General features: G+C 35.2%; 48 protein-coding genes and 2 tRNA genes (2 of these 50 only partly in view). 23 read left to right on the plus strand and 27 right to left on the minus strand.

Features of this window, described 5'->3' with window-relative positions; genetic code table 11:
• Together LEP1GSC059_RS08345 and LEP1GSC059_RS08350 are read left to right on the plus strand one after the other, a co-directional pair.
• Positions 1-603, plus strand: partial view of an LptF/LptG family permease gene (locus tag LEP1GSC059_RS08345; protein ID WP_017213917.1) — the 3' portion only. It extends 558 nt beyond the left edge of the window; 603 of the gene's 1,161 nt are visible here — the last part of the coding sequence; its start codon lies off the left edge, out of view; the stop codon is at positions 601-603.
• 1,011 nt (positions 604-1,614) lie between these two features.
• Positions 1,615-3,036 carry an MDR/zinc-dependent alcohol dehydrogenase-like family protein gene (locus tag LEP1GSC059_RS08350; RefSeq protein WP_002176966.1) on the plus strand — a complete coding sequence of 474 codons (1,422 nt, stop codon included), beginning with the start codon at positions 1,615-1,617 and terminating at the stop codon, positions 3,034-3,036.
• A gap of 690 nt (positions 3,037-3,726) precedes the next feature.
• Here LEP1GSC059_RS08350 and LEP1GSC059_RS08355 read toward each other — a convergent pair.
• Positions 3,727-4,245, minus strand: a complete 519-nt coding sequence (locus LEP1GSC059_RS08355; protein WP_002176967.1) for an LIC10415 family protein — start codon at positions 4,243-4,245, stop codon at positions 3,727-3,729.
• Between LEP1GSC059_RS08355 and LEP1GSC059_RS23635 the strand changes: the two genes are divergently transcribed.
• Entirely contained in the window at positions 4,244-4,474 is a 231-nt protein-coding gene (locus LEP1GSC059_RS23635; RefSeq protein ID WP_002176963.1) for a hypothetical protein, read from the plus strand. The genes LEP1GSC059_RS08355 and LEP1GSC059_RS23635 overlap by 2 nt on opposite strands.
• Positions 4,475-4,901: 427 nt before the next feature.
• Here the strand turns inward: LEP1GSC059_RS23635 and LEP1GSC059_RS08365 are convergent, their stop codons facing one another.
• Positions 4,902-5,117, minus strand: coding sequence for a hypothetical protein (locus tag LEP1GSC059_RS08365; RefSeq protein WP_002151704.1), 216 nt, complete (start codon positions 5,115-5,117; stop codon positions 4,902-4,904).
• 110 nt (positions 5,118-5,227) lie between these two features.
• Here LEP1GSC059_RS08365 and LEP1GSC059_RS08370 point away from each other — a divergent pair, with 110 nt between their 5' ends.
• Positions 5,228-6,274, plus strand: a complete 1,047-nt coding sequence (locus LEP1GSC059_RS08370; RefSeq protein WP_017213921.1) for a helix-turn-helix transcriptional regulator — start codon at positions 5,228-5,230, stop codon at positions 6,272-6,274.
• Positions 6,275-6,753: 479 nt separating this feature from the next.
• Here LEP1GSC059_RS08370 and LEP1GSC059_RS08375 read toward each other — a convergent pair whose 3' ends face one another.
• Positions 6,754-8,055: a UvrD-helicase domain-containing protein gene (locus tag LEP1GSC059_RS08375; RefSeq protein ID WP_017213922.1), complete on the minus strand. Its 1,302-nt coding sequence runs from the start codon at positions 8,053-8,055 to the stop codon at positions 6,754-6,756.
• A 1,878-nt stretch (positions 8,056-9,933) separates the two neighbouring features.
• On the opposite strand from LEP1GSC059_RS08375, the gene LEP1GSC059_RS08380 reads away from it, so the two are divergent.
• Positions 9,934-10,269, plus strand: a complete 336-nt coding sequence (locus tag LEP1GSC059_RS08380; protein WP_002146964.1) for an LIC10421/LIC12816 family protein — start codon at positions 9,934-9,936, stop codon at positions 10,267-10,269.
• 1,066 nt (positions 10,270-11,335) lie between these two features.
• Here LEP1GSC059_RS08380 and LEP1GSC059_RS24660 read toward each other — a convergent pair.
• Both LEP1GSC059_RS24660 and LEP1GSC059_RS08390 read right to left on the minus strand, forming a co-directional pair.
• A complete protein-coding gene (locus LEP1GSC059_RS24660; RefSeq protein ID WP_002177008.1) occupies positions 11,336-11,881 on the minus strand; it encodes a hypothetical protein in 546 nt (181 codons plus the stop codon).
• A 68-nt stretch (positions 11,882-11,949) separates the two neighbouring features.
• A complete protein-coding gene (locus tag LEP1GSC059_RS08390; RefSeq protein WP_061231586.1) occupies positions 11,950-13,410 on the minus strand; it encodes a hypothetical protein in 1,461 nt (486 codons plus the stop codon).
• 900 nt (positions 13,411-14,310) lie between these two features.
• Between LEP1GSC059_RS08390 and LEP1GSC059_RS08395 the strand changes: the two genes are divergently transcribed.
• The 9 genes from LEP1GSC059_RS08395 (at position 14,311) to LEP1GSC059_RS08435 (ending at position 22,414) form a co-directional block, all read left to right on the plus strand.
• A complete protein-coding gene (locus LEP1GSC059_RS08395; protein ID WP_020980621.1) occupies positions 14,311-15,222 on the plus strand; it encodes a helix-turn-helix transcriptional regulator in 912 nt (303 codons plus the stop codon).
• Positions 15,223-15,878: 656 nt separating this feature from the next.
• Complete coding sequence (locus tag LEP1GSC059_RS08400) at positions 15,879-16,763, plus strand: 4-(cytidine 5'-diphospho)-2-C-methyl-D-erythritol kinase (protein WP_020980629.1); 885 nt, start codon at positions 15,879-15,881, stop codon at positions 16,761-16,763.
• A 4-nt stretch (positions 16,764-16,767) separates the two neighbouring features.
• Positions 16,768-16,843: transfer RNA gene (locus tag LEP1GSC059_RS08405), tRNA-Gln, on the plus strand.
• 25 nt (positions 16,844-16,868) lie between these two features.
• The gene (locus LEP1GSC059_RS08410) at positions 16,869-17,627 is read left to right on the plus strand and encodes a sugar phosphate nucleotidyltransferase (protein ID WP_017213927.1); all 759 of its coding nucleotides are present in this window, start codon (positions 16,869-16,871) and stop codon (positions 17,625-17,627) included.
• Positions 17,624-18,562 (plus strand): ribose-phosphate diphosphokinase, encoded by a 939-nt coding sequence (locus LEP1GSC059_RS08415; RefSeq protein ID WP_002146990.1) that lies wholly within the window; start codon positions 17,624-17,626, stop codon positions 18,560-18,562. The genes LEP1GSC059_RS08410 and LEP1GSC059_RS08415 overlap by 4 nt, the downstream gene beginning before the upstream one ends.
• Before the next feature lie 17 nt (positions 18,563-18,579).
• The gene (locus tag LEP1GSC059_RS08420; protein WP_017213928.1) at positions 18,580-19,218 is read left to right on the plus strand and encodes a 50S ribosomal protein L25/general stress protein Ctc; all 639 of its coding nucleotides are present in this window, start codon (positions 18,580-18,582) and stop codon (positions 19,216-19,218) included.
• 46 nt (positions 19,219-19,264) lie between these two features.
• Complete coding sequence (pth, locus tag LEP1GSC059_RS08425; protein WP_000767698.1) at positions 19,265-19,828, plus strand: aminoacyl-tRNA hydrolase; 564 nt, start codon at positions 19,265-19,267, stop codon at positions 19,826-19,828.
• A 151-nt stretch (positions 19,829-19,979) separates the two neighbouring features.
• Complete coding sequence (gene ftsH / locus LEP1GSC059_RS08430; protein WP_002176974.1) at positions 19,980-21,947, plus strand: ATP-dependent zinc metalloprotease FtsH; 1,968 nt, start codon at positions 19,980-19,982, stop codon at positions 21,945-21,947.
• Entirely contained in the window at positions 21,944-22,414 is a 471-nt protein-coding gene (locus tag LEP1GSC059_RS08435) for an EVE domain-containing protein (RefSeq protein ID WP_002177010.1), read from the plus strand. Before ftsH ends, LEP1GSC059_RS08435 begins: the two co-directional genes overlap by 4 nt.
• A gap of 650 nt (positions 22,415-23,064) precedes the next feature.
• Here LEP1GSC059_RS08435 and LEP1GSC059_RS08440 read toward each other — a convergent pair.
• Positions 23,065-23,454 (minus strand): hypothetical protein, encoded by a 390-nt coding sequence (locus LEP1GSC059_RS08440; protein ID WP_017213931.1) that lies wholly within the window; start codon positions 23,452-23,454, stop codon positions 23,065-23,067.
• Positions 23,455-24,575: 1,121 nt separating this feature from the next.
• Here LEP1GSC059_RS08440 and LEP1GSC059_RS08445 point away from each other — a divergent pair.
• Positions 24,576-24,770 (plus strand): hypothetical protein, encoded by a 195-nt coding sequence (locus tag LEP1GSC059_RS08445; protein ID WP_002176983.1) that lies wholly within the window; start codon positions 24,576-24,578, stop codon positions 24,768-24,770.
• A gap of 364 nt (positions 24,771-25,134) precedes the next feature.
• Here LEP1GSC059_RS08445 and LEP1GSC059_RS08450 read toward each other — a convergent pair whose 3' ends face one another.
• The 11 genes from LEP1GSC059_RS08450 to rpsT form a co-directional block, all read right to left on the minus strand.
• Entirely contained in the window at positions 25,135-26,631 is a 1,497-nt protein-coding gene (locus LEP1GSC059_RS08450; protein WP_017213932.1) for a polyamine aminopropyltransferase, read from the minus strand.
• Between the two features lie 7 nt (positions 26,632-26,638).
• Positions 26,639-26,833, minus strand: coding sequence for a hypothetical protein (locus tag LEP1GSC059_RS08455; RefSeq protein ID WP_002176970.1), 195 nt, complete (start codon positions 26,831-26,833; stop codon positions 26,639-26,641).
• Positions 26,834-27,413: 580 nt separating this feature from the next.
• Entirely contained in the window at positions 27,414-29,444 is a 2,031-nt protein-coding gene (locus tag LEP1GSC059_RS08460) for a DUF4178 domain-containing protein (RefSeq protein ID WP_036057359.1), read from the minus strand.
• Positions 29,445-30,230: 786 nt separating this feature from the next.
• Positions 30,231-30,575 (minus strand): P-II family nitrogen regulator, encoded by a 345-nt coding sequence (locus LEP1GSC059_RS08465; RefSeq protein WP_000767694.1) that lies wholly within the window; start codon positions 30,573-30,575, stop codon positions 30,231-30,233.
• A 36-nt stretch (positions 30,576-30,611) separates the two neighbouring features.
• Positions 30,612-31,895 carry an ammonium transporter gene (locus tag LEP1GSC059_RS08470; protein ID WP_036057335.1) on the minus strand — a complete coding sequence of 428 codons (1,284 nt, stop codon included), beginning with the start codon at positions 31,893-31,895 and terminating at the stop codon, positions 30,612-30,614.
• 626 nt (positions 31,896-32,521) lie between these two features.
• A complete protein-coding gene (locus tag LEP1GSC059_RS08475) occupies positions 32,522-34,132 on the minus strand; it encodes a carboxyl transferase domain-containing protein (RefSeq protein ID WP_017213936.1) in 1,611 nt (536 codons plus the stop codon).
• A 16-nt stretch (positions 34,133-34,148) separates the two neighbouring features.
• A complete protein-coding gene (locus LEP1GSC059_RS08480) occupies positions 34,149-35,195 on the minus strand; it encodes a GlmU family protein (RefSeq protein ID WP_017213937.1) in 1,047 nt (348 codons plus the stop codon).
• Between the two features lie 6 nt (positions 35,196-35,201).
• The gene (gene glmS / locus LEP1GSC059_RS08485; RefSeq protein WP_002176971.1) at positions 35,202-37,034 is read right to left on the minus strand and encodes a glutamine--fructose-6-phosphate transaminase (isomerizing); all 1,833 of its coding nucleotides are present in this window, start codon (positions 37,032-37,034) and stop codon (positions 35,202-35,204) included.
• A gap of 2 nt (positions 37,035-37,036) precedes the next feature.
• On the minus strand, positions 37,037-38,419 hold the full coding sequence (gene glmM, locus LEP1GSC059_RS08490) for a phosphoglucosamine mutase (protein WP_002177001.1): 1,383 nt from the start codon (positions 38,417-38,419) through the stop codon (positions 37,037-37,039).
• Between the two features lie 30 nt (positions 38,420-38,449).
• Positions 38,450-38,522, minus strand: a tRNA-Val gene (locus LEP1GSC059_RS08495).
• Positions 38,523-38,539: 17 nt separating this feature from the next.
• Positions 38,540-38,806: a 30S ribosomal protein S20 gene (gene rpsT, locus LEP1GSC059_RS08500; RefSeq protein ID WP_002155413.1), complete on the minus strand. Its 267-nt coding sequence runs from the start codon at positions 38,804-38,806 to the stop codon at positions 38,540-38,542.
• Between the two features lie 500 nt (positions 38,807-39,306).
• Here rpsT and LEP1GSC059_RS08505 point away from each other — a divergent pair, with 500 nt between their 5' ends.
• From LEP1GSC059_RS08505 to LEP1GSC059_RS08520, 4 genes are read left to right on the plus strand one after another with little or no spacing between them, the layout of a single operon-like run.
• On the plus strand, positions 39,307-39,717 hold the full coding sequence (locus LEP1GSC059_RS08505) for a hypothetical protein (protein ID WP_016559297.1): 411 nt from the start codon (positions 39,307-39,309) through the stop codon (positions 39,715-39,717).
• Positions 39,717-40,784, plus strand: a complete 1,068-nt coding sequence (locus LEP1GSC059_RS08510; protein ID WP_002176982.1) for an LIC_10450 family protein — start codon at positions 39,717-39,719, stop codon at positions 40,782-40,784. The genes LEP1GSC059_RS08505 and LEP1GSC059_RS08510 overlap by 1 nt, the downstream gene beginning before the upstream one ends.
• Positions 40,785-40,796: 12 nt before the next feature.
• Positions 40,797-41,588 (plus strand): hypothetical protein, encoded by a 792-nt coding sequence (locus tag LEP1GSC059_RS08515; RefSeq protein WP_002155426.1) that lies wholly within the window; start codon positions 40,797-40,799, stop codon positions 41,586-41,588.
• Between the two features lie 2 nt (positions 41,589-41,590).
• Positions 41,591-42,286, plus strand: a complete 696-nt coding sequence (locus tag LEP1GSC059_RS08520; RefSeq protein WP_002176998.1) for a glycosyltransferase family 2 protein — start codon at positions 41,591-41,593, stop codon at positions 42,284-42,286.
• A gap of 494 nt (positions 42,287-42,780) precedes the next feature.
• Here the strand turns inward: LEP1GSC059_RS08520 and LEP1GSC059_RS08530 are convergent, their stop codons facing one another.
• The gene (locus LEP1GSC059_RS08530; RefSeq protein WP_017213939.1) at positions 42,781-43,872 is read right to left on the minus strand and encodes a hypothetical protein; all 1,092 of its coding nucleotides are present in this window, start codon (positions 43,870-43,872) and stop codon (positions 42,781-42,783) included.
• Positions 43,873-43,979: 107 nt separating this feature from the next.
• On the opposite strand from LEP1GSC059_RS08530, the gene LEP1GSC059_RS24165 reads away from it, so the two are divergent.
• Positions 43,980-44,495, plus strand: coding sequence for a winged helix-turn-helix domain-containing protein (locus LEP1GSC059_RS24165; RefSeq protein ID WP_020980553.1), 516 nt, complete (start codon positions 43,980-43,982; stop codon positions 44,493-44,495).
• Complete coding sequence (locus LEP1GSC059_RS24170; RefSeq protein WP_082294888.1) at positions 44,488-44,991, plus strand: IS630 family transposase; 504 nt, start codon at positions 44,488-44,490, stop codon at positions 44,989-44,991. The genes LEP1GSC059_RS24165 and LEP1GSC059_RS24170 overlap by 8 nt, the downstream gene beginning before the upstream one ends.
• Before the next feature lie 81 nt (positions 44,992-45,072).
• On the opposite strand, the gene LEP1GSC059_RS08545 is transcribed toward LEP1GSC059_RS24170, so the two are convergent.
• The 5 genes from LEP1GSC059_RS08545 to LEP1GSC059_RS08565 all read right to left on the minus strand — a co-directional run bounded on the left by LEP1GSC059_RS08545 (position 45,073) and on the right by LEP1GSC059_RS08565 (position 52,209).
• A complete protein-coding gene (locus LEP1GSC059_RS08545; RefSeq protein WP_002177011.1) occupies positions 45,073-45,852 on the minus strand; it encodes a GNAT family N-acetyltransferase in 780 nt (259 codons plus the stop codon).
• Positions 45,853-47,151: 1,299 nt separating this feature from the next.
• Complete coding sequence (locus LEP1GSC059_RS08550) at positions 47,152-47,598, minus strand: hypothetical protein (RefSeq protein ID WP_017213942.1); 447 nt, start codon at positions 47,596-47,598, stop codon at positions 47,152-47,154.
• Positions 47,599-47,678: 80 nt separating this feature from the next.
• Complete coding sequence (locus LEP1GSC059_RS08555; protein ID WP_002147060.1) at positions 47,679-48,473, minus strand: hypothetical protein; 795 nt, start codon at positions 48,471-48,473, stop codon at positions 47,679-47,681.
• A gap of 395 nt (positions 48,474-48,868) precedes the next feature.
• Complete coding sequence (locus LEP1GSC059_RS08560) at positions 48,869-49,720, minus strand: alpha/beta fold hydrolase (protein WP_017213943.1); 852 nt, start codon at positions 49,718-49,720, stop codon at positions 48,869-48,871.
• A gap of 494 nt (positions 49,721-50,214) precedes the next feature.
• Positions 50,215-52,209: a methyl-accepting chemotaxis protein gene (locus LEP1GSC059_RS08565; RefSeq protein ID WP_017213944.1), complete on the minus strand. Its 1,995-nt coding sequence runs from the start codon at positions 52,207-52,209 to the stop codon at positions 50,215-50,217.
• A gap of 1,305 nt (positions 52,210-53,514) precedes the next feature.
• Here LEP1GSC059_RS08565 and add point away from each other — a divergent pair.
• Both add and LEP1GSC059_RS08580 read left to right on the plus strand, forming a co-directional pair.
• On the plus strand, positions 53,515-54,843 hold the full coding sequence (gene add, locus LEP1GSC059_RS08570; RefSeq protein WP_036057338.1) for an adenosine deaminase: 1,329 nt from the start codon (positions 53,515-53,517) through the stop codon (positions 54,841-54,843).
• 1,101 nt (positions 54,844-55,944) lie between these two features.
• Positions 55,945-56,349, plus strand: coding sequence for a VOC family protein (locus LEP1GSC059_RS08580; protein ID WP_017213951.1), 405 nt, complete (start codon positions 55,945-55,947; stop codon positions 56,347-56,349).
• Here the strand turns inward: LEP1GSC059_RS08580 and LEP1GSC059_RS08585 are convergent.
• The 4 genes in view from LEP1GSC059_RS08585 to LEP1GSC059_RS08600 are tightly spaced (at most 8 nt apart) and all read right to left on the minus strand, a layout consistent with a single transcriptional unit that may run on beyond the window.
• On the minus strand, positions 56,331-56,672 hold the full coding sequence (locus LEP1GSC059_RS08585; RefSeq protein WP_017213952.1) for an LA_3781 family PerA/PerB upregulated protein: 342 nt from the start codon (positions 56,670-56,672) through the stop codon (positions 56,331-56,333). The two genes, LEP1GSC059_RS08580 and LEP1GSC059_RS08585, sit on opposite strands and share 19 nt — an antisense overlap.
• Before the next feature lie 8 nt (positions 56,673-56,680).
• Entirely contained in the window at positions 56,681-57,061 is a 381-nt protein-coding gene (locus tag LEP1GSC059_RS08590) for a Bor/Iss family lipoprotein (protein WP_122952297.1), read from the minus strand.
• Positions 57,036-57,506: an LIC_10463 family lipoprotein gene (locus LEP1GSC059_RS08595; protein ID WP_017213953.1), complete on the minus strand. Its 471-nt coding sequence runs from the start codon at positions 57,504-57,506 to the stop codon at positions 57,036-57,038. Before LEP1GSC059_RS08595 ends, LEP1GSC059_RS08590 begins: the two co-directional genes overlap by 26 nt.
• 1 nt (position 57,507) lies before the next feature.
• Positions 57,508-57,671, minus strand: the final stretch of a protein-coding gene (locus LEP1GSC059_RS08600) for an Ig-like domain-containing protein (RefSeq protein WP_017213954.1). It continues 5,629 nt past the right edge of the window; the window shows 164 of its 5,793 coding nt (coding positions 5,630-5,793); the start codon falls outside the window, past its right edge; the stop codon is at positions 57,508-57,510.

Raw genomic sequence — 57,671 nt, forward strand, 5'->3', positions numbered from 1 at the left:
TATTTTTATGATCCGGATAAAGACGAGATCAATGGTGGATTCAATTACGTAAGACTTCGACCGGATGGATCTCCAGAAACGGTAATCTCTTCCTTAAAAGCAAAATATAATTACGAAACTAAACTCTGGAAAATGAAAAAGGTAGAAGAGTGGCATTTCGATAACGATTTAAAACTCAGTTCTCAGGAAACTTACGAAGAAAAAGAATACGAACTTCCGGAAGAACCCGGCTACTTTAAGGTTCCTGCAGGTTCCGTGGAAGAGATGAATCTCTTTCAGTTAAAAGAAGAAGAAAAAAGAAGAATTCAAAAAGGTCTTGCCTACGGAGACGTTCTTACAGAAAAACATTCCGTTTTTGCATTACCTATGATGACGATCATAGTTACTTTGATCGGAACGATTGCGGGATATTTTACAAAAAAAACTGCGGGAGTTGCTTCTTTAGGAATAACGATCGGAGTTGTACTCATCTATTATATATTTAACTCGGCTGGAAAATCACTAGGCGAAAACGGGGTAATACCTCCTTTTGTAGGAGTTTGGGTTACCCCGAGTTTATTTTTAGGCTTGTGTTTTTGGATGTTTCGTCGAATGAATTTATAGAGTTTTATTTATCATATAAATTGAATATTCAAATTATAAAAAGTAATTATCTTTTTCCAAGAAACCTCTTTGGTGTCCCTATAAAATAGGGTCTCAATGTCTTACACTCAAATATGGCCTTATAATAAAAATTTACGGTACCGGTTTTATAGATATTACTCAGAACTACATAATAAATGGTCTAGTGCAATAGTTTATATTTCGATCATATGAATTTGGTGTAAAAAACAGGGGCGAATCTGCCGCCGGATCTTGCTTTCTAACTACAGTCAATAAATTGTATGAAAGAAACGTAATGCAATATATCATCTTTAGTTTTAATTTAGAGCGTGATCCATGGAGAGTTCTGCTGAGTTTAACGTGATTTGTCGAGCACCAATAGAAGCGAGGGTGCTGAGTTTGAGAGAGTGTTGCATGAGTTTTCCCTAATTTTGGATGGTGTGGTGGAAAGGTTTGAGAGACTCTTTCTCTATCAGAAAAACATACTTTTTGCAAGTAAAAAGACTAATTCTTGTTCTTGTCGGAACACTTGAAGAATGCGCGTTTTTGATTCTTCTGATTCTAAAATCCTCTTCAACTGTGGGTAAGATTATGATGGAGTGAGCGCTGAGTTTCAATCGCTTTTGCCGAACTTACGTTAAAATATAGATTTGCAGTAGTTCCCACAGATTAAGTCGCATTTATGATTCGTCTACGTTTGTTACCTATCTGGCCGGTCTATACCTTTTGATAACGGCTTTACTGTTATTTTAAATTGTATGAGTTCCCACATTTTAGGTCTTGTGACAAACTCAGAATGAAATTTTATACAGATATTTGATTTTAAAATAGTTATCTTTGGATTTTATAAAAAACTTGTTATTTCGTAAAAAGCTACATGTGGGAACTACTGCAATCCGGAATTTTACAGAAAAATATTGAAAATGTAGAAACTACCCATTTAGTCAATGATTGACTAAAGATTATGGATCCTTCTTGGGAATGTAGAATGGAAGAAAAAGGAAGTAGGAAATGAAAATCGAATTTTCGGCGATGGACTATCGTTCGGATGAAACATTTGAAAAAGCGAATTATCTATTCAAGGGAAGTCTAGAAAAAGGTTGGGAAATATATAGAAATGGAAAAGAGTATTTGCGTCTCGGTCCCGGATATAAACTATTAAGAACTAAACTTTGCGGAGTTTGTTCCACAGATCTTTCCAGAAGTTTTCTTCCTTTTCCACTTCCTCAAGTGATTGGGCATGAAGTTGTCGCAGAAGATATGGAGCCAATCCATGGGCTTAAACAAAAATACGTGGTAGAGATCAATGATACATTCGAAGCGAGAGGAGAAAAACCTTTCGATAAATTTTGTGAGGAAGGAATTCCATCTCATAGCCCGACAAGAAAGGTGCTCGGAATCGATAGACTTCCGGGAGGATTTGGACCTTATATTTTAGCGCCACAAAATGCAGCGATTCCGTATCATACACTTTCTGATAAGGTTGCGGTTCTAATAGAACCATTTGCAGCTTCTTTACAAGCGGTACTATCTTCTCCACCTAAAAACGGAGATGAGGTTGCTGTTTTAGGACCAAGAAGATTAGGAAGTCTTGTAGTAGCGGCGTTAGATGCTTTTCGAAATTCTTCGGGAATTCGATTTAAAATTTCGGCACTTTCTAGACAGGATCATCTCTTAAAACTTTCTCTTAAATTAGGAGCGGATCAAGCGATTGATCTAAAAAAAGAAAAAATAGAAACTCTTAAGGAACGTTATGCGATCGTTTATGATACTACTGGAACGACAAGTGGCTTTGAAGCTGCGATCCGACTTTCAAACCGGGAATTACATCTTAAAACCACAAACGGGCAAGAAGTTTTTGGGATTAAAAAATTAACTGAGTTGGTAGTGGATGAACTTAGTCTTTTAAAATTCGTCGATGAAAATTTGAACTTTCATTGGGAAATAGAAAATCGCTCCAACTGGACTGTATATATAGCACCTAATGTTGGAAAGGTGACTTTACCTTCTCATTTCAAAGTATATTACGGTGGAATTGAAGACGCTGAAAAAATACTATCGACCCAAGACTTTCAAGGACGAATTCCTCGTTTCGATTTGGGAATTGCAGGTACCGCCGAAGAGATAGATCTTTTGATTCGTCCAAACCGAAATCACGAAAATTCTTTGGTACGCCCGAGAGGTGCTATTCTTTTTCATGGAAAATCGAAAAAAAATTATATATTAGAATTTTTGAATTCTGGAAAGTCGATTCGTTCGTCCCGATGCGGAGACTTTCAACTTGCAATCAAACTATTACAAGAAAACAAAAAGGTTTCAGAAGCACTTGAAGAGAATATGATAACCCATTTTTATTCACCTGAAAATCTGAGCCAGGCGTTTGCGATCGCTAAAAGTTCGGAATCAATCAAAGTAGTGATTGAACACTTTTAAAAAAAGTGAGTTTGACTAAAAAAACTAGGGTGAATCCGACTTGCCATAAGAACCGGAGTTGCTCTCAGCTCTGGTCAATCAATTGTATGCAAAAAACGTTATACAATAATTATTTTTAGTTTCAATAGAACGCGATTTGTCGAGCGTTCTGCTGGTTCTGCTCGCGTTAAAAAAGCGAGTTCGGTGTAAGAAATCCATGAGCTAAAATCTGAACTTTATAGATTGATTTCTTAATGTGGGAGCTACTGCAAATCACGATTTTACGAATAAATTCTAAAGTTGTAGGAACCCAAACTTTTAAAAAATTCTTTCTCAATTGAGCTCATGTTAAAATGGGATTTAAATTTTGATGATGGCCGTACAACAGCGATTTTGTGCTAAAATTTAGTTGGACGATGATTCTTTTTATAGTGGTTCGTTCCTACAATTTTCAAAGTTCAGCTGTAAATCCACGATTTGTGAGAGTTCCCACATCTATTTTTTTACGAAAAAATTGACTTAAGATAAAACGAATTTCTTCCACCAAATTCACGTTAAATAAAGTAGGTTTTGAAACCGTTTTTTCTTTGTTAAACGAGTAGTAAGTTCTTACAATTCTGAAGTTTTGGGGTAAATCTAAAATGTTGAGGTTTTGGAATGAACTAAGAATTCAAAAATAAAAAACAGGAAATATTAAATTTACCTGTTTTTTTATTCTTTGATTAATCTCTCGATCGTTTTTTCTGAAAGTTGTTTCATCTGAACGTTTTTACCACTAATCGTTTCCAAAGATTTAGAAAAATGATTTTGGTCTTTCAACATTCCGACAGAAAAAATATTTTCAGATTCTACTTCTAAATTGCGGATCGCATCCGTAAGTTTGTTTTTCTTTTCTTGAATTTTTTCTTTTAAAGCGTTCTGATCAATTTCAGGATTTTCTGCAAGTTCTCTAAACAAAGGAGTTTCACCAAACAGAATGTTAATTAGTTCGCTGTTAGGTGTATTTCCTTCGTTTAAAATACCTAGCTTCATTTGTTCGCGGGTAAATTCGCCTTGAAGGTTAGAAAGTGTTTCCTGAATTTTCAAATAACGAGACGTCAGTCCCGAAGAAAATTCGGTTTTGTCCAAACTTTCTTGCTCTACACGAGTAGAAACATTTCTAGCGGAAGAGCGTTTGTCGCGAATGAGTTTTTCCGCGGAATGGATTAGATTTGTGAGTGGAACTTCCATGTTCTTTCCTCCTCTCAGAATTCAGATCCGGAAAAAGCATAAGTTTCAAAAGGACTTCTTTTTTGAAATACCCTATGTCGCATCAAAGATCTTACTTCTGGAGACAATCTATACTGAATATCGGACGGAACGTTGGAAAGAAATAAATTTTTTTTCCGAAATTATAAAAAAAATTAATTTTCTACTTAAGATAAAAATCAAATTTAAAACCTATTCGATTGAATATTAGATTTATTTAAGAACAGTATTTTGAATTTATAAGAAACCTAAAGTTAGTTTGAAAACTATTGATTTATCGTTTCTAAATAGGAACTAAACTAATGTGAGTTTGACCATGATTCTGAAAAAAGTGGATCTGAGCTTTACAGATAGATTTCTAAAATGCAGAACTGCCACAAATTAAGATTTTACAAACAAATTCTAAAATTGTAGGAACTCATACTTTTAGAAAATTCGGGCGAATCCGGCCGCTAGGTAGGCCGGATCGGGCTCTCAGCTCTGGTCAATTAATTGTATGAAGGAAACGTAATGCAATATTTCGTCTTTAGTTTCAATATAGAAAGCGTTCTGCTGAGTTCTTCTCGCATGGATTCCTTTCACGTTAAAAATGAGGTTCCTTAAAGAAAAAACCGGAAAAAATTCCGGTTTTTTTAGTTTTATTTCCTTTTAAAAAGATTTCTGATTCTAATCCAGATTTCAGGAAGATAAGCTCCGACTACAATCATACTCAAGCCACTAAGAGTCCATTTTGTAATCAGAACGTTTTCTGTAAAACGAGTTAACCCCACGTTTAAAATGCTAATATACCAACCGGTTGCGATGAGACCCAGGCCGCAAGCGTGAGGAATTATGTAATTTAAAATCGTATTCATTTTGATCCTTTTTGAGTAAATATGTAATGAAGTAGATTTTGTAAGAAAAGCAAAAGGATTCAAGTGGTTTTCGAGTTGATTAGAATGTAGAGTCTCTGAAAGTTTTCGCTATGTCAGAAATTCAAAATTGGAACGAGGATGAAGAAGATTTTCCAATCCCCGTAAAAGAAGCAGGAAAAACGGAATCTAGACTTTCCGCATTGTTGTTCAATTTACTTACTCGTCATTCTCCAATGAGTTTTACTAAAATTCGTTCATTACTTCCAGACCATTATCAGAATTTAGAAAATCCAGATTCGGATCGGAAAAAACTTTCCAGAGACATAGAAGAATTGGGAGAACTTGGTTTTTTGGTTCGTTCTACACAAGAGGGATATATTCTAGATCGAAATGTATCTAATCGAGAATTAAGATTGGACAAAGAAGAATTAAGCGTACTTGCGGAAACAATTCTCAGATCTTATCAAGAAATACCTTCTTTAGAATTGTATTCACTATCTCAAAAATTATTTGAAGGGAAATTAGACGTTTATCCAGAGTTAGAAACGGATTTAAAAACTCAAAAGAACTTGAGTCAGGTTGAGGGAAATGTTTCAGAAGAACTTTTAAAAAAACTTTTAGAGGCTTTGAAAATAAAATCCCCCGTTCAATTTTTATATTACAAAACTTTTCCGGAAGAAACCTATAAGGTAGAGGCAGATCCGATTCGATTGATCCGAAAAAATTCGGAAGACTATTATCTTTTAGCGTATGATAGAAAGAAAAAAGAAAGAAGAAGATTTATTATCCCTAAAATTACGAGAGTAGAAACGATAGCTGAAAATCCACTCTATCAACCACAAGGCCAAAAAAGGGAGAATTCTCAGGATTGGGTTTTACATCCGGCACTTTTTCAGGTTCATGAACCGATTGAAGTCGAACTGATTTGTGATCCGGAATTTTCGTATAAAGTGCGAAATTCAATATCAGAAATTCATTATGAAGAATTTTCCAGAGGTTCGTTTCGATTTAAAGTTACAAACCAAGAAGGGCTTTTTCCGTTATTGATCGAAGCGAGAGATTCGATTCAAAAAATTCAGCCTGAATCTGTGGCCGTCAACTTTCGAAAAAGTGTTGAACAAATGGCAATTCATTATAGATTCTTTTTTGAAGGTTGAGATCGATCAGAATTACCATACATATAAACAATCGCAAATTTTTCGTTTGTTTTTAAAAAAAAATATATATGAGATCGTCGCTTTCGCATCAATCGATTAAAAATTTCTTTTGTAAGAAATGTCTGCTTTTAAATCCGCAAAAAGATGAAATTCAAAAATCACTTCCTATCTAAAGTAGTTATCGTAAAAGAACGTACAATTCGGCTGTTTACTTTTGTAAGCTATATAATTTTTTTATTATATAAAGTGAGTTTGATGTAAAAATGAGAAAGAGTTTTCCAAAGATGTAAGTTTCTACAATTTTGGAATTTGTTCTTAAAATCGCATTTTGCGGTAGTTCCTACAAATTTTTTAATATTTATATTTTATATGAATTCCCACATTTTAGGAATTGGTCCATAAAATTCAGTCCCTAGCTTTTTTTAGAAAAATGAATTCTTTATGCCGAATTCACGTTATCTATGTGAGTAAAAATATTTCTAGATTAAATCTTCCGGAACTATATTTTTGAGTTTTTTGAAATAATGGAAAAATGAATTTTCTATCGTTTCTCTTCTCGAATTTTTAGCCGTTCCTAAAACTAACAAACGATCTTTAGCTCTTGATAAGCCAACGTAGAGAATTCTTCTTTCTTCTTCGATGGACTCTAAAGTAGAATCAAGTCTTACGTTCCAACCGTCAGCAACGTCAACGAATACGGTATGGAATTCTAAACCTTTACTGGCGTGGATCGTCATTAGATAACATTTGGGAATTCCCGCTCTAATATATTCAGAAATTCTAAAATTTGATCTGCATAAAATTTTTAATTCGTTTTTCGAAGTAAGAATTGCTCGATTTAGAAATGGAATTAGATCAGCAGCTTCTTCGATAAAAATCTTTCCGATAAAACCTTTACCATCACGAAAGGAAAGAACCTCTTTGTCGATCTTATGACGATTCTTTTGGATTGGAATTGAAGATGTTCGTATAATTTCCGGAAGAGAACGGTAATTCGTGTTTAAAAAATGAACCTTACAAGGATAGAAAAGATTTTGAAAGTTTAAAAAAGCTTCAGGAGAAGTTCCTCGAAAACTATAAATTGCCTGGCTGTCGTCTCCTACTACAACAATAGACGCGCTTCGAGATAACAATTTTAGAAATTCAAGTTGTTCTAAATCTGTATCTTGAAATTCATCTACAATAATTTTTTGAAGTACATTTTTGGGTTCCAAGGTCCACACCTCTTCGTTTTTAAGACCATCTAAGAACATTTTTACTAAATCTTCAAAATCTAAAAAGCCGTTGTTTTGTTTAAATTTTTGATAAGCAAATTCTAAATCTTTTTTAAGTTCTGAAAAATTTTCGCGGATAAAAGGAATGTTTTCCGCCCAAAAAAAATCGTACGGAATTCCACCGATTTCATTTCGTTCTTTTTTAAGGAATTCTCTGTAGAATTGGTTTTTTTCTTCTGAAGAAAGAATTTTAGGTTTTTTTAATGTAAATCTAGGATGCCATCGACTGAGTGCATACAAACAATACGCGTGAAATGTTTGAACTCTGATAGAATTTTTATCCGTAACTTTTTGAATTCTATTCGAAATTTCAATTGCCGCTTTGCGAGAAAAGGTTAAAACCAAAACGGATTCTTCTGGAAATAAGTTTTCAACTAAAATTCTTTCGATAATTCCTACCATCGTGCTCGTTTTACCAGAACCCGCGGCGGCGACTACCTGCACAAACCTTGTATTTTCATCGATTACTTTTTGTTGTTCTGAACTGTATTGAACTTTGTTTTTCATTTTTTTCCTCTTATGGAATACGGTTCCGAGGTTCAAAAACACAGTTCTATTTTTTTAAAATTTTTACGGAAACGTATAAAAATGATACCAAAGATAAGCGGTGGTTTTTACAAAAAAGTAAAAGTTTTTTATAAATTCTGGTATTTATATTAGAGTTGTTGAAAAATTTCATAGCTCAGCTTAACAAAATTGCTTTAATCGACCGTTTTTATGAAACAGAAATGGATGGAGAATTAATTTTTCAACAACTCTATTTTTTGAGATAACTTTTTAAAACAGACTTCAACGTATTATTTTTATACAGTTTGTAGGAATTGATTGTACTACAAACTAGAGTTTTTGAAAGATTCCATAGTGCAGATTAACAAAACTACTTCAATCGACCGTTTCCATAAAACAGAAACAGACGGAGAATTCATTTTTCAACAATTCTACTGTATAAAACGGAAAAAATAATTTTTCGACAGCCTTAACCTAACGTGAGTTTGATGTAAGAAGAATAACGTCATTCTTACGTAAATACAGAATATGCAAGTTCCCACATTTCAGAGTCAAGATTGTTTTTCAATCCTACATTCATTTTAAATTCAATTTATGGAAATGGAATAGCTTCCAAAGATTACATCTTTTTGTGGTTTGAAAGAATCTTTTACATGCAGTCCATAATTTCGTAAAAGTATTCAGGACAGACCTGATTTTTCTTACGCTGAACTTAGTAAATCCTCAAAATATTTGTCTTTGTTTTTATAACGTGGCACATGAAAATAACGTTATGTGTTTTTTAAAATTAAATTGCGGAATCTTTTAAAAAAAGATTATAAATTCCAGTATCGAAGTTTAAGAAAAATCAAAAGTGAAATGATAATAGTTACCGGTGAACTACAGAAATGATAAGAACTACTGCATTAATTTTCAGTGGCATTTTATGCGTTCGGGGTGGATCACAAACTCATCATTTTACAACGTAGAAGAATCATAATTTAATTTGTGAGAACCTTCGCGTTTTGAAAGAGAATCGGGTATTTTAAATTTTGATTATAATACTCTATTTCAGAATAAAAGTATTCGATATTCTTTATATAGTTTTTGAGTAGAATTGGTGACGTCGTTAAAAGTATAACTATTGGAACTCTTACAAAAAAAATTCCAAAATACAGATTAATTTAACGTGAATTTGGCGTAAGGAATTCATTTTTCTGAAAAAATTGGGATCTGAGCTTTACAGATCGATTCCTAAAATGTAGGAACTCATACAAAAAATAAAAATTTGTGATATAACTTAATTTGTGGGAACTACTGCAAATCGCGGTTTTACAAACCAATTCTATAAACGCAAATTTTGGAAAATCTTTTCTCATTTCTTATGCTAAATTCATGTTATTTATTCATTTGTGAAAAATTTTGCTAGATATAGGTTCAATTTCTTAAAATTTAAATGTCTAAAAATTAAGCAATGTTGATTGAATGGGCATTTACTCTTATTTTTTTCAAAAATGAACTTTGAGTGATTGTAATGAGTACAATTTTCTCATTTTGAGAAACAATTTTGAGAGAAATTGTTTACAAAATGAAGAATGTAATGTTTTAACTGGAGAAACGTATTTCGATTAGGCATACTTTTTCATATTGTGTTTATCACAATCAATTTCGAAAACAAAATCATAAGCAATAAGCTTACTTTAATAAGAATGTATTCTTTCACACCATCTATAATTAAAAATGCTTAATGAAAATAGAATATACAAAATTTATAAAGTATTTGAAAAAAATTTCAAAAAAGGAGATATAAAAAATTTTTTGATTTATTTCTTATTGCGGTGGAGTCAGATGAGTACTGAAGATTCGCTCTTCTAAAAATATTTATCTGAGGTTTCAATCATGAAAATAAATAAACTGATTCTTATCATTTCTCTTTTTGGTTTTTTATCTATAAATTCCATATTTGCCGTATCCGAAGAAGTTGAAGATCAACTTTTGGAAAAGGCACTTGTTGAAAGTGCGGTTACTAAGGAACAAAAGACTGCAGTTGGAAATTATTTGAAGGCGATTGCTCAACAAAAAGCAACCAGGGCAGAAGAACTTCGTGAACTTGCAAGAAGATCTACCGGTGGAAAATTTCTCGCAAGCAGTGTTCAATCCCAAAAGTATTTGAAACAGGCTCAAGCTCTGGAAAAAGAAGCTCAAAGATATCAATCCGTTTTAGGAAGCCTTTAATATTTTCATTCATTTTCTTTTTCATAGACTAAAATAAAAAAGGCGCTTCGGCGCCTTTTTTATTTTAGTGAAACCTTTTAAGATAGTTTGTTTTTGATCTTTTAATTGAAAGTTGTTTTAATTTAAAAAGATAAAAACTTTCTATTTTTGTTCTCAAGGTTTGATGTAGTTTTGCGGATTGTAAGTAGGATCATTTGTTTTATTCAGAACCATGTAAAATGAAGTATCTAAGATTTTTCATTCAAATAGGGTTTTCAGAAAAAAATTTACGGTACTTAATTTTTTATAGAAATCAGTAAACCTAATTTTTTCGCAAAAAAACGTGAAAACTCCTGCAAATCTTTGTTTTACAGATACATTCTTGAAAATGTAGGATTTCATACGGTTTGAATTATAAAAAATGAATATTTAAAATCTGTAAAGTTTCGTAATCCTTGTGGGAACTACCATAAATCGCGATTTTACGGACAAATTCTGGAAATGTAGGAACTCATAGTAATCATACATCTTTTTGATTTGAGATAGATTCTAAAATAACGTGAGTCCGGTGTAAGAAATTTGTTTTTCAGTAAAAAAATAAAATGTGGGAGCTCCCACAAAAAGTAAAATTTTCAAGAAGTTAGGAAGGGCTCTCTGCAAATATATAATGGGCTTCCTACAAAGTTCATTTTATTCAACGCAATTTTTTTACGCTGAACTCACGTTAAAATAAAAACAAGACGGACCTGGAATTTGTTTTATAGAATTATAAAATTCAAAAAGAACAAATCGGTCGTTGAAATTTTATATCTGTTAATAGTAAAACAATATTATCTGTTTGTTTAAATGAAAAAGTGTAAAGAAAATTGACTAGAGTTGTTAAAAAATTCTATAGCTCAGATCAACAAAACTGCTTCAATCGACTGTTTCCATAAAACGGAAACTGATGGAGAATAATTTTTCAACAGTTCTATTTTAGAAAACCTTAATAAATTAAATTTTTAATTCTTATGATGGCTGTAAAACAGCGATTTCATGCAGAAATTTGATTAAATATGATTTGTTTTTGAATATTCTAGAAATCTCTTTAATTCGTTTTTGGTTTATTAGAAATTTGTTCCGTATTTGGTTTTGCGAAACAGCTCAAAGAAAGGCCTTCTACTAAATAACAAATTGCTTCCGCGGATATACATTTATGCCCGTCGTCATATTTTTGTCCGTTTATGATGAGTTCAATTTTTTGACAGGTCATCTTTTCTTTTGCGGTTTGATTTTCTTCTTGAGCGACTAAGTTTGAAGAAAAAATCAAAAAGTAAACGATGAATATTTTCCCAGAAATGAAATTTATGACTGAATTTGATTTGTTGCGGTTATAGAAAATAAATACATTCAATTTATTTAATGTTTTTGAAAGAAATGTTTGTTTAGATTTTAGAATTTGAACTTTTTTGAAAGAAAACATTAAATTCTTGAGATAAGAATTTTCCCAAAAACCGGAACGGAACTTGTCGAGAGCCAATAGAAGCGAGACGCTGAGTAATTCAGCTTGATTTTTCTGATAAAGTACAATTAAGTTTTGAAATACGTTATAAGTCATCGTTTTAAGAAAATTTGTATATAAACTCAGTTTCATGGCGATTTTTTAGATCCTTTACTTTTAAAATATTGGTTCTGATCGAGTTTCTTTGTCAACTAAAGGATTCAGACCTTGGGGCTCTTACGATTGTTCCAAAGCCAAAAGTAACTCAATATTAATATCGGCAGTAAAAAAATTCCAATCCAAATCCAATTTAATAAATCTCTCCAAGATAAGTTGGGATCGGTCCATGAGGGTAAATAAGTGAGAATTCCTTTTGGAAAAAAACCGGATCTTTTATGAGGGTTTGGCTCCATTAAGTGATAGAGGGAAGCGGTGTGATCAAACCAATACTTTCCGATCCAAATTTGATAAATGACATAAACTTTCCAAATCATTCTTTTAGAAAAAGAACTGAATACTTTCCATCCACAAAGAACGGGCAAAAAAAATAAGGCTGCGGTGCTCCATTGAAATCTTCCTGGAAGTGAAAGGCATCCATAAGAACAAGGATGTCCTGCGTTGAGTCCAAGTTGTAAAACTAAAACTAATAATAGAAGGATTCCGATCCTTCTTGAATTTGTATCTCGAATGAGTAATAAAAATCCAATGATCCCTTGAAGCCATATCATAGGATTTTGAAAAAAGAGTCCTTGGTTTCGATCCATAAAAAGACCTAAAAACACTGTAACCCAATGAGAAAAATTTAGTTCAAACGTAGGAGGAGAATTGGTTTCCCCATAAGGGCCAAAAATCGATTGAAACCATATAAAATTACAAATCAAAAAACTCAAAATAAAAAATAGAGAAGTTCCGAGTAATATCCCTTTGGATTTAAAATTTAATTTTTTATCGGTTAGGGTCCAAAAAAGTATAAGCATTATAATTGGGAGATTCTTTACATGTAACCAAATTAGGCTTCCGATCGTAAGCCCACATAGAAATATAAGAATATTTTGATTTTTAAATATATGTTTAAACTTAGAAGTGAAGTTTTTTTTAAAAACTTCCAGAGGTGTGCTTGGCGAGAGAGGGTCTCTATATGTTTTAGGATCAATTCTAAGTAAAATCGTAAAGACTAAGATAAATAATACTCCGGTTGGTAAGTCCGGAAAAATTTGTCCTGCAGCCAAAGGAAACGGAAGACTGATTGAATATAAAACTGCGATTGCCGCAGCTTCTGTTCCAGTAAATTGAAACATTTTTCCCAATTGATAGAATAAAAAAGGTAAAACCCCCGCTAAAAGAGCGAGGCTGATTCGAGCACCTACAATTCCATAAATTGAATATCCGATCCATACAATACAAGAAGTTCCAATCGAATGGATACTATAGTATTTTCCATTTTTTTCTATCGTATGATTTTCTACGTCTACGGGACCGATAATTTTTTTTACGACTTTGTCTTCTTCATAGTTATTTTTAAGATCAAAATCCCAATCTTTTAAGATACTTTCCGAAATCATTAAATAATGTGGTTCATCTCCTGTGATCGGGATTTTCTTTTTTCTCTCCCAACTTAGAATGGTTATGATGTAATACAGGACTGGTAAACTGAGTATTAAAACGAGAAATATCTTTCGCACTTTCGAAAGAATCTTTTTCTATTTTGGATTGTCAATCAGGATGTGATTTCTTAAATTAACGTGAATTCGACGTAAAAAAAATCGGGGCGAATCCGGCTTTGCCGGACCGGGCTCTCCGCTCTGGTTAATAAATTGTATACAGGAAACGTTATATAATAATCTTCTTTAGATTCAATTTATTAACCCTAAAACGCTTTCGTAAAAAGCGTTTTGCTGAGTTAACGCGACCCTGCAGAGCGACCCTTAGGGAGCGATGCATTGAGTTTAGGAGAGCGTTTTGCTTTAGTTCATTCGTCGATCCCTTTCGCATTGGATTCTATCGAACTTATCTGAGATTTACTTTGTGATGAACATTTTAGTACTTAATTTTATAGAGATGATTCATTTTGTAAGAGTTCCCACATTTTACGTCTTTTCTATTTTACTCAGATATATGATAAAGATACCTAGTATCTTTCACTCAAACAAAGTTTTGTTGTAAAAAACTAAGGTGTTTAATTTTATAAGATCAGTAGGATAAACTGTTATAACGTTTTCTTTTATAAGTTTAGATTCGAAATACATTCTAAGATCTTTATATATAATTTTATTTTTTAAATAGTCAAAAATTTTTTTCCGCTTTTAAAAACTTATGTAAATGTCAGTAGTCTGTAAATTTTTGTAGATCGGTATTTGCGGTAGGGATGTGAAGCGTGCGAAGCAGTCGCTTTAGCGACCGAAGGCGAATGCCTTTAGCGCGGAACAAGCCCGGTCCTGCGTTTTTTACGTTCTAATCATTTAATAAAAATGAAATTTCGCAGGAACTGCCCCGAATTTAATTCTTGTATTTGCGGTTTACAGAATGTGCGCCATTTTTACATTTGAGGTGTGAATCCAAGTACAGTTCGACTGAATTTTAAATTGAATCTGATTCGTCATCTTCGAGACGGTAAACGAATGACTCTCGAAGAACTTGCCAACGTGACTGGGGTCAACAATCAAAAAGATTTAAAAGAACAATTGGGAGAACTTTTTTTTCTGGGAACGACTCCACACATTGCAGATTTGATTCAAGTCGATTACGACTCCGAAACGGATACATTCGGTTTGATTTTACCTTTTCGTTTTGATTCTAGTTTGCGTTTGAGCATTCGAGAATGGTTGACTCTTAGAAAAATTTTAGAAGAAGTTATAGAAGTTAGCTCCGATCCAAAAACAAATTCGATCGCTCGTAAAATACTTCAGAAAATCGTTTCTATTGTTCCTATTGCCGGTCAGGAAGCGCTTTCTGTTTATAAAACCAATATTCAAAACGCAATTCATAACGAAAAATCTCTCATCTTAGAATATCAATCGAGAACGGGCGAAAAACCAACTCATAGGAAAGTAGATCCTTGGTTTTTATTTCATTCATTAGAAGATTATTTATTAGGATATTGTCATGAACGAAAGGCGCCTAGAAATTTTCGCCTCGATAATATTCTTTCTTTAAAAATTGGCTCGGACCCGATCTTGCAACCGGCCGGTCAGAAAAAATCGGAGTATATCCGAGAGTTCGAAGAGTTTCGTAAAAATCGGGAAAATTTTTCCGGAATCGCTGAAATTTGGCATACTCGAGAAGTTTTCTATAACCTCAATCGTAAGCTCGATTTGGAAAGAACCGAAAAAACTAAAACATTGGATAATGTCGTTTATCATTTGTCCAAGGCCAAAATTCGAGAAGAAAATTGGTTTTTGGAATCGATTCTTCCATTCGGAAAAAATGTAATTCTAAAGAGCCCTACTCATTTGGCAAAGCGGATTTTGAGAGAATTGGAATCAATTCTTCATTAGATACGATCGAGCCGATGTTAGCTTTAAGAATATTAGAAAAGCATGAAATTTAAATGGATTCAAGATGTTTTATGCTTTTATTTCAAATTATTTTTACTAGTTTTGGAGCTTATCGCTTGCAGGTAAATTTCACGAAACAAAGACTATATGTTTAGCGATAATATTACGTTTGAATTTTTAGGAGTTAAACGTTGAATTTAAAAACATCGTCTGGTTTGTAAATTAGCGTGCCTTAAATAATTTGAAACTCTTCGATATTTTTGAGAATTAGTAGTTGTTCCTAAGTTTTCTATAATATTTCAAATTTTTTAGGACGTTATCGATTTATGATGAACAAACATCTAATTATTAGAATTGTTGAAAAATGAATCGCCACTTAGTTTTTGTTTCATGGAAACGGTCGATTGAAGGAATTTTATTGATCGTCACTATGGAGTTTTCCAACAACTCTATTGTTTAACGGAAACTTCTATAAAAAGAAATTTTTATAGAATGAAAATTTCATGAAGAAATTGATATTGAGGACGTTGTTGTAGGATTCTATAGAGGTTCATTAATGGGAAAATTGATAATACTTACAAATAAAATTTTGATGAAACACGTGCGTATAGTTTATCGGTTTCCATTTTTTTTCATAAACTGCCAGGGAGTAGGTATTGATTTCTCCTGCTAAAATTAATCTTGGATTAGAAATTCCGTTTAAACGTATTGATGGGTTTCATGAAATTCGAAGTGTATTTCTAAAAATTTCTTGGGGCGATGATATAGAAATAGAACCTGCATCTAACGGAGTTTTTGAACTTTTCTCCAATAATAAAATTATATTAGAAAAACGTAAATTATATGATCGGGTTTCCGAGATAGGCGATATTAAAAAAAACATTCTTTATAAAACCTTTATAAAGACGAGATCTCTTTTTCCAGAACTCCCGGGTGTCAAAATTCATCTTACAAAACGGATTTCTCCGGCTGGTGGTCTTGGAGGAGGAAGTACGAATGCGGCTTCTTTGTTAAACTTTTTTTATCCTTTTTTTACTTCCGATGAAATGTTTGCTCTCGCGGCCGAAATTGGTTCTGATGTTCCTTTTTTTCTAAGCGAAGGACATGCATTCGTTACTGGAAAGGGAGAAATTTTGGAAGAAATAGAAGTTCATCATGGACAAGGAATACTTGCGTTAACTCCGCAAGTGATGAACACGTCGGAAATGTACTCCTTATTGAAAAAACCTTTACAAGAGAGCGCTTCTCAGAAAAATGGAAACACTCTGTCGAAAAATCTGGTTTCTATCCTAAAAAATGGAGATTGGAGCTCTCTTCAGGGTAGGCTCTGGAATGATTTTGAGCCGGTTGCCTTCCAACTCCATCCAGAATTGGGAGTTCTCAAGGACAAATTTCTGGAGTTTGGATCCAGTTATTGTTCTTTAACCGGTTCTGGTTCGAGTATGTACGGGCTGGTTCAGGGGCTCGAGATCCAAGAAGAACTGTTGCAAAGGCTTAGGCAGGAATTCTCAAATCTCACATTCGTACGATTTAACTTTTAGAAACTGGGCTGTCGCCAAGTGGTAAGGCAGCGGTTTTTGGTATCGCCATTTCCTAGGTTCGAATCCTAGCAGCCCAGCCAATGAAATTATTAACATAGATTAAAGATGAAACCTACTCAGGATAAGGTCGCTGTGGTATTGGCCGCAGGGAAAGGCACCCGCATGAAAACGGATCAGCCCAAGGTTGCGGTAGAACTCAATGGCAAACCGCTGCTTCTACACGTACTCGATCATTTAAAAGGTTCTGGTGTTGAACGGATCGTAGTCGTAGTAGGTTACAAAAAAGAATTGGTTCAGTCTCTTTGCTCTGGGATTCCAGGTGTTACTTTTGCTGAACAAAAAGAACAACTTGGAACCGCTCATGCTCTTCTTTGCGCCGAAACGGAATTAAAAAATTTTAACGGATCTGTGATTGTTGCCTGTGGGGACGTTCCGATGATTACTTCCGAAACTTTTACAAACATAGTTAAAGAACATAAACAAAACGAATTCTCCGCTACCATTCTTTCTGCAGTTGTAGAAAAACCCACAGGATATGGAAGAATCATCCGCAATACATCGGGTGATGTTACGGCTATCGTAGAAGAAAAAGATTCTTCTGCCGAAGAAAAATTGATCAACGAAATTAACACTGGAACTTACGTGTTTGATGGAGAAGGTCTTTTCGATTCTCTTAGGCAAATTGGAAATCAGAATGCCCAGGGTGAATATTATCTTCCTGATTTAGTGAAATTATATAGAAACTCCGGCAAAAAACTAGGCGCTATGAAACTCAAAAATCATCTTGAAAGTCATGGCGTAAATTCTCCCGAAGATTTACAGATGCTTTCCGCTTTGATTAAAGGGGAGGCAGTCCATCTATGAATGGAGATATTGCTGTATTTGCAGGAAGTTCTAATAAACAAATCACTGAAGAAATTTGTACTCATTTAGGAATTCAGTCCGGTAAAATTAATCTAAAGAAATTTTCTGATGGAGAAATTTCGGTTAAGATCGAAGATAACGTCCGCGGAAAAGAAGTTTTTATTGTTCAATCTACTTCAGCTCCAGCTAACGATCATTTGATGGAATTAATTCTAATGATGGACGCTCTTCGTAGGGCTTCCGTGTCCAGCATCAGCGTAGTGATTCCATATTATGGTTATGGTCGTCAAGATCGTAAAGTAGAACCTCGTGTTCCCATTTCCGCGAGAGTTGTTGCGGATCTGGTAGAAGTAGTCGGACTGGATCGGATTTTGACTATGGATTTACACGCGGATCAGATCCAAGGATTCTTTCGAGTTCCTGTAGATAATCTTCACTTTGCTCCTGTGTTAGCCGAATACGTTAATACTAAGAAAATCGAAGATTTAGTAATCGTTTCTCCAGATTCGGGCGGCGCGGAAAGAGCCAGAGCTTTTGGTAAAAAAGTAAATGGTTCTCTTGCGATCATTGATAAACGTAGACCCAAAGCGAACGTTTCAGAAGTAATGAATGTGATTGGGGAAATAGAAGGAAAAAATTGTATTCTTTTAGACGATATGATAGACACCGCAGGTACAATTTGCAAAGCCGCGGACGCACTTTTAAAACACGGAGCTAAATCCGTTTATTGCGCGGCGACTCACGGAGTTCTTTCTGGAGAAGCAGTGGATCGGATCAATTCTACTCAATTCTCTGAAGTTGTTCTTGCGAATACGATCGCAATTCCTGAGTCTAAAAAAATTAACAAATTGAAATCATTATCCGTAGCTCCTTTGTTTGCAAATGCGATTCAAAGGATTCATACAAATCAATCCGTAAGTACGTTATTCGATTAAGGTTAGGTAATATAAGAATGAGCCAGAACACGATTCACAAAATTGCAGTTAAAAAAAGAACAACAACAGGTAAAAATGAAAACAACCGTCTTCGCTTTTCCGGAATGGTTCCGGTAAATATTATCGGAGGCGGAGTTGCTATTTCCGGAGCAGTAAACGAAAAAGAACTTCAAAAGATGGTTCACTCCGGTATCAGACAATCAACTTTGATTGAACTCGATGTTGAAGGTCAAGGGGCACAAAAAGTTTTCGTGAAAGAAATTCAAAGATTTCCAGAAATCGATAGAATCCGTCACGTTGATTTTTATAAAGTTGTGCCAGGCCAAAAGATCGTTACCAAAATCGGTATCGAAACCACCGGAGTTGCAAAAGGTTCCAAAACCGGAGGTCAATTTGAACATATCATTCACGAAATCAGAGTGAAAACTATCCCAGAGGATCTTATAGAAAATCTTACGATAGACGTCACTGAACTCGATGTAGGTGACTCGATTAAAATCAGCCAATTGAAAGTTCCTGCAAGTTGGGAAATTTTAATTAACGGTGATCCGATCGTTACCTCCGTGAATAAAACGAAAGCTCTTCTTGCCGCTGAAAGAGCGGAAGCTAAAGGCGCCTCTGCAGACGACGCTAAAGCTAAAAAAGGTAAGAAGTAATACGAAATTTCCATCAGATCGAATCTGATAAACAGAATAGGTATTCATGAAGCTGATCGTCGGACTCGGAAATCCAGGGGACAGATACAACAACAACCGTTCAAACATTGGTTTCAAAATTTTAGATGTTATTGCTAATAACATCAATGTTGAAATCAAGACCAAAAAGAAAAAGTCTTTGATTGGTCGAGGTGATTTTGAGGGAGAGGAAGTTGTACTTTTAAAACCTCAAACTTTTAGCGATCTTTCGGGAGAATCCGTTTTATATATCGCTTCGTTTCTTAAAATCCAAGTGGGAGAAATTTTAGTCATTCAAGAAGACTGGACTCTCCCTCTTGGTAGAATCGTTGTCGATAAAGGAACTCAAGAGACAGATCATCCAGGAGTAAAGTCCATTGTTCAATCTCTTCGTTCTCCAAATTTCATTCGAATTCGAATTGGCATTCAAAACGACGGATTCAATCTGAAAAATAGGGAATCTTTTTTGAAAGAAGATTTTGAACCGATGGAAAACCTAAGTTTGATTCAGATCATCAATGATGCGGAAGCTGCAATTCGTTCTATTTCTCTTGGAGATATAGACGACGTAATTGAAAAGTATCATCTTTGATATAGATCAATCTGCTGATTTTTTGTGATCTCCTTTTAGGGGTTTCCACTAATTCTTCCTTGCCTTTTTGAAGAAACGTGAAATTCTATCGGAAGGAACCTCTTGCCTGTTTTGTGTATCTCACAGGCGTCTAAGTTAAAGGGAGAACCCCATGAATAAAAATTTAAAAAACGTATTTTTCGTTTTAATTATTATGATGGTCGTTTTGATCATCGCCTACAACTACGAAAATAACGCAGGCGCTACCAAAGATATCTCCTATTCAGACTTTTTGAATATGTTAGAACCGGTAGAAGGCAAAAAACCTCTCGGTAAATTATATAAGGGAAACGTTGATAAGTATAACAAAATTCAAATTGAAAAAGATGTAATCGAAGGTTATTATATTCCTTCCGAGTATGCTGATTCAAAAACCGCTAAACCAGTTAAGTTTAGAACGACGGTTGCTCCTTTAGACAAAGATTTAATTGCTTCTTTAAGAAGAGCTAACGTTTCTTTTGACGCTCGTTCTGCGGAAGAAGGAAAATTCTGGAGTGTGATCGGAAGTAATATCCTTCTCATCGTAATTTTGATCGGTCTTTTTTGGTTTATTATGATGAGACAGATCCAGTCTACCGGAAACAAAGCGTTTTCCTTTGGTAAATCCAAAGCGAAAATGACTATGGATCCGAAAGTAAAAATCACCTTCGAGGACGTGGCGGGCTGTGAAGAAGCAAAAGAAGAATTAGTCGAAATCATTGAATTTCTTAAAGATCCTAAAAAATTTCATGCGATCGGTGCGAGAATTCCCACGGGTGTTTTGTTAGTTGGTCCTCCTGGAACCGGTAAAACTTTACTTGCAAGAGCCGTTGCAGGAGAAGCGGGAGTTCCTTTCTTCTCTATCTCCGGTTCTGACTTTGTGGAAATGTTCGTCGGGGTCGGAGCCTCGAGAGTTAGAGACCTATTCGATCAAGGCAAAAAGAATTCTCCATGTATTATCTTTATAGACGAGATAGACGCAGTGGGTCGTTTGAGAGGTGCCGGACTGGGGGGAGGCCACGACGAAAGAGAACAAACTCTAAACCAGATGCTTGTCGAGATGGATGGTTTTGAAAAGAACGAAGGTGTGATCGTAATGGCGGCTACAAACCGTGCAGACGTTTTAGATCCGGCTCTTCTTCGTCCAGGTCGTTTTGACCGCCAAGTAATGGTGGATCTTCCTGATATTAAAGGCAGAGAAGAAATTCTCAAAGTTCATTCTCGTAAAGTTCCTATGACCAGTGATATTTCTCTTCATTCGATTGCAAGAGGAACTCCCGGTTTCACTGGAGCGGATCTTGCTAATTTAATTAACGAAGGAGCATTACTTGCTGCTCGTAAAAATAAAAAAAGAGTCACTCAGGAAGAATTGGAAGAGGCCCGTGATAAGGTGATGATGGGTCCTGAGAGAAAATCGTTTTTTATTTCTGAGAAAGAAAAAGAAGTTATTGCTTATCACGAAGCGGGACATGCGATCCTGGGGACTCTTCTTCCTTATACCGAACCGGTTCATAAAGTTACGATCATTCCGAGAGGTCGCGCTCTTGGGTTGACTCAGTCTTTACCAAAAGAAGATAAACACATCCTTCCTAAAACCTATTGGTTGGATCAGATCGTAGTAGCGATGGGTGGATTTATTGCCGAAGAATTTAAGTTTGGTGTTACTTCTACCGGGTCCAGCAACGACATCCAACAAGCTTCGAATATCGCGCGTAAGATGGTTTGCGAATGGGGAATGTCCGAAAAACTTGGAACCGTAAATTATAGTGGCGATCAAACCAACGTTTTTATCGGAAGAGATATGGGCCATAGCAGTAAATATTATTCTGAAGAATTTGCTGCAATGATTGATAAAGAAGTCCGTGAAATTATTCAAACTTGTTTGAACAAAGGACGGGATTTAGTTCGCAAAAACGCTTCTAAGTTTGAAGGTTTGGCGAAAGCTCTTCTTGCTAAGGAAACGATTTCTCATGATGAATTGATGACGATTGTTCATCCTGCAAACGAAGAAGGGGCCAAAAAAAAACCGGAAAAAGCAGTAAAATCTAAAAAACAGAACGGGATTAAGACGAACCCAGCTTATAACGCCGGAATGGAATGAATTACTGGCTGTTTAAGACGGAACCAGACGTCTTTTCGATCGATGATCTTTACAACTCTCCTTCTAAAACTGCACCTTGGGAAGGTGTAAGAAATTATCAGGCTCGCAACTATTTGCGAGATCTTGTTCAAAAAGGAGATTTGGTTTTATTTTATCATAGCAGGGCAAATCCACTTTCGATCGTTGGAATTGCGGAAGTAGTAAAGCCTGGTTATCCTGATCATTTTGCTTTTGATCCTTCTCATAAATACTTTGATCCTAAGAGCAAGGCTGAAAGTCCTGCCTGGTATATGGTGGATATTAAATTCAAAAAAAAATTTTCAGCACCAATTACAACGGATGAAATGAAAAAACACAAACCGTTGAAGAATATGGTGCTTTTAAAAAAAGGTTCCAGACTTTCTATTCAACCGGTCTCTGCCACCGAGTTTCAGTTTATTTTGGAGCTTGCAGGTGTGAAACTTTGATTGGATTCTTTTTCTAATATTTTGCCTTTCATTTAATATGAGTTAGTTGCAGAGATTAAATGTTTGCTTCGAAACTTAAAAATGCAGAGGACTTACTACTTTTCTTGAATCTTGGTGTTCGAATTAATTGAACACGAATTAAACGTAAAATTTTTTTTTCTAAAACCTAATTTTTCCGTAAAAAATAAAATATGGGAACTCCTGCAGTTTGGTTTACAGCATATTTGGCGTAAGAAAATGAAAAAGAACTTTCTAAAAGTAGTTCCTACATTCGGGGTTTATCTGTAAAATTATGATTTGTGAGAGTTCTCACAGAAATTATCTCATTTAGTATTGATTGTGTTTTAAAAGTTCTCTTATCTTTTTTTAAATATCCTTGAGATAAAATTCTAATTAACGTGGGTTCGACGTAAGAAAAAACCTGGGCGAATCCGACTGCCATAGCAGTCGGACCGGGCTCTCAGCTCTGGTCAATAAATTGTATATAAGAACGTCGTTATACGCTTTATTGTCGTATTTCAATTTAGAACGCGATTTGTCGAGCGACACATAGGGAGCGATGCATTGAGTTTCCAGAAGAGAGACGCTGAGTTCGAGAGAGCGTTCTGCTAAATTCCCCGCATTGATCCCTTTCGCGTTATAATTAAAACTTATTTTTTAAGTCCTTTTAGATAAGAAACCAATTCTGGTGAAACTTGAATTGGTCTTTTGCGATATGTTTTTTTATATTCTTTCTTAAATTCTTTGTGACAAGACTTGCAAGATTGCTCATAGTCCTTTGTTTTTAAAGCTTCTTGAGAAATTTCAGTCCACTTTGCTTTTTGTTCTTCCAGTGCAAAACTTGGTATTTCTATTAAGATTTTTTCTATGTATTCCGGTTTTCCTTTTTTGGCAGCTTTGATTGCTGGCTTAGTATAGTCTTCCATAAAGTCGTGGACCGTTGTTTCGGTTTTCCTTTCCGGTTGTGCAGATAGAGTGAGATTAATCAGAAAGGATAACGTAATAGAAGAAATTGTGAAAGTACAGACTGTTTTTTTCATTTAATGCCTCTGTGTAGAAATTATTTTGAAACTCATATAATTTTTAAATCATACATTCTGATTTTATGTATTCATTTTCAAGTTTATTTAGGTTTTTATTATAAAGAATTCTGTCAATCTTAGAAGAAATAGAAACGATTACTGGATGTAGAAGTTTCTCCAGATAATTCTAGACCTCTTTAATATTTTTAAGCCAATTTTCATTTATTATTCGAACGTATGAAAATAGTACTAAAAGTTCCAGATCGATTTTACCAAAAATGTGACGTTTTCAAAAAATTGCATTTAACTCCAATTGATTGGCTTTTTGAAGGAGGTCCTACATTTTAAGTTTATTATAAGTAACGTGAGCTCGGCGTCAGGAACCGGTGGTTTTGAAAAAAGTTGGAATCTGAACTTTACAGATTGATTCTTTAAATGTGGGAACTACTGCAAACCACGATTTTAAGAATCAATTTTAAAATTGTAGTAACTTATACTTTTAGAAAATTTTTTCTCAATCAGAACTTACGTTAAAATGGGATTTAAACTTTGATGATGACCGCAAAACAGCGATTTTGTGTAAAAATCTGATTGGACGATGATTCTTTTTGTAATAGTTCCACAATTTTCAAAGTTTAACTATAAAATTTGTGAGAGCTCCCACAGATTAAGCCGTATAATAGAGTTGTTGAAAAATCCATAGTTTAGATTGCAACACTGTTTTAATCGATCGTTTCCATGCAAAAAAACTGATGGAGAATTAATTTTTCAATAACTCTATTATAGTTAGATTGTGCGAACTCTTTACAAAAAACAATAAATCCGGGTTAGGCTCAATTTTTGAGAACTTTTTCATCTTGGTAAAATCATAAAATTTACTTTGGATACTACTGATCTCTATAAAATTGAGTACCGTTCATTTTATCACAAAACACTGATTCCGTGCAAAAAATTAGGTATTTATTATATAGTTATGAGTAATTTTATATATCTGAATGAATGTAGATTTATTTTATTTATCTTCATAGTTAAGCTTTTCTTTTAGGTTTTATAAAAGTTCTTACAAAATTTTGGATAAGTTTTGATACCAGTAACAGTACAAGGAGCAATTACCAAGTGATAAAAAAGTCGAAATTCCTTTGGACGAAGTAAAACGTGTTTTTAAATTTTTAGAAAACGTTCATAATTGTATGCATCAGCCGTTGTTTTATCAAAATTTGGAATTTGTTGAAAAGTTTGTGAAAGAAAATTATATAGAAGCAAAAGAACTCTATTATCATGTTATTTGGAATTGGTTACCTAAAGAAATTCAGAACGAAATCGAAGAAAGTTAGATTTTTTTAATTTACCTTGAATTTTGTTTAGAGCTTATTTTGAGAGTATTTTATTGGATATGGAATTTTTTTATTCGTTTGATTTGTTGAGATGTGCTCCTTCGGTTTTCGTAAACTAAAAAAATCTGCGTTTGCGACGCGGAAGCGACCGAGGCGGGGTCAAGAAATTAATATTATAAAAATAAAATATTAAGTCAATGGAATTTAATTTCTTGACCAGAGCTGAGGGCGCGGTCCTGTTTTTTTCGGAGATTTTAGTTTTTACAATTGAAGTCGCACAGGATCCGCCCTTCATTTTATCTTTACGGAAAAAATAAGTTATGATGTAAAGGTGAACTCGGATTACGTTTTGTTTTGATTGTTTTTAATCTAGGATCCGATTCCATTCTCGATCGTAATATCTTACGAGCGCTTGGTTGTCTAACCGATTGATTTCAACTGGAACACGCGACATATCTTGTGGAAATACTTGAATAGATTCTAATTCTTGAATATTCAGAAATTTGAGATCTTCGGGAAAGTCTTTTTTGAATCGTATTGATTTTTGTCCCGCGAGTACAAAACCCCATTCTCCGAAGGAAGGGACATATACGTGCAAAGGCAAAGTATGAAATCCAAGAGAAGCTATTGTTCTTTCTATACACCAATAAGACGATCGAGCGAAGAGGGGAGAAGTGGATTGTATTTCCAACACGGAAGTTTCGTTCATTCTCCTTTTTAAAGTATGAAAAAATGCAGTAGTATATAATTTCCCTAAGGAGAAATTACTCGGGTCCGGAAAGTCTATCAATACTACATCAAATATTTGGTCCGATTCCTCCAGCCATACGAATGCGTCCGTGTTGATCACGGTTACTTTTGGATTCTTTAAACTTTCTTCATTCAGTTCCTTTAATATTCTATGTTCGGTAAACAAATTTGTCACAGCGGAATCTAAATCTACTAATGTTACAGATTCCACATTTTTATGTTTTAGTATTTCACGAACTGCTAATCCGTCTCCTCCCCCGAGTACTAATACCTTTTTCGGAGCAGGATGTGCAAGTAGTGCCGGATGAACCAAGGTTTCATGATAACGATATTCGTCTCTAGATGAAAATTGCAAATGTCCGTTTAAAAAAAGTCGAATTTCGTTTTTCCATCGTGTTACTATAATTCTTTGATATTGAGTTTGTTTAGATAATATGATTTCATCTGTATATAAGGATTCTTCGCTATAATATGTGATCAAATCCGAATAAGAAAATCCTAAAATTAACAAGGTCAATACTACGACTGATTGTGCTCTTAGTAAAATCGTTTTGTTATATCTTAAGGGTAACGCCCAAGTTCCCCAGAGTGCTACTCCTACATTCAAAATTCCGAATATAAACCCGGTTCGTATTAATCCCAACTTTGGGGCAAAAAAGATTGGAAATAGGATCGATGCGAGTAATGCTCCTACGTAATCTAAACTTAAAACCCTCGATACGAGTTCCTTGAATTGTAGTTCTTTTTTTAATATTCTTAACAATACTGGAATTTCGAGCCCTACTAAAATTCCTACTAAGATCACAAGTAAGAATAACGGTATCTGAAAATATCGAATCTGTCCGAAACTCAAATAAAGTATCGTCGAACTAAATCCTCCTACGAGCCCTATTGCGAGTTCGATTTCCAAAAACTTGGGGATCAAATCTTTTTCCAAATATTTGGACAACCAAGATCCTACTCCCATAGAAAATAAATACGTTCCTATAATGAGTGAAAATTGTGTTACAGTTTCGCCTAATAAATAAGATGCGATTGTTCCAGCTAACAGCTCATAAACGAGACCGCAAGAAGATATGATTAAGACCGATATGTAAAGCGCTGTTTGCAAATCGTTTCTACTTGCCTCCGGAATATCTCATAAAATTTGTATAATGAGAACGGTAAACCCCAGGATTTTCCCTTACCGTTTTGGGTACATTTTCTACTTCGTCTACTTCGTTGGAACCTCTTCCATAAAAGTTATTATACGTTAGATAACCTGAAATCCCAAGTACGTAGGCGGGATATAAAAGTCGTTTTACTAAATTCATTGAAATGTTCCTTTTAGTTTTGTTGTAAGTAATAGAAAAAATGCAATTGAGTATATTCAAAATACTTTAAAAAGGTCGATCGGTCTGTTAGAGTTTTTCTATCGATTTGGGTAAAAATTATCTTTCTGTTAATATTAATAAACTGTGATAGTTCCCACAAATTGCGTTTCTTTATGAATAGATAAACTCTGAGTAATAATACAAAGTAGTTCCTACAGATTTTATTTTTTAAGGCGAGATCTATGCTTATCTTGAAAACCACGGTAAAAATCCTATCTTGGCAAATCTAAGTTTTGAAAAAAAATATATATACTAATTCTAATACGTTTCGTTTCTTGATTAAATTATAAAAACTTGTTCTAAAGAAATTCAATGTTAGGACCCTTCTTACGAGAATATGTCAAGGAGAGAACATCTCGCTTGTCTATAGAAAACGAAACGTTGAATAACCTATGTTGATCTTTCTGATAAAATACAATTAGGTTCCGGAAGGCGTTGTAAGTTTTTGAGCAGAGTCTTTTATTGCTGAATTTCCACATTTTAAAATTTTTAAAACAGATCCTTTAACTGTATATTTCTTTCAATCGTCATCATTGCTATCATCATCTTCAAAGTTATTCGGTGCGAAGTCGCTGCTTTCATTTCGCGAAGCTTCGAAAGAAAAACTTCTAAATAAAGAATAAGGTACTGGGAGCCAGAGAGCCAGTAAAAATAAAAAGTAATATCCAGATCGATCCACATCTCTTTTGATACTGAGTGAAATATTTGCTCCTTTCCCTTGAGGATAATCGGATTCGGATTCTAATCTGAGATAATATTCTCCTGCTGGAACTTCTCCGATGATGATATCTGCGGATTTACTTCCTTCGGACCAACTTTCACCGTCTTCATATCCTTCATAATAACTGATTTCAAGGCCGGTATCATATGCTATGTCCGTTTGTGTATTGATTAACGCCAGTGAATAGTAAATAAAATGATTAGAAATATCTGGAGAAGTCATCTGAATTTCAACGTTCTTTCTGTCGTCACCTTCTAATCGAAATGTTTCTGTTACAAATGAAATGTCTGTTGTTCCACCGGGAGCTGGATTACGAACGTATATCAAATCTTTTTTAAAAACTTCCTTATCTTGAGCGTTCCAACAAAAACCAATTTGAACGATCAGCATAATTGTAGAAAGCCAAGCCGCGATCTTTATGTTTCGTTTTCGGATGATTGTAAATGGATTTGGTTGTGCGGTTCCGATTCCTTCTGGAACTGGAAGTTCCACATCTACCTGGAGCGATTTTTTAAGTTCTTCTGTAGAAATGTATTCTCCAATTGACCAGAATAGTTCGTTCTGGGTTCTTTCCGAAGAAAGCATTTTAGGTGGTGCGATAAAATCTGCAAGTTCTGCCTTGTCCCCTGCGTGGATTTTATAATAGAATTCACCAAAAGCAAAATCGATTCCTGCGGTGGAAGAGTTGAATAATTTATATTCTTCTTTTTGAAACTTCTTTTTAGGCGGATAAGATCCTTCTACGGTTCTTGGAATTGACGGTACTGGTTCAAAGACTGTCCAATGTCCGTTGGTTTCATTTAACCAATAGTAGCCGCCTGTAAAATGTAACAAATATTCTGTCCAAGGAAAAATCTGTCCCTCTGCGTGAACTGATTTTTTAACAACTCCAAATACTTCGCATTCTTTTCCTTTCAGTTTTACTTTGGTTCCAGGTGGAAGAAAAATTCGGTCCTTAATCACTTCTTGAAATTTAGAAAGAATTTTCAATTCTTCCCGAGTTGTGTCCATTACGGTTCCACAATATTCGCACGCAATGGATTTCGAAAAGTCAGGACTTCTTTGATTTAAAGAAGCTCCACAGCCCATACACTGGATTGCTTTGGCTTCTTGTAATTTTTGAAATCCTGTAAAAGTTTTTGGATCTCTAAGATTTGTAAATTGAATCTGATCAAAATTATATAACATCCCTTTAAAAAACAAAGGGGGAGTATGAGAATAATCTAATGTAGCAAACCAACCTTCGTCTGTGGCAAGATCTATAAGAACGGAAGTGGAACCTGTTTCAAAACCGATGGGCAGTTCTCCTTCTCCAGCGATACAAGTCGCTAGACCGATTTCTTTTACCATCCAAGGTTCGTCTTCGATTCGGAGAGTATCTCCTGCTGTTACAAGTTGTTTAGATGTTTTAGAAGAAATAAAATAAACGTCCGGAGGAGAATCTAAATCTTGGATCGGGTCGTGTTCGGGAAATGATTCTTTTGAAGAGGTAGGACGAAGTTGTGTGATCATATACTGACCCTGCGCTTCTGCAAGCCAGATAGAATTTCCTTCGGTAGTAAGAGCGTACCATTCGTTCCAAGTACCTAAATTGTACTTCTGTTGAATTCTTCCTACAACTCTAAAAGAGATTCCGTTTTTGGTTTTGCCGGAAGTTCCAATTTGAATCGGAGAAAGATCAGGTATCAGTTCTCCTGCTTTTCCAATATTTTCGAGAGATTGATTTTTTTGAAGGGTTAAAGTTTTACAGCTCGGACAAACTCCGTAAATGGAAACCTTACTTTGAAACGGAATGGGTGCTCCGCAATTCGGACAACTCAGTTCTAACACAAGGATCGGTTGTATGGAAGAAGAAATCCTTGTCATCTGAATTTCTAAAAAATGTGTCGGAAAAATTTCGCAAAAAGCTCTTTAAACTTTTAAGAACTTTGATTTAAGAATCTCTGAACTTGTTTGAAATGAAAATCTGTATAGACTTTCAAAATCAATCTTACTTCAAAAATTGCTCGAAACGTTTAAAGATCTTTTTTGAAAACGGAAAACCTGTTTAGACTTCTGAATAACATGCGTTTGGTGTAAAAAATTTGTCGAATCCGGCTTGCCATAGGCAGCCGGACCGGCTCTCGCTTTGGTCAATCAACTGTATATAGGAAATACTATACAACATGTCATCTTTAGTTTTAATAGAACGCGATTTTGTCGAGTGTCCAAGGCGCAAGATGCTGAGTTTCTTACATTGATCCCTTTCGTGTTAACTCACGTTAGTTCAGATTAACAAAACTGCTTCCATCGACAGTTCCTATAAAACGGAAACTGATGGAGAATTCATTTTTGTTATAGAATACGATCTGTCGAACAAACTCAGCGAATGCCTCTCTGGGGATCGGCATTCAAGAAGTGATGCATTAAGTTGAGAGTGAGGCGATGAGTTTGAAAGAACGTTTGTGCCTCAATTACTTTCGCAAAAAGTTACACTGCTTAAGTACAGCATTCAATCTTTTTTATGTCAGTTAGATTGAACTCAAGTTAAAGTAAGATTTCCCAAAATTTTAGAAATAGGTCTGTAAGATATAGATTTGCAATCTAACTTTTTACGATAACCACTACAATTTCAGATTAGATTGCTGAACTTCCCCTTTCTCCGGTTCTGATTCGTATTACATCTTCGAGAGGAGTAATAAAAATTTTTCCGTCTCCGATTTTACCATCTCCTGTTTTTGCTGCTTTTAGAATAGCGTCTACTGTAGGTTTTACGAATTCGTCGTTCACTGCAATTTCTAATCGAACCTTTCTCAAAAGATTCACTTGGTATTCGTGGCCTCTAAAAACTTCCGTTTTTCCTTTTTGCTGACCGTAACCCTGTACGTCGCTAACGGTAAGTCTATAAATTTCGTTTTTGGTCAGTTCCGATTTTACTTCTTCTAATTTGTGAGGTTGAATGATGGCAACGATTAATTTCATAGAATCTCCTTATTTAAAATTCTTTAGTAATATTTATTAAAGGATATAACCTTTTTCTCCGTGAATTTCCGAATCTAAACCGGTGATTTCTTTCTCTTCGGAAATACGAAAGCCGATTGTTTTATCGATCAAGAATACTAGAATCATAGAAACGATAAAAGAATAAGCCCCAGTTGCAACTACACTAATAAGTTGAACTAAAATTTGATCTCCTTTACTTGCAACACCTGCGCCAAGAGTCAGAGTAAAAACTCCCGTAAGAACTGCGCCTAACGCACCACCTACGCCGTGAATTCCGAATGCATCTAAACTATCATCGTATCCTAGTTTTCCTTTTAAAAGAATTGCACCGTAACAGACTGGGCTTACAAGTAATCCCATGATAATTGCTCCTTGAACTCCTACAAAACCAGAAGCGGGAGTAATTACAACTAAACCTGCCACAATACCCGAAGCGGCTCCAAGAGCGGTTGCTTTTTTAGTATGTAGATATTCGATTACGAGCCAAGCGACTCCGGCGGCAGCAGGTGCAATCAAAGTAACTAAAAATGCTCTGGCTGCAATACCGTTTACACTAAGACCTGAACCTGCGTTAAAACCGAACCAACCAAACCAAAGTAAACCGGCGCCAATCAAAGTATAAGTAAGATTGTTTGGAGCTATCAGAGCAGGACCTTCTCCTTTTCTTTTACCTAGAACGATTGCGGCCGCAAGGCCTGCAATTCCGGAGATAAGGTGAACAACGGTTCCGCCTGCGAAATCCAAAGCGCTCATTCTAAAGAGCCAGCCATCTGCCGCCCAAACCCAATGTGCAACAGGATCGTAAACAAGAGTGGACCAAAGAAGAATAAAAACTATATAACCGCTGAATTTAACTCTTTCTGCAATGGCTCCTGAAATCAGAGCAGGTGTAATCAATGCAAACATTCCTTGAAAAAGAAAGTGGATGTACTTAGGAATTGTTAATTCTAAGGTATTTTCATCGATTCCATTTAGAAAAGCGAGATCAAAATTTCCGAAATAAGGATTGGTTCCGGAGAAAGCAAAACTATATCCGAAGATGGTCCATTGTAGTGTCAAAACCAAGATCGCTATAAAACTATGCATCATAGTAGAAAGAACGTTTTTAGATCTTACGAGACCTCCGTAAAACAACGCGAGCCCGGGTATCATAAAAAATACAAGTGCAGATGCTACAATCATCCAAACTGTATCTCCTTTATCTGCTACAGGGGTTGCTGCTGTACTAACTTCTTGCCCAAATAAAATAAATGGAAGAAGTAGGGTGAGCAATAAGAGTAGTCTCTTGGTCCATTTCATAATCATTCCTATCCCCAAATCAATTTTTATTCCTTTGTTTGCAAGATTGGTACCAATTGGAAGAGAATTTAAAAATTTTCAGAGAATCAAAAAAATCTTTAGAATACATGAGTTCTCACATTTCAGAACGCATCTGTAAAATCCTAATTTGAGGTAGTTCCCACATTTCAATTTTTACGGAAAAATAAACCGGTTTAAAAGAGGATTTTTCACATAAAATGTTCAATAGCAAAAACCAAATCTGAATGTAGCTTTCTATTTTTTAAAAAATAAAAGTGAAATTGAAATGAATCCAAAACAAAGTTACAAATTTTAAATTGATTCAAAAAATACACTTTGCTGAATTAATGAGCTGAAATTTTCATTTTGCAAATTTTATGTATAAAATGTTTGTAGAGTAAGGAAAATGCTATTATTCTGCTCAAACATAAAAACCAAATCTTAATGTAGCTTTCTATATAAGAAGTCAGGGGTGAATTTTCTGAAAGTATGAGTTCCTACAATTTTAAAATTTGTTCGTAAAACTATGATTTGCAGTAGTTCCCACATTTTAGGAATCAATTTGTAAAGTTTAGATCCCAACTTTTCAGAAAATGAACCTGACTGACGAACCCACGTTAATTTTTCTACATTCTAAAAATTCCGTACTGAGGATATTCTAACTTTTGAGAATGATCCGCATAAAGAGTAATTCCTAAAATATCTCTTGTTCTGGCCGGATCGATGACTCCATCGTCCCAAAGTCTAGCCGATGAATAAATACAGGAAGATTTACTTTCGTAGTCGTCCAAGATCGGTTTGCGAAATGCAAACTGTTCTGCCTCGGATAATTTTTTTCCTTCTTTTTCTAGCTGTTCCATTTTTACCGTCAAAAGAACGTTAGCCGCTTGTTCACCACCCATTACAGAAATTCTTGAATTAGGCCACATCCATAAAAAGCGGGGATTAAACGCTCTTCCACACATTCCATAATTTCCAGCGCCGTAAGAACCTCCGATCACTACAGAATACTTAGGCACAATGGAAGTAGAAACCGCATTCACCATCTTAGCCCCATCTTTTGCGATTCCAGAATTTTCGTATTTTTTACCTACCATAAAACCAGTAATGTTCTGAAGGAATAAGAGAGGAATTTCTCTCTGATTACAAAGTTCAATGAAGTGAGAAGCCTTAAGAGCGCTTTCCGAAAATAAAACTCCGTTGTTTGCTATGATCCCCACCATCTTTCCGTAAATTTTTGCAAAGCCGGTTACGAGTGTGGTTCCATAATACTTTTTGAATTCTTGAAATCGAGAACCATCTACGATTCTTGCAATAATCTCTCGCACGTCATAGGACTTACGAATGTCCTTTTGTATGATTCCGTAAATTTCTTCCGCGGGATATAAAGGTTCTTCCCAACTGATCGAATTTTTTACGGCAACATTCCCCGCGTGATGAAATGTAGATACTATGTTTCTTGTGATTTCGATCGCGTGTAGGTCGTCTTCTGCGTAGTGATCGGTTACTCCTGAAATTGTACTGTGAACTAAGGCGCCGCCCAATTCTTCTGGAGTTACAATTTCCCCCGTTGCCGCTTTTACAAGAGGAGGACCGCCTAAAAAAATCGTTCCGTTTCCTTTGACAATTACAGACTCATCTGACATTGCGGGAATATATGCGCCTCCCGCAGTACAACTTCCCATAACTACTGAGATCTGTGGAATTTTTAGCGCAGAAAGATTTGCCTGGTTGTAAAAGATTTTTCCGAAATGATCTTTGTCCGGAAACACTTCGTCTTGCATCGGAAGAAATGCTCCCCCTGAATCCACTAGATAAATACAGGGAAGAAAGTTTTGAAGAGCGATCTCTTGGGCGCGAATATGTTTTTTTACCGTAAGTGGATAATACGTTCCTCCTTTTACGGTAGCGTCGTTTGCAACGATCACACAATCCGTTCCGCTGATTCTTCCAATTCCGGTTAAGATTCCGGCGGATGGAACTGAGTCCGAGTAAACTCCCTCTGCGGCTAAAGGTGAAAATTCTAAAAAGGAAGTTCCCGGATCGATTAGAGTAGAAATTCTTTCTCTTACGGTGAGTTTCCCTCTTCCTTTGTGGCGTTCGATTGCTTTTTGGCCGCCACCTAACTCGATTTTACGAATTAACTCACGTAGGGATTCTACTTTTTGTTTTAGATCTTCGAAGTTTTCTTTATACTCTGATGAAGACGTACGTATTTTGGATTCTATGATTTCCACAAAATCCTCCGGATTTTTATTTTTTTACTTTAGATTCGTATAAAATGCGGATCAGTTCGGTTTCGGATAACGTTAGTTCTTTGTTTCTTCTTGCCATAATTTTGCGAGCGTCTCTGAGAAACAAATCTAGGATATAAGATTGTCCCGATTCTGCCCAGGTAAATGGAGCTACATATCCTCCGATCCTCGAAGATACTACGTTTGATCCAAAGTCTATTACGGTTCCGGTATTTAACATCACTCCGATTGCAATCTTACAATAGTCTGCAATGACGGAGCCAAACTTAATGGAGCCTGTGATACATTCGTCTTGTTCTTCTCTAATTTTTACGACTCCATAGTTATTCTTTAAATCGGATGTAGTTGCGAGAGCTCCTATGTTTACCCAACTTCCTAAAATGGAATGTCCTAAAAATCCTTCGTGATGTTTGTTCGTAAAATCTCCGATTAAGCAGTTTCCTACTTCTCCTCCGATTCTACAAGTCGCTCCTATGTTCGTAGCTCCTGTAATTCTTGCATTGTCTATTTGGGAATTTGGCCCTATATAAACCGGACCTTCGATGAATGAAAAAGAAGTGATCTTTACGTCCTTATCAACGATTACCGGCCCAGACGTTGTATCAAATACTACACCTGGATATATGATCGCAGATGGATGAACATGCAAATGTTTTGATTTCCCGACTACGTGGAAATGATTTGATTTTACTTTGAGTTTTCGAATCCATTTTCGAACTTCTTTACTAAGTTCTAGATCAGCTTCTATATTTTTTGCAATTCCATCAATTAAGTTCCAAGGAAGACAAGATTCGGAAGATAATACTAAGTCCACGTCCTTGTCGTCGTAAGGAAGAATTTTAGGATTCCTTTCTAAGAAGGCCTGTTGAAAGGTTACGTTGGAATGGACATAAAAGATTTTCGCGTCTTGATAAATTTCTTTCGTTCTTTGAATTGTATTTAAAATTCCGTTTCGAATTTCGGAAAAAGATCGAATACGAGTCAATGATCGTAAACCAGCTGGAACCTCTCTTTCATCGATGAGAATTCTCTGAACCTTTGGCATGATGGTTTACTCTACGGTTACGGACTTAGCAAGGTTTCTAGGTTGATCCGGAGGGCAACCTCTAGAGATTGCTGAATAGTAGGCGAGCAACTGAAGAGGAATTACGTTCAAGATTGGACTTAGGATTTCGGGACATTCCGGGATTTCAAAACAATAATCCGAAAGAGATTTCGCTTCCTGATCTCCTTCCGTCACGATCGAAATGATAATTCCTTTTCTGGCTTTGATTTCTTGAATGTTGGAAACCATCTTTGTATAAATTTCGGATTTAGGTGCGATACAAACTACTGGAACTTCGTTTGTGATTAACGCGATCGGACCGTGTTTAAATTCTCCACCTGCGTAACCGGAAGCGTGTATGTAAGAAATTTCTTTAAGTTTTAAAGCACCTTCCATTGCAATTGGATGGTTGTAGGTTCTTCCTAAAAAGATAAAATCTTTAGCAGTGGTAAAGTGAGAGGACATCTCTTCGATCTTACTTGCTTGTGCGAGTATCCGATCAATTTTTGCGGGAAGTAATTTGATTTCTTCGATAAGAGATTTTTGTTCTTCGTCGCTGATCAGCCATTTGAGGTTAGCCATATAAATAGAAAATAAAAGTAAATTTAAAACTTGAGCGGTAAACGCCTTAGTACTTGCCACTCCTATCTCAGGTCCGGCGTCGGTTCGTATGTAAGAATCTGATTCTCTTGCGATTGTAGAATTAACGTTATTCACAAGGGAAACTACTTTAATAAACTTTGCTTTTGCTTCATGAATGGAAGCTAACGTGTCGGCGGTTTCTCCGGATTGGGAAATTCCCATAATCAGAGTGTCACCTTCTACGACAGGGTTTCTATAACGAAATTCGGAAGAGGCTTCCGTGTCTGTTTGAATTTTTGCGAAATTTTCGAGATAGTGTTTGCCAATCATTCCGGCGTAATAACTGGTTCCGGCGGCTTGGATGATAATTCGATTGACTCTGGAAAGTACGTCTTTACTCAGTTTGATTTCTGGAAAAACAATTTCACTATTTTCTAATATTCTTTCTTGAATGATTTTACGAAAGATTCCCGCTTGTTCGTGAATCTCCTTAATCATATAGTGAGGATAACCACCTTTGTCTAGGTCTTCCCAGCGAAGTTCTTGTTTTTTGAAAGTAGGGTTTAGTTCCTTTCCTGAAAAATCAAATAGTTTGAATTCGTTTTGAGAAAAGTAACCCCATTCTCCGGAGTTTACGTAATATACTTCTTCGCAGTTTCTGGTTAGAGGAGAAATATCGGAGGCTAAAAAATATTCTCCTTTTCCTTTTCCGATCAATAAAGGAGCCCCGTCTTGAGCAAAGTAAACTCGATTTGGTTCGGTTTCAAATACGGCTGAAACAGCCCATTTACCATGGATTTTTCCAAACAGTTCTAAGAAGGAATCTTTATTGGATTTTCCGTTTTTTTTACTTTCTTCTAAAAGATGAGGAAGCACTTCCGTGTCGGTTAGACTTTGAAATACGTGGCCTTTTTTCTTTAATTGACTTTTAAGTTCTAGATAGTTTTCAATAATTCCGTTATGTACTACTGCAACGGTGGAATTTGTATCTGTATGAGGGTGAGCGTTGATTTGATTTGGTTCTCCGTGGGTCGCCCAACGAGTATGACCGATTCCTACGTTTCCAGGCGCGGGAAATTCACGCAAATAAGCTTCTAGATCTTTTATCTTTCCTTTCGATTTTCGAACTAAAATATCACCTTGGTCTAAAACTGCAATTCCCGCAGAATCATAACCTCTGTATTCGAGACAGATAAGGCCTACAACTAATACCGATTCCGCGTTTTTTTTACCTGCATAACCTACGATTCCACACATATTCAGGCATTCTCCATGAGTCTTTCTGCACGGTCCAGCAGAGAATTCAGATCTTTTTTGGTCTTTGCTTCGCCTATAATTCGAATGATCGGTTCGGTGTTAGAAGGACGAATGTGGATCCAAGAATCTTCGGAAGCCAGACGAAGTCCGTCTATGGTTTCTTCGGAGAAGGTGGAAAATTCTCCGCGAAATTTAGAATAGATGTCCTGAAGATTTTTACCTGCGATTTTAAAACTCGTTTTTTGCATATGAATTGCAGGAAGTTCTTCTAAGATAGAATCGATCTTTTTTCCGGTCGTAGCCATCACATTTAAGATATGTGCAATTCCGGAAAGAGAATCTCTTCCAAAAGATGCGATTGTTGGATCGATTACACCACCGTTTCCTTCTCCTCCGAAAATCGATTTTTGACGGAGCATTTCGGAAACCACATTTGCTTCTCCTACTTTAGAACGAAATACAGGAATTCCATTTTGTCCGGCCACAAATTCGTTGATAAAACTTGTGGAAAGATTTACGACCATGTTTGTTTTCTTAGGAATTTTTTCCAAAGTAAGTGAAAGAAAACTCAATGGAAGAGTGTATTCTTCGGAGATTGCGCCTTTTTTGGGAGTAAGTATGACTAAACGATCTGCATCTGGATCGAGTGCAAATCCAATATCGGCTCCGGAAGATTTCATTTTACGCGAAGTTTGTTTGAGTGCTTCCGGGGTTGGTTCGGGAGGTCTTGGAAATGTTCCGTCTGGATTGCAGTGTAAAAGAATAGGTTTACATCCTAGTTTTTTTAGAAGTTCGGGAACTAAATAACTTCCCGCTCCGTTTACTGAGTCTATAAGAACCTTATATTTTTTCTTTCGGATTGAGTTTATATTTACTCGTTTGAGTACGGATTCGATGTGTTTTTCGGACCATTCTGTTCCGGAAACGATTTTAGAAGAAGGTTTGTATTGAATCGGTTTATAGGATTGCTTTTGAACCGTTTCTAGTATTTGTTCTAGATCGGTTGCATTTGTAAAAAAACCGCCTGGTCCTATAAATTTAAATGCATTCCAGACAATTGGATTGTGAGAGGCGCTGATCATAATTCCACCACCCGCTTTGGATAGATTGACCACCGCTTTTACTGTAGGAGTTGGGACAATTCCAAGTTGTAATACGTCTTTGCCCATTGCTTGCATTAGACCAAGGGAGATATTTTCGAGGTAAGATCCGGAAGGTCTGGAGTCGCGACCAATTACGATTTTAGAACCTTCGATCCAAGTGCCGAAGGCGCGCAACGAGTCAAAAATTACTTCTGGAGAAAGTCCTGTGGGAATGATTCCTCGGATTCCGGAAACAGAGACCATTAGATCCGGATGATTGAATACGGGACTTTTTGTATTCATAGAGGTTTGAGTTGCTCCGGAAAAGGATTATGGGCGATGACAGGATCGAACTGCCGACATCCTGCTTGTAAGGCAGGCGCTCTACCAGCTGAGCTAATCGCCCTTTATATTCCGTTGTTTTTAAGCTGCTGAAGAGTTGAGTCTTTTTGCCATTCTACTTTTTTTTCTGTCTGCGTTTTTAGAATGGATTAAGTTTGTTTTTGCAGCTTTGTCCAAAAGAGAGGTGTACTCTATAAAAAGAGTCACTGCCGCTTTTTGGTCTTTTTCTTTGATGGCTTTCAAAACTTTTTTAGCCTGAGTTCTGAGCCTGGACCGGTTCTGGGAATTAGCCGCATTTCTACGTTTAGTTCTTCGAATGTCCTTTTCTGAAGACTTGATATTAGCCAAGGCTTACACTTCCTAATTGAATGAGTTTTTACAGGTTTTCTGTACCTTAACCTCTGTCAAATGAATTCTTTTTAGACTCTTTCTTAAAATCTTAAAAACATGGTAGTTCCCACAGATTACGTCGCTTTAAGCGGTTCTATTTTGAACCGTTTCTTTCTTGTGAGAATTCCTACATTTCTATATAAAGATGCCTGAAAATGAAAGTTGATCTTACGAAAATATAGAAGTTTTTACCGATCGTATTATCTTATATCTTTTTTTGAAGTAGGGTCTTACATTCTAATCTTTTGAATCAAGCTCATACTATCTTTTCATACTTCTTCATGTTAAGTGCCGATTGATAATATTTAACCACTGAAAGCGCATCATGGTCATCTTAAATTGATTTGTGCTAAAATCGTCGTTTAGAAACGGAAATCTCAACAACTTTATTTTGTAGTTCTCTCAGAAATGAATCCTTTCGAACTACTTTCGGAACCGTTCTGATAAGGAGGACCGATATGAGGCAAAATGACTCTAGGAATATTTTTTTGACTGTTTCATTGGATCGAAACTTTTTTTCCCGTCTTCAAGAAGAGGAAGTAAATCTTTCCGAACTTGCCGAGTTGGGAATTTTACTTCTTTATGACTTTGAAAAGTTGGGGAGGTGTTTTTTGTCGATCGAAAGGGAAAAAGTTTCCACCTCGTTAGTCATTCAGGAAAGTTCTTATTTACAGATTTTTAATTATTGTTTCCATAGTTTCCGTTCGTTTGATTTGTTAATGGAAGACATTTTGCATAACGTGTATCTAGATTTTTACTTAGGTATTGGTCTAAAGTCATTTCCCATTTCGTTCGACAAACACGACGTATCCGGTTCTGAAAATTTTTTTCAACTTAATAATGGAACCGTACTTAAGGAAGATCATTAATGTTAAACAAATTTGAATATATCGTCGTCGATTCTATTTCTTCTGTGGATCCTAACTCACTTTCTTTGGGACAACTTAATCAGAAGTTTATAGACAAACAAGGGAATCGTTTTGCCCTTCGTTTTAATCGAGACACGAGAAGGTTAGAATTTGTGAGAATTACTTTAGAATCTCCTAATGAAGCACAAAAACACTTTTCTCGTACTCCCGTTAGACAAGTAGCACATTCGTTGGATCTTTCTACGACGAAAAAAATTTCTTCTCTGCAGGAAATCATGTCCAAAACCCAAGAGCAGTCTTCTGTAAAAATTCCAAAACCGAGTTCTTCTCAAACTACTAACGAAGGAGCGATTCCAAAATCGGTTTTTCAAAGGGATCATCGTAAAACCAAAGAAGTTTCCAATTCTGATTTGGATTTAAGTCAAATGGATCTTAATATTATGGATGGTCCAGCAGCTATTTCCACCAAACATGACTCAGGTGATTCTTTACTGAAAATAGAATATGGTTCGTCTGCTTCTTTAGGAGACGGGAACGTTATCGAGAAAAAAATTTCCGAACTTACAAAAATTAAAGAAAGAATTCATTCGGTTTTGAATAATCTTCAAAATTCTAAAATTTTTGAAATCACTGGTGATCCTTCTGAAAATAAGAACATTATAGGAAATTTAAATCGGGAGTTTGACATTGAATTTTTTCAAAAGCTGGATCGATTGATAAATTACCACAAAGAATTGACCACTTATCCTAGATCGGTCAACTACTACACGGCTAAATTTGAGTCTTCCAAAAAGCAAATTCTTCAATCTAAAAATACGGATGCTGAAAAACTCAAACTAGTAACTCTTTGGGAGATGCAGGAGTTGATGCTCGGGTTGGTTCAAAAACTTAAAAAGATGGTTTTAAGCGCTTTGAACGTTTTGAACACCAAAAACGATAATCACATCAAACAACTTCCATACAATCAGCAACAAATGTTTCGAGATTCTAGAACCGCGCTTCTTTATTGTTCGGAAGATATTTCTTCTTTGCTTATTTCTTTGGAAAGTTGGGTCGATACTGAATAGGAGATAACTCCTATGGAACCCTTACAAAGCTCCGAAATCAAAGCCGTTCTTGATAAACTAAGGGCGGAATATTCCGAAAATTCAAAAAAGAATTCGAAGGTTTTCGATTTGAAAGCGTTTGAATCCAGACTTACTATGATCCTTCAACAAAAAGGAAATCTTTCTCTATTCCTCAAGGATGAGATTCAATTTTTAGAAACCTTAAAAGCCAAACAGAAGGAAATAGAAGATAAGAAACAAGCCGCTAAAGGAGATACGATCAATAAGATCTTAGAAGAACAGGAAGCAAAACTCAAAAAATACCAGAGAATTGATTTCCATCCTTTGGCTAAACCTGAGATTCGTTATTTTTACGGAGCCATTCTTTCTTTTACCGAGACCGAATTACCTGCTTTGACGTATATCTTTAAAGGAACTCCTGAGTTTTCTATCTTCAAGGATATGATTTCAATTGTTGAAAGAATGGGAATTAGCAGAAGGGGTTTACCTTCGATCCGAATTGGTGAACACGTCAAAGCTCTGTTAGACGCCAACGGAAATCAAAGTGCGATGGAAAAAGACGGCCAAAATCTTTTGAAAGAAATTTGTATTGCTCTGAAAGGAATTATAACTTCTGCTCGTGAATGTATCGATAAAAAGAGGATCTCTCAAACTCTTTCCGTTAAAATAGACGAGAAAGAATTCCCGAAAGCCGCTGAATCCTATCAGAATTTGGTTTTCGGAATCGCTCTCGAAAAAATAATAGCACGAGCCGACGCGATCATTCGAGATTTCCGAATGGCTGAAATTACTGGTTTGGGGTAAGTATGAAAGTTTCCATCGTCATTCCTTGTTATAACGAAAAAAATACGATTCGTAATATTTTGGAAACTGTGAAAAAAGTCCCGATCAAAAATAAGGAAATTATTCTTGTGGACGATTGTTCTAAAGATGGAACGAGGGATTTACTCCAAACTCCTGCTTTTAAAAAACTGGCCAATCAGATTATCTTTCATGAAGTCAATCAGGGAAAAGGGGCTGCGTTAAGAACCGGATTTAAGGCGGCAACAGGGGACATTGTTATCGTTCAAGATGCCGATTTAGAATACGATCCTTTTGAAATTCCAGAAGTAATCGATCCGATTTACAAAGGTAAGGCGGACGTTGTGTTTGGAAGTAGATTTTTGGGAGGCCGTCCGCATAGAGTCGTTTATTATTGGCATCGTCTAGGAAATATGGTGTTAACCACTCTTTCCAATATGTTTACAAATATCAATCTAACCGATATGGAAACTTGTTATAAGGCGTTCCGTCGGGAAATCATTCAGTCGATCGATATTAAAGAAAATCGTTTTGGATTTGAACCAGAAATTACCGCGAAGGTTTCAAAAATTCCGGACATTCGAATTTTTGAAGTGGGTATTTCTTATTACGGTAGGACTTACGCGGAAGGAAAAAAGATTGGTTGGAAAGACGGCTTTCGTGCGATTTATTGCATCTTACGTTATAATCTTTTTGATTAAGGTTATGTATTTTTCTCAAAGTCTCAAAAAATCATCGGATTCAAATTAAATAAATTATAATATTTTGATTCTTTAAATATATGATCCCAAGATGGAAAACGTAGCGCGTTTATAAATCAGGAATGTAACGTTTGGCGTGGGTTCCTGCTTGGATTTTACTTTCATTCAAAATAAAAAAGCAGAACCGGGCTTGTTACGCGAAAAAAGCCTTCAGTATAACTTTTTCTTACGGAAAAAGTTATACGACAGATCTTAAGGGCGACTCTTTGCACGTTTGTATCTCTACCGCAAGATTTTTTAGTAAAATGTGGGAACTACTGCAAATTTAAAGTTTTAACAATTGATTCTGAAAATGTGGGAACTACTGCAAATTAAGGTTTATATTATAATGGTTTTCTTAAATACTTGTTGAGTGATAAGCAGCTCTTTAAAAAATACGTTTTCTCTTTTGATTTAAGTTCAATGAACTTTATTTTTGCAAAAGTTTTTGAGATCTACTTTAAAAAATCTGCGGTTGTATCTGGATAAATTTGAGAAGCTAAAATAAAAATAAAAATGCTGACTGCAATTCCCATAGAAGCAAACAATACGTCTTTTCCAACTTTTCTAAAAGTTTCTAAATAAGGAAGATCCCTAAAGGTCATAAAATTAAGAATGATTTCTCTTCCTGCTAACATTCCTAAAAATACCCAAGTAGTCGACATGGGCGTTTTGCTCCATTCGTGAAAAACGATTAGAATTGTTCCATAAACTAAATCTACGATCGTCGCCGCTTTGGACCATTGAATATCCGATTTTTCAGTTACGAGTTCTTGGATGGTTCCTCCATTTGTGTAAAGAATAATTCCCAGAGCAGCGACTAACATAAACATTGCGAGGATGAATTCTAAGATAGAAAGTTGTCTAGGTAAATAAATTACAATATTAGCTGCGTCTTGTCGTAACCATGCAATCCAAAGATAAATTGTAGATAACCATTGAAAGATCGCCCAACGTTTTTCACTTTTAGGATCTGGAACGTGATCTTCTGTGTATTCTTTTGAATCTATTTTTACCAGAATTCCCCAGACGAGTAACGCGGTACCGAATGCGATTCCGTAACCAAAAAATGATTTAGTCAGTATCTTTTCGATGTTACTTCCACCAAAAAGTCCTAAGATTAAAAAAGTAGTGGAGATAGGAGATTTTAGTCGGGTAATCACTACTAAAATTAAAGGAGCTAAAAGTTGTATCAGATTGAATTGTCGAATTTCCGGAAAATTTTCCAAACGTCCAAAATGAATCTGGGTACCGTTCCAAAACCAAGCGGTTAAAAAAATTAAAATCAAGGTTCCGCCTAAGACGACTAACTTTAAAATCCAATGAACGTTTTTTTTACTTTCTATAAAAGTTCCTACGGTTTGTACCGCGTCATTTCCAGCAACGGAAAATGCACTGATAAAAAATGCAAACCAACCTAAATAATAAGAAGATAATCTAAATTGATAAGAGACAATCATCAGAATTCCAGCGATCGCAACCAAAGAATAAAATCGGATTTGGTCCCGAGCGCTAGGATGTTGAAAGTCTATTTCATTTTGTTTCATTGAAAAGGTATCTGCAAAGCAAATGCTTAAAAAGATACTACTGACAATTGCATAATATATCACCAAAAAGAAGTACCCAAATAATCTAATAAAAAAAGACTGTAGAAATGGGTAATATAGCGGGAGTGAAACGAGATTTCAAAGGATTAGAGAAACGTCGTTTAAAAGGCCTGAAGCTGCGAGGGGAAGGGATTAAAAGATCTGAAGTGGCGCGTCGTCTGGGAGTGACTCGGCATGCAGTAAGGCAGTGGGAGAAACAAGTAGAGGAAGGAGGCGAAGAATCTGTTCTTTGGAACGGTCGAGCCGGTAGACTTCCTCGCTTGACGGAATCGCAAGTAGAAGAACTCACGAGCATGTTAATCGAAGGTCCAATGAAACACGGCTTCGATACTCCGATTTGGACTTGTCGTCGTGTAGCAAAGTTAATAGAAAAGAAGTTCTGTATCCACTATCATCCGGATCATGTATGGAAAATATTACGTAGAATTGGTTTTAGTGTACAAAAGCCGATTCGACGAGCTAAAGAACGAGATGAAAAAGCGATCTCGAATTGGAAGAAGCGTCGTTGGCTGAAAGTTAAAAAAAGCCCAAAAAGAGCGAAGAAAGATAGTTTTTATCGATGAAAGCGGTTTAACGCAAATACCTACCGTGTTTCGCACATGGGCCCCCGTAGGACAAACGCCTGTTCTTACACATGTAGGGTCTTGGAAAAAGATTTCCGTAATCGGAGCAATTACACAAAGGAATTTATATTTTCAAATATTAAAGGGAGCGGCTAAACAAGAAGATATTATTTGTTTTCTTAAGTCCCTACTTCGCAATATCCCCGGGAAATTGATCATCATCTGGGATCGAATCAATATTCACCGTTCCTTGGCAGTCAATGAGTTCATTAACTCTTTGAATGGTAGAATAACAATTGAATTTCTACCTCCTTATGCTCCAGAACTAAATCCTGTCGAATATGTTTGGGGTAAATGGAAACGATATCTTCTTCCTAACTTTTGTCCGGAATCCTTTGAAACTTTGAAAAAAGAAGCTAAACGTTCATTAAGAAAATTGAAACGTAGAATTAATCCTGTTAAATCATTCTGGAATCAAGCTCGGTTGTCTATTTAAATTGGTGATATATTATGCAAATGTCAGTAATAAAACTCCAGAACTCCCGTCAAGGTGTTCCGGAGAGTTTATGAGGGTAGTTTAATCTAGAAAACGTTTACCGTATTTGGATTCTATATCTCGAATATCGAATAGTATAAAAAAGTCTATGGTTTTAAAAACCTTGTCCAGCGCTGGAGTTCCACAAATTTGAGCTCCTGCTCTGAGGTAACCTTTGATCAACGCAGGAACTCTTTTATGAACTGCTTTCATATCGTCTGCTTGAAAGTTAGGATTGAAACCAGGAATTTCAAAACTTGGAAGAGGTCTTATATCAAATTCTTTTTCAGCGAGAGCGTTCTTATCTTTTAGATACGCATAAACTTCGTTTGCCGATTGTACATCCGTTTGATGTATAGAACCACATCCAAAAAGGTATCTAACGTTATATTTTTGCATATACGCTCCGAGTTCTGCCCAAAGCATAGAAATTACGGAACCGTCTCTATATTGGGGATGAACACAACTTCTACCTATCTCTGCAGTTTCGGCGTCTAATTCGTAAATTTTTGTAATGTCAAATTCGTTGTCTGAATAAAAACCTAAATTTTGTTTTGCTACGGATCTTCTTAAAATTCGATAAGTACCTACAATTTTATTTTCCTGGTTCTTATCGATTACAATCAAATGATCGCAGAAAAGATCGTATTCATCCCTATCTTTGCGAGTTGCGGCGGATTGAGGAAGACCTTCTCCCAATTCGAGATTGAAAACTTCATAACGAAGTGCAAGAGTACGCTCTATTTCTAACTGGTTTTCGGCGATCCGAACTTCCAGTTTTCGTTCTGTTTTGATTTTGTTATCCACGAAACCGGTTCCCATAATAGTAACTCCTTCGGTTTTAGAATATTCAAAACACTATTCGTTTTTTTTACGTTTAGATTACATAGGAAATAAATTTCTGTCACCTCTTAGAAGAAAATCGACGTTTAAAAGATATTTTATTGTATAAAGAATCTGAAGCGCAACGCTTCGTTGTGGCTTACAAATTGTATTTAGACGATTGCGCGTATGTTAGTTTAAGATTTTATCATTACAAAATTAATAATAGAATTTTTGAAAAATTAATTTTCCATCTGTTTTATGGAAACGGTCGATTGAAGTAGTTTTATTAATTGCACTATGGAATTTTTCAACAACTTAACGTAAGTTCGCCGAAAGAAAATCTGGGCGAATTCGGCTACCACGGACCGGGATCTCAGCTCCAGTCAATCAATTGCATGCAGAAAACATTATACAACTATCGTCTTTGGTTTCAATTGATTATAGAACAAGATCCGTTGGGCGTGCAGTGAGTTTAAAAGAGTTTTCTGCTGAGTTCTCCTACGCTTCAATTGCTTTCTATCAGAATTTATCTGAAACTGCATTTTGTGATAAACATTTAGGTACTCAATTTTATAGAGATGAGTAACTTTTATAGTTTTTGCATGAGTTCACACATTTTTTGTAAAACGAAAACGTCTCATTTCTATAATCGCGAGACGAGCTTTTAAAATTTTTTTTAAACCATTTGTAAAAGTTCAATACTTTAAAATAATTGAATTTTATATTTTTCTTATTTGTAAATAGGAAACGAATTCTTCCTTTTTTGGATCGTTTTTTCAAAAAAAGACATTTCTACAAACTAAAGTTAACTTTTATAAAATACTTAAACAAAGTGAGTTCGGGCCATGATTCATTTTTCTGAAAAAACGTAGGATCTGAACTTTGCAGGTTGATTTCTAAAATGTGAGAACTCTCACAATTTAGAATGGTGAAAGAACTATTCAAAGATGTATATTTTATTTTAAGAGACTTAATCTGTGGGAACTATCACAAATCACAATTTTACGAACAAATCCTAAAATTGTAGGAACTCATACTTTTAAAAAATTCTTTCTCATTTGCTAAACTCACGTTAAAAAATTTTCTTTGAAATCTTTAAGAGAAATATCACCTATCATAATAGTTTTTGTAATACAACGTAAACTTTTAGATGAAATGTGACGAGGCTACGAGCGATCATGAAGTGCAGAGACAATTTTTAGAACTACTGCGTTTTGGTATTATTGAGTTTTATAAAATTAAGTGCTGTGAGCCCTTATTGTAAAGGGCTGTTAGTGTAAAATATTCAGTATTCGGTTATATAGTTCTGAAGAAATTGAAAGCTTTCTGAATGATCTTTTCATATTCAATTTTATCAAAGAAAATAGATTCTATATTTGTCATTAAATATGGCTCTTCATAACCATTTTCATATGCAAAATTACTCCATATATATTTTGAACTATCAGATGTAATCTTGCAAGCATATGCACCACAACCTATATCTCCACATTCAGGACAAATATAAATTAAAGATCGTCCAGAGTCAGTTTTAGGTAGTTGTAAAAGTAATAATTCTTTATAAATATCTAAGTTATCAAACCCTTTCACAAAACAACCCATTAAATCACTTTCTTTGTCTAGTTTATTTAGCAAAGATTTTTTATTGATTAAAAAATCGAGAGATGAACGTTCGGTTGTGTAACTTGAATTCGACGTAAATCCTTTTCTGCGTAGAATCGTAAAACCAAGTTGTGATAACATTACCTAACATCCTGAATATTAATTTTTATCATCAATTTACTTTTTGTTCGTTAAAAACAAAATTCAAAATTTTCAACTAACTAGGATTCAACGACATTGAGTTTGATTGTATCCAATATCTTGGTAACTTTCTTGTCGAATTTCTTATTGAATACAAAAGAGTTTAAAGTTTTTTCAAGAAATAGAATCATTTCAACGGCTTTCCATTTAAGAATGTCGTTGTGATTTTGAATTTTACCGGAATGAAGATCGATAGAAATCCCTCGAATGGATTGGTTTTTAAAATCTCTTCTGAGTGCGATAAATAGGGCTTGCGACTCGGGGGTTAAAAATCTAAATTTTTTAGAAAAAAGTACTGCGTCATGAAAATATTCGGGTCGAATTATCGAGCCATTCAATCTGAGAGATAAAATCAAAAAACCTATAAAGTCTGAAATCTGATGAAAAATTCCGAGCCCCGGAACGTCTTGTCCGGGATACAACCTACTTTTATCCATGGTTTGAGATTTCGGATGACGTGTCTGTAGCCAATTTATGATCAAATACTTCTCTTTAAAAAAGTAGTCGTTAATTTCCAATCTGTATTCTTGAATGCTTAAACGAAGATGTAATAAAATTTCTTTATCGGAAATTAAAACGAGTCTTTGAAAATCTTCTCCCATTCCTGAAATTTCAAGTTGAATTTTTGGATAACCTTTCTTTCGGATTTCAGGAAGAATTCCAGTGATTTCTAATAATTCTAATATACTTTCTCTTGTTAGGGAATTGAAAAGATTACCCTCTTGATGTGGGAAGATAGAACCGTCTACGCCGGTTAGAAATTCGTCATATACGAAATCGAAAAATCTAGGGTTACCGTAACTCGATTTGGTCATGATAATATAATAAAGTCAAATGGTTTAAAACGAAATCTTTTTGTTCCAAGATTCCATCAAAATCCTTTGGTATTTTTTTTTTCAAGGATAATCCCTAAGTCAAAAAATTGCAAATCATAAGATCGATTAACCTAAGATTTACCAAATGGTTTAGTTTGGGTTTGAATCTGTCCCGAAAACTTTAAAATCAATCATGAATCTTCAATAAAATGTATGGGTTTCTATATTTTATTGAAACTCAGTTTATCACTTTTGCAGATTCTTTATCAAAAATATTGAGTTGATAACTGAGTAAACGTCTGAATTAAGTAATTTTCTATTTAATGGTAGTATTCTAAAAACAAAATGACTTAACCATAACTTGTTTTTTTGAAGAGATAAAGACGATCCAATTTTTATAGAATGGATTTTAATACTAGATCCGGAGACTCCACTTGAGGATAGTGACCAATTCCTAAAAGTTCTACTATGTCTGCCGAAGGAACAAGTTCTCTATATCGTTTTACGATATTCTTACCACTGATCGGGTCTTCTATACCATTGATCATTCGAATTGGGATCGGAGAATTGAGTAAAGCATTTACCCAACGCGACCTGTTTATTTTTCTCTCCTGCATGTATCGAATCAACTTATAAGCAATTTTTTCTCCGCCATCGAAAGAAACTAACTCCCAAAATTGATCTAGTTCTTCAAGACTCGGTTTTGTATTTGTTCCGAAAACAGAGGAAAAATTTTTTTGAAAAGACTTACGGTTCATAAATTCGGAAAGAATCCATCCCAAAGGACTGTGTAATAGTTTTTGTATAAACTTGGGTCTATGAGATTCCGGAAAAATTCCTCCATTGAGTAAAGTGATCGCTTGGATTTTAAGTCCTTTTGTTCCTGAATTTTTTCTATCTATAAAACGTGAGAGTAATTCCTGTGTCACAGTATCCCCTAAGTTATGTGCGAGAATTTTGGTTTCTAAGATTCCTTTGTCGCTTAACAATTTTTCGATTATATCCGCTTGTAAAAAAATAGAATAATCAATCTTAGGTTTGGATGAAAATCCGAACCCTAGTAAGTCCAGAGCGATAACTCTCCTATTCTTGGAAAGTGGTCGCCAGATTTTTTCCCAATCAAAAGACGCGGTCGGAAATCCGTGGATCAAAAGTATATTTTCACCTTTACCTTCTTCTTTAAAGAAAATTTTCCAGTTTTGATAAGTAGTATAATTTCCAGATTGTTTCCACGTTTCTAAGTTCATATGATCTCCGTTTTACTACTCAGATAGATTTTTCTGATAAAGTACATTAGATTTTGCGATTTGCTGTAAATGAAAGTTCTATAAAATTTCAAAAGAATCATCGTGTTCTTCATAAAACCGTTGTTTTGCGGTCTTCAGAAAAATTAAAAATCTATTTTAGAGAAGTTTCCTAAAAACATTAAAGAAATCTGTTACAATTATTTGGCAAGTTTTAAATAAAACGGAACCGTTGCGTTTTTTAAACCGTACTTTATGATTGAGTTTTCGGATCTAAAAAACGATTTTATTGAAAATGAAAAGTACTTTAAATGATTAAAAATTAGTAAAAGTTATTTCAAAGTATTATAAAAATCTATTATATTTATTTGTTAAGTTTTTAAAATCTGTTCCACAATTTAAAACTTTATTTTTTGAGACTCATAAAAAAACAAGGTTCTTCTATATTTGGGAACAGACATTGAATAAAATTACATTTTAAATTCCTAAGAAATAATTTATAAAGTAAACCGATCGGTAATTCGTCTCAAATCTTCCGCTGAAATTTCAAGGTTTTTTGCGGAAGAAGAAATTTCGTCCGCTCCGGAGGCGGTACCTAATGTATGATCATTAATCTGAACGATTGCTTGTGTAATCTCGTGAAAGGCTTGTTTTTGTTCGTCCATAGCCTGTTTTACGAATTCCGCATCGGCTCCTACCTTATCGGCGTTTTCTGCTACTTGTTGATTAATTTCTTCTTGAGCGTTCGTAATTTCGTACAACCTTTTCATTGCTTTGGAAACCGTATCCGTATTTTTGATGATTTCATGAATCACTTCGGAGGAAGATTGGATGCCGTTTGCTCCTGAATCCAATTCGTGATTGTTTCTTAAAATCATTTCGCTGATCGATTTGATAGAAAAGTTGGTTCTTTCTGATAATTTAGAAATTTCTTCCGCTACAACCGCAAATCCTTTTCCTGCTTCTCCGGCTCTTGCAGCTTCGATTGCAGCGTTTAATGCCAGAAGAGAGGTTTGATCTGAAATATCGTTAATGATTCCGATAATCGCAGACATTTCTCCCGAAGATTTAATTATGTTTTGAACCATGGTCTTCATCTGGCCGAGAGACTCTTCCCCTTTTACCGCTTGTAAAGAAATTCCTTGAGTTAATTGAAGCGCCTGCTTGATTTCTGATCCGATTTCACTGACGCTGGAAGAAAGGTTTTTTATATTATTATGAAATTCTATTATATTGTTATACTGACGATTTGTTCCTGCCGAAATATTGTCCATCCCGGATGAAAGTTCTTCTACGGTAGCAGACATTTCTTCCGTAGATGCGGCGGTTGCTTGTGCTCCGGCTGCAAAGGAATTGGAAGAGGTTGTTAATTTTTCTGAAAACGAGGCCAATTCGGTGGAAACATTTTGAATTTCTTTTAAAGAATTACGAATACTGAATATAAACGAATTTAAATCCTGGCTCATCGAACCGATTTCGTCCTCGTATACAACCTTGATATTGGATCTAAGATCTCCTTCCGACATAGTTTTAAAAAGTTTACTTGCGTTTTCCAATGGACTTAAACGTTTTTTTAAAAGAACGTAAAGTAGATAAGAAGAAACGGATGCAGTTGCAGCACCAGCCAAAACGATTAAAACCAAAAGTCCAAATAATGATTCTCTGATTTCTGATTTGGGTTGAACCGCTACGATCGAGGTTTTCCATGTATCTAATTTATAAGGAATTACGTAGTGTTCGTCTCCTTGAGAAAAAAATTCGGTCATATTTCCGGTTTTTAATTCTAAGATCGTTTTACCGTAATTTTCTTTTGAGATGTCTAGATTTAGAACTTGATTCTTTTCTGGGTGAGCGATAACAACACCTTCTTGTTCCATCGCAAAAACATATCCTTGTTCTCCGATTTTAATTTCTTTGATGATTTTTTCAGAAATGGAATCGAAAGAAAGTGCAACCCCTACGAGTCCGATTGGATGATTTCCTTCTAAAATCGGAACTGAAATTAATGCGACTGGTAAACCATTGATCGGAGATTTTCTTGCTTTTGCTAAATAAGCTTTTCCTTCTTTTGCAGTAAAAACGCTTTGTTCCATTTTTACTTCGGAAATTTTGATCCCTATGCTTTTACCTCCTACTCCATCTACAATGACCGTTGCATCTTTATCTAGAGAACAAACGAAAATATTTTCGTAAACCCCGTATCTCTGCATAAGATCTTGATAAAAATTTCCGGCTATGGGAGAGCCAGATTTTAATGACTCTAAAGTTCGCGGATCATTTGCAATCGTCCATGCTACGTTTACGTGATTTGTTAGAAAAGAATCAAAATCTAAGCCGACTACTGTAATGATACTTTTCATTTGGCTGAGATAGTTCTCTGTTATTTTTTTCTTTCCTACAAAGAAGGCGACTGCCGAAATAATACAGGTCAAAGCGAATAAAATTGAAATTCCAGAAATTAATAAGATGAATTTAAGATTCCTGTGACGCATTACAAACTCCAGATGGTTCTGTTACCAGACTTTCACTAGGGTTTGTTTTGAAAACACAGAACGGTGTTGGTTTGTTTGATTCTTTTGGTTTTAATTTTAAGTAAATTGAAGTAATACTCACTTAGAGAAACTTTTAAATTTTTTTTGAAAGAAGTTTAGGTTTTTTAACGATTATTTTTGTGACAGTTTCACATATCGTTTTTTGTTTATAGGCCTTTCAAAATTAAATAACCATTTGCTGTAAAACCGTCCAGGGTTTTTACTCTTTCAACCTATTTAATTATTATAATAAGAATCGTTTTGATATTAGAGTTGTTGAAAAAGTTAAGTTTTAGAATTCAATGTATTCTTTCGTTTTTTCTTTTATTAAGGAGAACAGATAATTCCGTTTTCCTAATGGTAGATGTATAATTTTAAAAGACTCAAATAAGCTTTAGGCTATTTAAGAGTATTATAAAAATATATTATATTCATTTAATGAGTTTTTGACAAACCGAACTAAAAATCAAATTGATTTCTGTAATTTTAATTCTCTTTAAATCGTATTTTGGGTTTTTGAATCGTTTTCTTGTTGTTAAATTATAAATCCAAAATTTTTTGAGAAATGAAAGAACCATAGTTGTTCGTTATGATAACGACAACTAAATCTAGAGTATAAACCTATACAATAGAATACAAATCAAATGTTCCATGTGTTATCAATGTAGAATGCACGGACCAAATACAGATTAGAGGTTCATCTATCTTTCTCAAATTGAGTATTTAAATGTTTATCACAAAATTCCGTTTCAGATAAGTTCTATGAATCCGATGTGAAAGCGATTGAAGAGTAGGAGAAACTAAAGCAGAACGCTCTTTCAAACTCAGCGTTTCCTCCCTGAACTCAATGCATCGCTCGACAGATCGCGTTTTATAATAAAAATAGAGTTGTTGAAAAATGAATCGCCACTTAGTTTCTGTTTCATGGAAACGGTCCATTGAAGCAGTTTTATTAATCGTCACATGTAATTTTTCAACAACTCTAATAAATTGAAACCAAAGACGATAGTTGTATAACGTTTTCTGCATACAATTGATTGACTGGAGCTGAAAGCGCGGTCCGATCTGCCCGTGGCAGCTGGATTCGTCCTGATTTTTTTTACTGAATTTTGATGAGACAGAACGTTTCTGAACGAAATACCGGATTTTCAAGAAAGATTGAAATTGATCCCAGCTGACTTTGGAGTCGTTTTGATTCTTAGGTCATCCAGACTTGATCCTTGAATCAGAATTGAAATCTTTTCCTGGAAAATATATATTGCCTTAGTGGCTTTAACTTTTAAAGAGATTTTAGATAGAATTCGGATCATTGATCGAGACGTGACCGAGCTGAACCGCTTGAAGTCTAGGCTTCCTGCGGACCGGCCTTATTCTTCTTCTTTACAAATTTCTTTTGATAAACAAATCAACGAACTCTTAAACGAAAGAGTGGGCCTCATGGAACTTGAGGTCCTAGATCCGCCAGCTTGGATATTGGGAGTTCCTACAACTGGGATTTCTTTGGAAACTCCGGTGCCGCTCAAAGGCCTTTTTCCGTCCGGAGATCTTTCTAAAGAAAAACCGGACGATCAAGACGTAATTAATTTCCTACGAGAACTTCCTAAAACGGAAATCCATCTCCACCTTGAGGCATGTGTCAATAAGGACACGATGAAAAGGTTGATGGTTAAAAATGGGATTAACGTAACGGACGAAGAGTTCGAGGCTAAATTCAATTTTAAGGATTTGAACGGTTTCATTCAGGTATTCTTTTTTATTCAATCTCTTGTTAAGGAACCTTCCGATTTCTCATTTTTTGTAGAAAGTCTCGCGGAATACATGAGAGGGAATAACATCATTTATACGGAAGTTTTTTTCGCTCCTTCTAAGTTTATTCAGAATGGTCTCGATTTCGAAGAAATGATCGACTTCTTAGTCAATCGAATTCGGGAGGAAAAGGAAAGTGACGGTATCACCATACGCTTGTTAGTTGATGTGTCTAGATCCTTTGGACCAGAAAATGCGATGAAAAATTTGGATCGTGTTCTAAAACTAAGACATCCGGAAGTGATCGGGATCGGTCTTGGAGGTGCAGAACTGATGGGACCTGCCAGGGATTATCAAGGGGTTTTCCAAAAAGCGAGGGAAGCAGGGCTTAGAGTTGTGGCACATTCTGGAGAAGACGACGGCCCTTGGGCAATTTGGGAGGCGGTGGAGCTTCTCAAAGCGGAAAGGATTGGGCATGGAACTTCCGCGATACAAGATCCTGAGTTGGTAAAGTATCTTAGGGAAAATCATATTCCGATCGAGATCTGTGTGACGTCTAACGTATTTACTGGAAAATACGTTAGAAAAGAACAAAACCATCCGGTTCGTTATTACTACGATCAGGGCCTTCCTCTTAGTATCAACACCGACGATCCTGAAATATTCAATGTAAATCTTACATACGAATATTATAAACTTTGGAGATTCTTGGATTTCTCTTTAGATGAGATCGTGGATTTGATCCGTCAGGGTGTTTTTGCTTCCTTTCATCCAAATAAAGAATCTCTCTGGGCCGAAATGGAAAAAAACATTCATCTCGTAAAAGCAAGATACGGTCTAAAACGATAAAAATTGTTTTGAAAGTAACTTGAGCGCTCTAATTTTTTATGGATCACTTGTGAAAATTTAACACTTCGTTTCCTAAACATCGTTTGATTTATAGAAAGACGTTGATTGAGTTTGGGTTTTTGTGATACTCTGTAAAATTTTTTTATATTGGTCCTTCTTACTTCTTTATAGAATAGAGTTTTTGAAAAATGAATCTCTATCAGTTTCTATTTCATTAAAACAGTAGATTAAAACAGTTTTGTTAAACTGAATTATGGGATTTTTTAACAACTCTAATGTAAGAGTATGAAGTTAAGATTCAAAAGCACTTCGAAATATCAAATAACGATTCCAAAGAAATTCGGGAATTTTTAAAACTTTCTATGGAAGACGTTATAGAATGGTCTGTCGACGAACAAGAAATTCATATTGAATCGGCTAATAAATCTTTTCTTAACGTGAGTTCATGGAGAAATCAGTTTTTATCTTAGGTCAATTTTTTCGTAAAAATAAAATGTGGGAACTACTACAAAAAGAATCATCTTCCAACCAAATTTTGCACAAAACCGTTGTTTTATGGCCATCATCAAAATTTAAATCTCATTTTTACGTGAGTTCGGTTGAGAAAGAATTTTCTAAAAATATGAGTTCCTACAATTTCAAAATTGGTTTATAAAATCGTGATTTGCTAAAAGGAGTTTCCACAGATTAAGTCTCTTATAGGGTTTTGAACAGTCCTTTATCATTGAACTTTTTAAGGGGAGTTCCCACATTTTATTTTTTGCGGAAAAATCAGGTTTTATAAAAGAATATCGTACATCGAACTCACGTTAGTTTTACGCTTATTCTTTATCGAAACACAGCCTTAGCCATATCTCAAAATTTGCTGAATCCTTTTTCAAATCAAGAACTGTCTCAAACCTCAAAGAATTTTATGCGATAATTCATTAGAAATTTTTAATAAAATACAATAGGTTCCTACAAATTAAGTCGCATTTGGCAAATTTCGAGCAGTTCTCTTGTCGTTAAATTTTCGTAGTAGTTCCCACATTTTGAGGTTTGGGATAAGCTCTGATTTGAATTTTACTTTTCGATCCTTTCGATTTTTGGAATCTAAGTCCCATGCAACCAAGAATGAATTTGATTACTCTCGGGGTTAGGGATCTAGAAAAAGCGGTTCATTTTTACGAACAAGGTCTTGGGTTTCCTAAAATGAAATTTGAAGGAAACGTCGCCTTCTTTACATTAAACGGAACTTGGCTCGCTTTATATCCTTGGGAAGAACTTGCCGCAGATGTGGGTGTTTCTGCGGAAGGTGACGGTTTTAGAGGATTTACCATCGCTTACAATGGACGATCCAAAGAAGAAGTGGACCAAGTAATCGCAAAAGCGGAGAAAGTCGGCGCCAAAATTGTTAAGCGACCTCAGGATGTTTTTTGGGGAGGATACTCCGGTTACTTCCAAGATCCGGAAGGATTTTATTGGGAGGTCGCTTGGAATCCCGGTTTTTATCCGGGACCCTCTTGATTGGTATTTTCATTTACCGTTTCTTTTTTGCAGAATATTTGTACGGTTCTTTGAGTATATATTCCGCCGATCGTCCAGTGAATGACGTTATCCCAGAAGTTTCTTAAAATTAGAATTTCCGGTTTTCCTTCGGAACATTGAATTTCCGGAGTATCAAATGAATTTATCAAACCTAATAGATAACCTCCTTGTTTGTAGGTTTGTTCAGGTTCGGACTCGGCAGTAGTAAAATACTGTGAATCATGGATTTGTAATGTAGTATTGTAACAATGAATCGTTGTTAAAGTTATTAAAGTAAAAAATACTATTTTAAAAAATTTCATGGTTTTACTCAGTTATAACAGGTTAGATTTAAGGTTCTCGGAGTATAAATTCCGAGAGTCAATTGTTCATAGAGAAAATCTAAAAACGTGGAATATTGACGTATTTCTTTGATCTTGTTTGGGCAATATTCGTTTACATTGACGTAGTGTTTTTTCGGAATCATTCCCCAAAAATAAAATGATTGAGAAATAACATGAACTTGAGGCGGTTGTGCGTTGAGCCTGGCTCTTTCTTCCAGATCGTTTTTACACTGTCTTCTCAATATAGGCGGCATACACGATTGAGGTGGTTTTTGTGTAAAACTTACTTGTACGTTTTGACAAGTGATAAATAAACTTAAAATCAAACATGCTATTGAGATCCTAATGATTGGATGTTGCTTTGACATTTATATAACCCTTCCCGAATATTCCTACAAAAAGATTAAAATTTAATTTTTTCATATTCGTGTTTTTATAAACGACTGCAGTATATCTGCCTTTTTCCAATAATTGATTTTCGATTTTACAAGAGTATGTGTTTCCTAAGTTTGTATTTGTACATTCTTTCTTTGAATCAAAAAGAAATCCTTTTTTAATTAGTTTAACCTTTAAATCCGGGTTTGTGGAATCGACTTGAACGATTCCTAAAACGTTTTCGGATTGGTTGATAGTAAATTCATAATTTTGAATATTTTTTTCCGGAGTTAACGTTCCGTAAACGAAAGACTGAAGACGAACGATTCCGTTTTGTTCATTTTGGTTAAATACGAGTCTTTCAGAATTTTCGTTTACTTTACAATAAATAAACCAAGTAAACAGAATTACCACAATGATTCTTAACGAATTTTGCATATTATAAATTCTGCTGTCTGTAAACTTTGACGGGTTGATTACTTTGTCCTGTGCTAACATAGACGTAATTTACTCCTAAGTTTGATACTGTAATTGCAGAATAAATTTGACGATTGGTAATATCTCCTAATCCATTTCTTCCCACTTGTTCCCAAGAATTAGAGC

It is taken from the genome of Leptospira noguchii serovar Panama str. CZ214 (assembly GCF_000306255.2).
Taxonomy (GTDB): domain Bacteria; phylum Spirochaetota; class Leptospiria; order Leptospirales; family Leptospiraceae; genus Leptospira; species Leptospira noguchii.

Bases quoted from the DNA above. Each gene is read 5' to 3' on its own strand.
- LEP1GSC059_RS23635 (WP_002176963.1), top strand. From the start codon at position 4,244: ATGTTCTTTCCTCCTCTCAGAATTCAGATCCGGAAAAAGCATAAGTTT.
- LEP1GSC059_RS08585 (WP_017213952.1), bottom strand. From the start codon at position 56,672: ATGAAATTTTTTAAAATAGTATTTTTTACTTTAATAACTTTAACAACG.
- LEP1GSC059_RS08420 (WP_017213928.1), top strand. From the start codon at position 18,580: ATGAGCCAGAACACGATTCACAAAATTGCAGTTAAAAAAAGAACAACA.
- LEP1GSC059_RS08510 (WP_002176982.1), top strand. From the start codon at position 39,717: ATGTTAAACAAATTTGAATATATCGTCGTCGATTCTATTTCTTCTGTG.
- LEP1GSC059_RS08550 (WP_017213942.1), bottom strand. From the start codon at position 47,598: ATGTTATCACAACTTGGTTTTACGATTCTACGCAGAAAAGGATTTACG.
- LEP1GSC059_RS08595 (WP_017213953.1), bottom strand. From the start codon at position 57,506: ATGCAAAATTCGTTAAGAATCATTGTGGTAATTCTGTTTACTTGGTTT.
- LEP1GSC059_RS08580 (WP_017213951.1), top strand. From the start codon at position 55,945: ATGCAACCAAGAATGAATTTGATTACTCTCGGGGTTAGGGATCTAGAA.
- LEP1GSC059_RS08415 (WP_002146990.1), top strand. From the start codon at position 17,624: ATGAATGGAGATATTGCTGTATTTGCAGGAAGTTCTAATAAACAAATC.
- pth (WP_000767698.1), top strand. From the start codon at position 19,265: ATGAAGCTGATCGTCGGACTCGGAAATCCAGGGGACAGATACAACAAC.
- LEP1GSC059_RS08555 (WP_002147060.1), bottom strand. From the start codon at position 48,473: ATGACCAAATCGAGTTACGGTAACCCTAGATTTTTCGATTTCGTATAT.
- LEP1GSC059_RS08590 (WP_122952297.1), bottom strand. From the start codon at position 57,061: ATGTCAAAGCAACATCCAATCATTAGGATCTCAATAGCATGTTTGATT.
- LEP1GSC059_RS08515 (WP_002155426.1), top strand. From the start codon at position 40,797: ATGGAACCCTTACAAAGCTCCGAAATCAAAGCCGTTCTTGATAAACTA.
- LEP1GSC059_RS24660 (WP_002177008.1), bottom strand. From the start codon at position 11,881: ATGAAACTGAGTTTATATACAAATTTTCTTAAAACGATGACTTATAAC.
- LEP1GSC059_RS08505 (WP_016559297.1), top strand. From the start codon at position 39,307: ATGAGGCAAAATGACTCTAGGAATATTTTTTTGACTGTTTCATTGGAT.
- LEP1GSC059_RS08370 (WP_017213921.1), top strand. From the start codon at position 5,228: ATGTCAGAAATTCAAAATTGGAACGAGGATGAAGAAGATTTTCCAATC.
- LEP1GSC059_RS08355 (WP_002176967.1), bottom strand. From the start codon at position 4,245: ATGGAAGTTCCACTCACAAATCTAATCCATTCCGCGGAAAAACTCATT.
- LEP1GSC059_RS08565 (WP_017213944.1), bottom strand. From the start codon at position 52,209: ATGCGTCACAGGAATCTTAAATTCATCTTATTAATTTCTGGAATTTCA.
- LEP1GSC059_RS08350 (WP_002176966.1), top strand. From the start codon at position 1,615: ATGAAAATCGAATTTTCGGCGATGGACTATCGTTCGGATGAAACATTT.
- LEP1GSC059_RS24165 (WP_020980553.1), top strand. From the start codon at position 43,980: ATGGGTAATATAGCGGGAGTGAAACGAGATTTCAAAGGATTAGAGAAA.
- glmS (WP_002176971.1), bottom strand. From the start codon at position 37,034: ATGTGTGGAATCGTAGGTTATGCAGGTAAAAAAAACGCGGAATCGGTA.
- LEP1GSC059_RS08520 (WP_002176998.1), top strand. From the start codon at position 41,591: ATGAAAGTTTCCATCGTCATTCCTTGTTATAACGAAAAAAATACGATT.
- LEP1GSC059_RS08480 (WP_017213937.1), bottom strand. From the start codon at position 35,195: ATGCCAAAGGTTCAGAGAATTCTCATCGATGAAAGAGAGGTTCCAGCT.
- glmM (WP_002177001.1), bottom strand. From the start codon at position 38,419: ATGAATACAAAAAGTCCCGTATTCAATCATCCGGATCTAATGGTCTCT.
- LEP1GSC059_RS08530 (WP_017213939.1), bottom strand. From the start codon at position 43,872: ATGAAACAAAATGAAATAGACTTTCAACATCCTAGCGCTCGGGACCAA.
- LEP1GSC059_RS08375 (WP_017213922.1), bottom strand. From the start codon at position 8,055: ATGAAAAACAAAGTTCAATACAGTTCAGAACAACAAAAAGTAATCGAT.
- LEP1GSC059_RS08435 (WP_002177010.1), top strand. From the start codon at position 21,944: ATGAATTACTGGCTGTTTAAGACGGAACCAGACGTCTTTTCGATCGAT.
- LEP1GSC059_RS08410 (WP_017213927.1), top strand. From the start codon at position 16,869: ATGAAACCTACTCAGGATAAGGTCGCTGTGGTATTGGCCGCAGGGAAA.
- LEP1GSC059_RS08465 (WP_000767694.1), bottom strand. From the start codon at position 30,575: ATGAAATTAATCGTTGCCATCATTCAACCTCACAAATTAGAAGAAGTA.
- LEP1GSC059_RS08380 (WP_002146964.1), top strand. From the start codon at position 9,934: ATGAAAATAAATAAACTGATTCTTATCATTTCTCTTTTTGGTTTTTTA.
- LEP1GSC059_RS08545 (WP_002177011.1), bottom strand. From the start codon at position 45,852: ATGGGAACCGGTTTCGTGGATAACAAAATCAAAACAGAACGAAAACTG.
- LEP1GSC059_RS08560 (WP_017213943.1), bottom strand. From the start codon at position 49,720: ATGAACTTAGAAACGTGGAAACAATCTGGAAATTATACTACTTATCAA.
- LEP1GSC059_RS08470 (WP_036057335.1), bottom strand. From the start codon at position 31,895: ATGAAATGGACCAAGAGACTACTCTTATTGCTCACCCTACTTCTTCCA.
- ftsH (WP_002176974.1), top strand. From the start codon at position 19,980: ATGAATAAAAATTTAAAAAACGTATTTTTCGTTTTAATTATTATGATG.
- LEP1GSC059_RS08365 (WP_002151704.1), bottom strand. From the start codon at position 5,117: ATGAATACGATTTTAAATTACATAATTCCTCACGCTTGCGGCCTGGGT.
- LEP1GSC059_RS08455 (WP_002176970.1), bottom strand. From the start codon at position 26,833: ATGAATTTAGTAAAACGACTTTTATATCCCGCCTACGTACTTGGGATT.
- LEP1GSC059_RS08440 (WP_017213931.1), bottom strand. From the start codon at position 23,454: ATGAAAAAAACAGTCTGTACTTTCACAATTTCTTCTATTACGTTATCC.